This window comes from Luteibacter sp. PvP120, from assembly GCF_054055715.1.
This window is the reverse complement of sequence record NZ_JBSRXP010000001.1, coordinates 576716-631910: the sequence shown is the minus strand read 5'-3', so window position 1 is coordinate 631910 and position 55195 is coordinate 576716. Positions and strand designations below refer to the sequence as shown.

57 protein-coding genes (2 of these 57 cut by a window edge) are annotated in these 55195 nt (G+C 65.2%); 31 read left to right on the top strand and 26 right to left on the bottom strand.

The genetic code is table 11. From position 1 onward, the window contains the following. The 10 genes from ACVKN3_RS02350 to ACVKN3_RS02305 form a co-directional block, all read right to left on the bottom strand. Positions 1-174: the 5' portion of a heme ABC transporter permease gene (locus ACVKN3_RS02350; protein WP_354512715.1), read on the bottom strand. It extends 597 nt beyond the left edge of the window; the window shows 174 of its 771 coding nt (coding positions 1-174); its start codon is at positions 172-174; its stop codon lies beyond the left edge, outside the window. A 66-nt stretch (positions 175-240) separates the two neighbouring features. Then, entirely contained in the window at positions 241-927 is a 687-nt protein-coding gene (ccmB, locus tag ACVKN3_RS02345; protein ID WP_354512717.1) for a heme exporter protein CcmB, read from the bottom strand. Beyond that, the gene (gene ccmA / locus ACVKN3_RS02340) at positions 924-1553 is read right to left on the bottom strand and encodes a heme ABC exporter ATP-binding protein CcmA (protein ID WP_354512719.1); all 630 of its coding nucleotides are present in this window, start codon (positions 1551-1553) and stop codon (positions 924-926) included. The genes ccmB and ccmA overlap by 4 nt, the downstream gene beginning before the upstream one ends. Next, positions 1550-2953: an FAD-dependent oxidoreductase gene (locus tag ACVKN3_RS02335; RefSeq protein ID WP_354512721.1), complete on the bottom strand. Its 1404-nt coding sequence runs from the start codon at positions 2951-2953 to the stop codon at positions 1550-1552. The genes ccmA and ACVKN3_RS02335 overlap by 4 nt, the downstream gene beginning before the upstream one ends. Before the next feature lie 87 nt (positions 2954-3040). Then, positions 3041-3544 carry a polyhydroxyalkanoate synthesis repressor PhaR gene (phaR, locus tag ACVKN3_RS02330; protein WP_036140967.1) on the bottom strand — a complete coding sequence of 168 codons (504 nt, stop codon included), beginning with the start codon at positions 3542-3544 and terminating at the stop codon, positions 3041-3043. Positions 3545-3715: 171 nt separating this feature from the next. Continuing rightward, the gene (locus ACVKN3_RS02325) at positions 3716-5287 is read right to left on the bottom strand and encodes a DHA2 family efflux MFS transporter permease subunit (protein WP_354512723.1); all 1572 of its coding nucleotides are present in this window, start codon (positions 5285-5287) and stop codon (positions 3716-3718) included. Beyond that, positions 5284-6483 carry an efflux RND transporter periplasmic adaptor subunit gene (locus ACVKN3_RS02320; protein ID WP_285401558.1) on the bottom strand — a complete coding sequence of 400 codons (1200 nt, stop codon included), beginning with the start codon at positions 6481-6483 and terminating at the stop codon, positions 5284-5286. The genes ACVKN3_RS02325 and ACVKN3_RS02320 overlap by 4 nt, the downstream gene beginning before the upstream one ends. Continuing rightward, complete coding sequence (locus tag ACVKN3_RS02315; protein WP_354512726.1) at positions 6480-7940, bottom strand: efflux transporter outer membrane subunit; 1461 nt, start codon at positions 7938-7940, stop codon at positions 6480-6482. The genes ACVKN3_RS02320 and ACVKN3_RS02315 overlap by 4 nt, the downstream gene beginning before the upstream one ends. After that, positions 7937-8452, bottom strand: a complete 516-nt coding sequence (locus ACVKN3_RS02310) for a MarR family winged helix-turn-helix transcriptional regulator (RefSeq protein ID WP_285401562.1) — start codon at positions 8450-8452, stop codon at positions 7937-7939. The genes ACVKN3_RS02315 and ACVKN3_RS02310 overlap by 4 nt, the downstream gene beginning before the upstream one ends. A gap of 83 nt (positions 8453-8535) precedes the next feature. Next, the gene (locus ACVKN3_RS02305) at positions 8536-9303 is read right to left on the bottom strand and encodes a TatD family hydrolase (protein WP_354512728.1); all 768 of its coding nucleotides are present in this window, start codon (positions 9301-9303) and stop codon (positions 8536-8538) included. A gap of 144 nt (positions 9304-9447) precedes the next feature. Between ACVKN3_RS02305 and ACVKN3_RS02300 the strand changes: the two genes are divergently transcribed. Then, on the top strand, positions 9448-10047 hold the full coding sequence (locus tag ACVKN3_RS02300) for a glycine zipper 2TM domain-containing protein (protein ID WP_285401566.1): 600 nt from the start codon (positions 9448-9450) through the stop codon (positions 10045-10047). 33 nt (positions 10048-10080) lie between these two features. Beyond that, positions 10081-10548: an outer membrane lipoprotein gene (locus ACVKN3_RS02295; RefSeq protein WP_285401568.1), complete on the top strand. Its 468-nt coding sequence runs from the start codon at positions 10081-10083 to the stop codon at positions 10546-10548. A 168-nt stretch (positions 10549-10716) separates the two neighbouring features. Here ACVKN3_RS02295 and ACVKN3_RS02290 read toward each other — a convergent pair whose 3' ends face one another. Together ACVKN3_RS02290 and ygfZ are read right to left on the bottom strand one after the other, a co-directional pair. Beyond that, a complete protein-coding gene (locus ACVKN3_RS02290; RefSeq protein ID WP_036140981.1) occupies positions 10717-11151 on the bottom strand; it encodes a cell wall hydrolase in 435 nt (144 codons plus the stop codon). A 497-nt stretch (positions 11152-11648) separates the two neighbouring features. Further along, complete coding sequence (gene ygfZ, locus ACVKN3_RS02285; RefSeq protein WP_354512731.1) at positions 11649-12380, bottom strand: CAF17-like 4Fe-4S cluster assembly/insertion protein YgfZ; 732 nt, start codon at positions 12378-12380, stop codon at positions 11649-11651. 177 nt (positions 12381-12557) lie between these two features. Between ygfZ and ACVKN3_RS02280 the strand changes: the two genes are divergently transcribed. The 9 genes from ACVKN3_RS02280 to lolD all read left to right on the top strand — a co-directional run bounded on the left by ACVKN3_RS02280 (position 12558) and on the right by lolD (position 19103). Beyond that, positions 12558-12725 (top strand): DUF1674 domain-containing protein, encoded by a 168-nt coding sequence (locus ACVKN3_RS02280; RefSeq protein ID WP_081916539.1) that lies wholly within the window; start codon positions 12558-12560, stop codon positions 12723-12725. 57 nt (positions 12726-12782) lie between these two features. Further along, entirely contained in the window at positions 12783-13175 is a 393-nt protein-coding gene (gene sdhC, locus ACVKN3_RS02275) for a succinate dehydrogenase, cytochrome b556 subunit (RefSeq protein ID WP_285401571.1), read from the top strand. Then, positions 13172-13558, top strand: coding sequence for a succinate dehydrogenase, hydrophobic membrane anchor protein (sdhD, locus tag ACVKN3_RS02270; protein WP_285401573.1), 387 nt, complete (start codon positions 13172-13174; stop codon positions 13556-13558). The genes sdhC and sdhD overlap by 4 nt, the downstream gene beginning before the upstream one ends. Positions 13559-13561: 3 nt before the next feature. Continuing rightward, positions 13562-15346, top strand: coding sequence for a succinate dehydrogenase flavoprotein subunit (gene sdhA, locus ACVKN3_RS02265; protein WP_285401575.1), 1785 nt, complete (start codon positions 13562-13564; stop codon positions 15344-15346). A gap of 21 nt (positions 15347-15367) precedes the next feature. Next, complete coding sequence (locus ACVKN3_RS02260; RefSeq protein ID WP_285401577.1) at positions 15368-16153, top strand: succinate dehydrogenase iron-sulfur subunit; 786 nt, start codon at positions 15368-15370, stop codon at positions 16151-16153. 225 nt (positions 16154-16378) lie between these two features. Further along, on the top strand, positions 16379-16627 hold the full coding sequence (locus ACVKN3_RS02255) for an FAD assembly factor SdhE (RefSeq protein WP_345782883.1): 249 nt from the start codon (positions 16379-16381) through the stop codon (positions 16625-16627). Further along, positions 16599-17033: a YgfX family protein gene (locus ACVKN3_RS02250; protein ID WP_285401581.1), complete on the top strand. Its 435-nt coding sequence runs from the start codon at positions 16599-16601 to the stop codon at positions 17031-17033. Before ACVKN3_RS02255 ends, ACVKN3_RS02250 begins: the two co-directional genes overlap by 29 nt. A gap of 143 nt (positions 17034-17176) precedes the next feature. Continuing rightward, on the top strand, positions 17177-18418 hold the full coding sequence (locus tag ACVKN3_RS02245) for a lipoprotein-releasing ABC transporter permease subunit (protein ID WP_285401583.1): 1242 nt from the start codon (positions 17177-17179) through the stop codon (positions 18416-18418). Then, entirely contained in the window at positions 18411-19103 is a 693-nt protein-coding gene (gene lolD / locus ACVKN3_RS02240; protein ID WP_285401585.1) for a lipoprotein-releasing ABC transporter ATP-binding protein LolD, read from the top strand. Before ACVKN3_RS02245 ends, lolD begins: the two co-directional genes overlap by 8 nt. A gap of 24 nt (positions 19104-19127) precedes the next feature. Here the strand turns inward: lolD and ACVKN3_RS02235 are convergent, their stop codons facing one another. Both ACVKN3_RS02235 and ACVKN3_RS02230 read right to left on the bottom strand, forming a co-directional pair. After that, on the bottom strand, positions 19128-19877 hold the full coding sequence (locus tag ACVKN3_RS02235; protein WP_354512735.1) for an anti-sigma factor family protein: 750 nt from the start codon (positions 19875-19877) through the stop codon (positions 19128-19130). After that, complete coding sequence (locus ACVKN3_RS02230) at positions 19874-20395, bottom strand: sigma-70 family RNA polymerase sigma factor (RefSeq protein WP_285401589.1); 522 nt, start codon at positions 20393-20395, stop codon at positions 19874-19876. The genes ACVKN3_RS02235 and ACVKN3_RS02230 overlap by 4 nt, the downstream gene beginning before the upstream one ends. Before the next feature lie 130 nt (positions 20396-20525). Here ACVKN3_RS02230 and ACVKN3_RS02225 point away from each other — a divergent pair, with 130 nt between their 5' ends. From ACVKN3_RS02225 to ACVKN3_RS02215, 3 genes are read left to right on the top strand one after another with little or no spacing between them, the layout of a single operon-like run. Continuing rightward, positions 20526-21608, top strand: coding sequence for a catalase family peroxidase (locus tag ACVKN3_RS02225; RefSeq protein WP_354512737.1), 1083 nt, complete (start codon positions 20526-20528; stop codon positions 21606-21608). Next, positions 21605-22147: a cytochrome b gene (locus tag ACVKN3_RS02220; RefSeq protein WP_354512739.1), complete on the top strand. Its 543-nt coding sequence runs from the start codon at positions 21605-21607 to the stop codon at positions 22145-22147. Before ACVKN3_RS02225 ends, ACVKN3_RS02220 begins: the two co-directional genes overlap by 4 nt. 24 nt (positions 22148-22171) lie before the next feature. Continuing rightward, complete coding sequence (locus ACVKN3_RS02215) at positions 22172-23203, top strand: aminopeptidase (RefSeq protein WP_354512741.1); 1032 nt, start codon at positions 22172-22174, stop codon at positions 23201-23203. 19 nt (positions 23204-23222) lie between these two features. Here ACVKN3_RS02215 and ACVKN3_RS02210 read toward each other — a convergent pair whose 3' ends face one another. Then, positions 23223-24311: an alkene reductase gene (locus tag ACVKN3_RS02210; RefSeq protein ID WP_354512743.1), complete on the bottom strand. Its 1089-nt coding sequence runs from the start codon at positions 24309-24311 to the stop codon at positions 23223-23225. A 164-nt stretch (positions 24312-24475) separates the two neighbouring features. On the opposite strand from ACVKN3_RS02210, the gene ACVKN3_RS02205 reads away from it, so the two are divergent. The 7 genes from ACVKN3_RS02205 (at position 24476) to ACVKN3_RS02175 (ending at position 35661) form a co-directional block, all read left to right on the top strand. Next, the gene (locus ACVKN3_RS02205) at positions 24476-25735 is read left to right on the top strand and encodes a dicarboxylate/amino acid:cation symporter (protein ID WP_354512745.1); all 1260 of its coding nucleotides are present in this window, start codon (positions 24476-24478) and stop codon (positions 25733-25735) included. Between the two features lie 707 nt (positions 25736-26442). Next, a complete protein-coding gene (locus ACVKN3_RS02200; protein WP_354512747.1) occupies positions 26443-28125 on the top strand; it encodes a DUF6531 domain-containing protein in 1683 nt (560 codons plus the stop codon). Beyond that, positions 28122-29750 (top strand): DUF6531 domain-containing protein, encoded by a 1629-nt coding sequence (locus ACVKN3_RS02195; protein ID WP_354512749.1) that lies wholly within the window; start codon positions 28122-28124, stop codon positions 29748-29750. Before ACVKN3_RS02200 ends, ACVKN3_RS02195 begins: the two co-directional genes overlap by 4 nt. A 6-nt stretch (positions 29751-29756) precedes the next feature. Next, positions 29757-32474: an RHS repeat-associated core domain-containing protein gene (locus ACVKN3_RS02190; RefSeq protein WP_354513377.1), complete on the top strand. Its 2718-nt coding sequence runs from the start codon at positions 29757-29759 to the stop codon at positions 32472-32474. A gap of 89 nt (positions 32475-32563) precedes the next feature. Further along, positions 32564-32902: a hypothetical protein gene (locus tag ACVKN3_RS02185; protein WP_354512751.1), complete on the top strand. Its 339-nt coding sequence runs from the start codon at positions 32564-32566 to the stop codon at positions 32900-32902. A 650-nt stretch (positions 32903-33552) separates the two neighbouring features. Beyond that, positions 33553-33687, top strand: coding sequence for a DUF2256 domain-containing protein (locus ACVKN3_RS02180; protein ID WP_456991093.1), 135 nt, complete (start codon positions 33553-33555; stop codon positions 33685-33687). Between the two features lie 183 nt (positions 33688-33870). Next, entirely contained in the window at positions 33871-35661 is a 1791-nt protein-coding gene (locus ACVKN3_RS02175) for an XVIPCD domain-containing protein (RefSeq protein ID WP_354512755.1), read from the top strand. A 48-nt stretch (positions 35662-35709) separates the two neighbouring features. On the opposite strand, the gene ACVKN3_RS02170 is transcribed toward ACVKN3_RS02175, so the two are convergent. After that, the gene (locus tag ACVKN3_RS02170) at positions 35710-36540 is read right to left on the bottom strand and encodes a c-type cytochrome (RefSeq protein ID WP_354512757.1); all 831 of its coding nucleotides are present in this window, start codon (positions 36538-36540) and stop codon (positions 35710-35712) included. A 108-nt stretch (positions 36541-36648) separates the two neighbouring features. Between ACVKN3_RS02170 and ACVKN3_RS02165 the strand changes: the two genes are divergently transcribed. Together ACVKN3_RS02165 and pncB are read left to right on the top strand one after the other, a co-directional pair. Next, on the top strand, positions 36649-37032 hold the full coding sequence (locus ACVKN3_RS02165; RefSeq protein ID WP_354512759.1) for a thioredoxin family protein: 384 nt from the start codon (positions 36649-36651) through the stop codon (positions 37030-37032). Continuing rightward, a complete protein-coding gene (pncB, locus tag ACVKN3_RS02160; protein WP_354512761.1) occupies positions 37029-38207 on the top strand; it encodes a nicotinate phosphoribosyltransferase in 1179 nt (392 codons plus the stop codon). The genes ACVKN3_RS02165 and pncB overlap by 4 nt, the downstream gene beginning before the upstream one ends. A gap of 67 nt (positions 38208-38274) precedes the next feature. Here pncB and ACVKN3_RS02155 read toward each other — a convergent pair whose 3' ends face one another. The 3 genes from ACVKN3_RS02155 to ACVKN3_RS02145 all read right to left on the bottom strand — a co-directional run bounded on the left by ACVKN3_RS02155 (position 38275) and on the right by ACVKN3_RS02145 (position 40829). Continuing rightward, positions 38275-39084, bottom strand: coding sequence for a MetQ/NlpA family ABC transporter substrate-binding protein (locus ACVKN3_RS02155; RefSeq protein ID WP_285401632.1), 810 nt, complete (start codon positions 39082-39084; stop codon positions 38275-38277). A 69-nt stretch (positions 39085-39153) separates the two neighbouring features. Further along, positions 39154-39828 carry a methionine ABC transporter permease gene (locus ACVKN3_RS02150; protein ID WP_285401634.1) on the bottom strand — a complete coding sequence of 225 codons (675 nt, stop codon included), beginning with the start codon at positions 39826-39828 and terminating at the stop codon, positions 39154-39156. Next, positions 39825-40829 (bottom strand): methionine ABC transporter ATP-binding protein, encoded by a 1005-nt coding sequence (locus ACVKN3_RS02145; protein ID WP_354512764.1) that lies wholly within the window; start codon positions 40827-40829, stop codon positions 39825-39827. Before ACVKN3_RS02145 ends, ACVKN3_RS02150 begins: the two co-directional genes overlap by 4 nt. A 127-nt stretch (positions 40830-40956) precedes the next feature. Between ACVKN3_RS02145 and ACVKN3_RS02140 the strand changes: the two genes are divergently transcribed. Continuing rightward, positions 40957-41439, top strand: coding sequence for a glutathione peroxidase (locus tag ACVKN3_RS02140; RefSeq protein ID WP_354512766.1), 483 nt, complete (start codon positions 40957-40959; stop codon positions 41437-41439). 4 nt (positions 41440-41443) lie between these two features. Here ACVKN3_RS02140 and ACVKN3_RS02135 read toward each other — a convergent pair whose 3' ends face one another. Beyond that, on the bottom strand, positions 41444-42229 hold the full coding sequence (locus tag ACVKN3_RS02135) for an enoyl-CoA hydratase-related protein (RefSeq protein ID WP_285401640.1): 786 nt from the start codon (positions 42227-42229) through the stop codon (positions 41444-41446). 105 nt (positions 42230-42334) lie between these two features. Between ACVKN3_RS02135 and ACVKN3_RS02130 the strand changes: the two genes are divergently transcribed. The 3 genes from ACVKN3_RS02130 to ACVKN3_RS02120 are packed head-to-tail and all read left to right on the top strand — an operon-like array spanning position 42335 to position 44720. Further along, the gene (locus ACVKN3_RS02130; protein WP_036141014.1) at positions 42335-42580 is read left to right on the top strand and encodes a FeoA family protein; all 246 of its coding nucleotides are present in this window, start codon (positions 42335-42337) and stop codon (positions 42578-42580) included. Then, positions 42577-44424 (top strand): ferrous iron transporter B, encoded by a 1848-nt coding sequence (gene feoB / locus ACVKN3_RS02125; protein ID WP_285401643.1) that lies wholly within the window; start codon positions 42577-42579, stop codon positions 44422-44424. The genes ACVKN3_RS02130 and feoB overlap by 4 nt, the downstream gene beginning before the upstream one ends. Beyond that, positions 44421-44720: a DUF6587 family protein gene (locus ACVKN3_RS02120; RefSeq protein ID WP_354512769.1), complete on the top strand. Its 300-nt coding sequence runs from the start codon at positions 44421-44423 to the stop codon at positions 44718-44720. Before feoB ends, ACVKN3_RS02120 begins: the two co-directional genes overlap by 4 nt. Positions 44721-44732: 12 nt before the next feature. On the opposite strand, the gene ACVKN3_RS02115 is transcribed toward ACVKN3_RS02120, so the two are convergent. Then, positions 44733-46208: a phospholipase D-like domain-containing protein gene (locus tag ACVKN3_RS02115; RefSeq protein ID WP_354512771.1), complete on the bottom strand. Its 1476-nt coding sequence runs from the start codon at positions 46206-46208 to the stop codon at positions 44733-44735. 104 nt (positions 46209-46312) lie between these two features. Here ACVKN3_RS02115 and ispG point away from each other — a divergent pair, with 104 nt between their 5' ends. After that, positions 46313-47572, top strand: a complete 1260-nt coding sequence (gene ispG, locus ACVKN3_RS02110; protein WP_285401648.1) for a flavodoxin-dependent (E)-4-hydroxy-3-methylbut-2-enyl-diphosphate synthase — start codon at positions 46313-46315, stop codon at positions 47570-47572. Positions 47573-47637: 65 nt separating this feature from the next. After that, positions 47638-48468: an aldo/keto reductase gene (locus ACVKN3_RS02105; RefSeq protein ID WP_354512773.1), complete on the top strand. Its 831-nt coding sequence runs from the start codon at positions 47638-47640 to the stop codon at positions 48466-48468. Positions 48469-48481: 13 nt separating this feature from the next. Here the strand turns inward: ACVKN3_RS02105 and ACVKN3_RS02100 are convergent, their stop codons facing one another. Next, the gene (locus ACVKN3_RS02100; RefSeq protein ID WP_036141023.1) at positions 48482-48847 is read right to left on the bottom strand and encodes a hypothetical protein; all 366 of its coding nucleotides are present in this window, start codon (positions 48845-48847) and stop codon (positions 48482-48484) included. A gap of 115 nt (positions 48848-48962) precedes the next feature. On the opposite strand from ACVKN3_RS02100, the gene ACVKN3_RS02095 reads away from it, so the two are divergent. Both ACVKN3_RS02095 and ACVKN3_RS02090 read left to right on the top strand, forming a co-directional pair. Next, positions 48963-49364 (top strand): hypothetical protein, encoded by a 402-nt coding sequence (locus ACVKN3_RS02095; RefSeq protein ID WP_354512775.1) that lies wholly within the window; start codon positions 48963-48965, stop codon positions 49362-49364. Between the two features lie 77 nt (positions 49365-49441). After that, positions 49442-49756 carry a hypothetical protein gene (locus ACVKN3_RS02090; protein ID WP_354512777.1) on the top strand — a complete coding sequence of 105 codons (315 nt, stop codon included), beginning with the start codon at positions 49442-49444 and terminating at the stop codon, positions 49754-49756. Between the two features lie 60 nt (positions 49757-49816). Here the strand turns inward: ACVKN3_RS02090 and ACVKN3_RS02085 are convergent, their stop codons facing one another. From ACVKN3_RS02085 to ACVKN3_RS02070, 4 genes are all read right to left on the bottom strand, one after another. After that, the gene (locus ACVKN3_RS02085) at positions 49817-50965 is read right to left on the bottom strand and encodes an Ig-like domain-containing protein (protein ID WP_354512779.1); all 1149 of its coding nucleotides are present in this window, start codon (positions 50963-50965) and stop codon (positions 49817-49819) included. Positions 50966-51032: 67 nt separating this feature from the next. Next, positions 51033-51983, bottom strand: coding sequence for a hypothetical protein (locus ACVKN3_RS02080; RefSeq protein WP_354512781.1), 951 nt, complete (start codon positions 51981-51983; stop codon positions 51033-51035). Positions 51984-52167: 184 nt separating this feature from the next. Then, the gene (locus tag ACVKN3_RS02075; protein ID WP_354512783.1) at positions 52168-54603 is read right to left on the bottom strand and encodes a hypothetical protein; all 2436 of its coding nucleotides are present in this window, start codon (positions 54601-54603) and stop codon (positions 52168-52170) included. Positions 54604-54632: 29 nt separating this feature from the next. Next, positions 54633-55195 carry the 3' end of a hypothetical protein gene (locus ACVKN3_RS02070; protein WP_354512785.1) on the bottom strand. Its footprint extends 1447 nt past the window's final position, so 563 of the gene's 2010 nt are visible here — the last part of the coding sequence; its start codon lies off the right edge, out of view; it ends in the stop codon at positions 54633-54635.

Genomic DNA, 55195 nt, shown 5'->3' with positions numbered 1-55195 from the left:
GTAGGCGTCGCCCTGCTGGTAGTCGGCCGGCGCCACGAACAGGCCACCGTAGAGCGCCACGGCGCCCAGCAGCACGGCCAGGCCCAGGGCCCACGGACGCACCGTGCCCGCGAAGCGGTAGAACACGGGGGGTGAGCCGAGCCGGTGCAGCCAGAGGGGAACCCAGTTAGCCATCGATCCTCGTTGCCGTTTGGTGCGAGAAGGGGTGAGTCCGGATTCCGTGCCCGACGGTTGCATGCATCACGAATCCATCGCGATGCGAAGTGCCGACGCGCAGGCCAGCGGCGCCAGCACGAGGGCCATGACCAGGCCGGCGCCCAGCCAGGCGACCGGCGCGATCCAGGGCAGACCCTCCTGCGCGGCGGCCACAGCCCCGGCGGCGAAGATCACCACCGGCACGCACAGCGGCAGCAACATGAGCGCCAGAAGCATACCAGAGCGTCGCGAGCCGGCCGTCAGCGCGACCAGGATCGCACCGAGCAAGCACAGCAGCGGGGTGACCAGGACGAGGGTGAGCAACAGCACCGGCATGGCGGCCGGCGGCAGTTTCAGCATGCCGGCGATCAGCGGCGCCACGATGATCAGGGGCAGCGACGACACGATCCAGTGCGCCAGGATCTTGCTGGCCACCAGCAGCGCGAGGGGTTGCGGCGCCAGCATCAGCAGTTCCATCGAGCCGTCCTCGATGTCCGGGCGGAACAGGGTATCCAGGGAAAGCAGGATCGCCAGCACCACCGTGACCAGCACCACGCCGGCGGCGATGCGGGCCAGCAGCGCCGGGTCCGGCCCCAGGGCGAACGGAAACAGCGTAGCCACGATGATCGCGTAGAGCACGGGCAGGGCGATGTCGCCGCGTCGGCGCCAGGCCAGCGTCAGGTCGCGCCGCAGCAGTGCCGCGCAGGCCGCCGGTGTGCTTCCCGGCGTCATGCGTGCAGCCGGATGCGGCGCAGGGCGTCGCCCGCGAACGTCACCGCGCCGTGGCTGGTGACGAGGGCCGCGCCACCGCGGGCCGCATGGCCGTCGAGCAGGCGGTTGACCAGCGCGATGCCTTCGCGGTCGAGGTTGGCGTACGGTTCGTCCAGCAGCCACACCCGTGCGGGAAGCATGAGCAGCCGGGCCAGCGCCACGCGCTTCTTCTGCCCGGCGGACAAGCGGCGCACGGCCTCGTCCTCGTAGCCCGCCAGGCCCACCTCGGCCAGGGCGTCGTCAACGTCGGCACCGGTGCGTACCCCGTAGAGGCCCACGGCGAAGTGCAGGTTCTCGCGCGGCGACAGGTCGGCCTTGAGCCCCGGGTGATGACCCAGGAACACCACGGCGCCAGCGACCGTATCCAGCGAAAACCTCGCCCCGTCGAGCAGGACATCGCCCGATGCGGCGCGCAGCGTGCCGGTGAGCACGCGCATGAGCGTGGTCTTGCCGCTGCCGTTGTCGCCTTCCACCAGGGCGATCTCGCCCGCGCGCAACGCGAAATCCACCGGGCCGAACACGGGCTCGTCCTGGCGCAGGAAACACAACGAACGGGCTTCCAGCAGCACCGCGGCGGACGCCGTCATGCGCCGCCCAGGGCCGGGCGAAGGCCGCGCTCGAACGCTTCGGCGGGCAGGGGCGGCAGGGTGGCCTGCAGGGCACGCACGGCGGCCTCGATATCGACCGTGCCTACGCTGTTGTGGCCCTTGAGCAGTTGCTCGACCAGCGTGTCCTGCGCCTGGCCGCGCTCCAGCGCGTAGGCGTAGGGCAGGTGGGTGAAGGTGACCATGCGGTAGCGCGGCAGGTAGTGCGACGGGCAATGCTCGGTCAGCAGGGCGCCCAGTTCGCGCTTGCGCAGGAACACGGGGTCGGCCACCTTGTCGCGCATCTCCACGTAGTTTTCCAGCGCCATGCGTGCGATGGCGTCGGCGTTCGGCTTGCGCCGGGTTTCGAAGGCGGCGAACACCGCGGCCGGATCGGTCGGGTCGGCCGCGAAAAGGTCGGCCAGCTCGGCGGCATCCTCGAAGCCGCAGTTCATGCCCTGGCCGTGGAACGGCACGATGGCGTGCGCGGCGTCGCCGATCAGCAGCGCATGGCCGCCGATGTGCCAGCGATCCAGGTACAGCGTGGCCAGCATGCCCACCGGATGGGCGGCCCAGTCGTGGGCGAAGGTCGGCATGAGCGCCAGCGCGTCGGGGAAGTCGGCGCGGAAGAAGGCCTCGGCCGCACCGGCACCGGCGATGCTGCGAAAGCTGGGGTGCTCCCCCTCGTTGGGCAGGAACAGCGTGACGGTGAAGCTGCCTTCGCGGTTGGGCAGCGCGATGCACATGTAATGCCCGCGCGGCCAGATATGCAGGGCGTGGGGCTCGATGGCGAACGGCGCGGACGGGTCGCTGCCGGGGGGGATCTCCAGTTCTTTGTAGCCGTGGCCGAGCTCCTCGACCCTTTCGCCCAGCGGCGCGTGCCGGTGCATCTGCGCACGCAGGGCGGAACCGGCACCGTCGGCACCGATGACCACCGGCGCATCGATGCTGCGCTGCGTGCCGTCCGTGCTGCGCAGCATGAGCCTGCCCGCGTCCAGGTCGGCGGACTCGAGGCCCTGCCCGAAGTGGAAGGTGGCGCCCGCGGCCTCGGCGGCGTCGAGCATGAGGCCGTTCAGCCCCTCGCGAGAGACCGACCAGATCACCTCTGAGTCGTCCGCGCCATAGCGCTGGAGGGCGCTGTGGCCGGCCGGATCGTGGACCATGCGGCCGCGCATCATCACCGACTGCGCCAGCACCTGTTCGGCCAGCCCGGTGGCGCGCAGGGCGTGCAGCCCGCGTTCGGCCAGGGCGAGATTGATCGAGCGCCCCCCCTGGACGCCGGCCCGGCGCGGGTCGGGACGTTTTTCGAACACGCTGACGCGAAATCCGCGCTGGGTCAGGAGCGTGGCCACCATGGCGCCGACCAGTCCGGCGCCGACCACGGCGATGTCGTTACGGGGCATGACGGCCTGTTGTCGCAGCGCGATAGGGCAAGGCAGCGCATCGTGCGCCGCCGCGTCGCCGGGAGCAAGCCCGGACGACGCGATGGATCAGCCGGCTTTCTTGCCGGCGCGCGCCTGGCGCGCGGCGACGGGCTCGGCCGGCTTGGCCGTGGCTGCGTCGAGGAAGCCGCGCTGCATCGACTTCCACACGTCGAGGTTGCGCTCGGTCATCTCGTTGAGCATGGACCAGGGAGTCTGGCCCATCAGGCTGTTGAGCTGGGTGCGGAACTGCTGCTGCTGGTCGAGGAACACCTGGAGGCTGCGCTCCAGGTAGGGACCCATGAAGCCCTGCAGCGAATCGCCGTAGAAGCGGATGATGTGCGAGAGCAGCTGCGGCGAGAGCATCGGCTGGCCGTGTTCCTCGTGCTCCGCGATGATCTGCAGCAACACCGAACGGGTCAGGTCTTCGCCGGACTTGGCGTCGCGGACCTCGAAAGTTTCCCCGTCGAGGACCAGCTGGCGGACTTCTTCCAGCGTGATATAGCTCGAGATTTCCGTATCGTAGAGACGACGGTTCGGATACTTCTTAATGATGCGTAGGGTTTGTGCCATGCGGCGAAAGCTACCACGAGGTATTGCGCCGCACCAGTTGCCATAAGTCCATGCAATCGTTTGCGTTCTTCACCTTTCCGATTGGAACGATTTAAATAACCGCAATTTAATGTTGCGCAGCATGATCGCCGTTCGCGCGGCGCACGCCGGATGGGGCGCGCCGCCTTTTCATCAGTGCGCGGCGGCGCCCGCGGCACTGCCGAACGGCGGCTTCGCCAGCCACAGGATCGGGATCAGCGCCAGGAACAGCAGTCCGCAGAGCCAGAACACGTCGTTCACGGCCAGGGTCAGCGCCTCGCGGTTGACGACCTGGTCGAGCACGGCGCGCTGCGATGCGCCATGCAGGTTCAGCGATTGCAGGCGGCCCACGTACGCCATGGTGGCCGGAGAGGCCGGATTGACGTACTCGGTGAGCGAGGCATGGTGGGCTTCGCCGCGATGCTGCCAGATGGTCACGGTGAGCGCGGTGGACACGCTCGAGGCCAGCGTGCGGCAGAAGTTGGCAAGGCCGGAGGCGCCGGCGATCTGGTCGGGCCGCAGGTCGGACAGGAAGATCTGGTTCAGCGGGATGAAGAAGCACGCGATGCCGATGCCCATGACGAAGCGCGGCAGCACCAGGGTGGCGAACGATGCGCCGCTGGTGAAGGTCGAGAACCAGAACGCGGTGAAGGCGAACACCAGGAAGGCGAAGGTCACCACCGAGCGAAGTTCCAGTCGCTGGATGTTCTTGCCGATGATGGGCGACATCAGGAAGGCGAGGATGCCCACGGGTGCCGTGGCCAGGCCCGCCCACGTGGCCGTGTAGCCCAGCGTGGTCTGCAACCACAGCGGAAACACCACGGTGATGCCGAAAAACCCCAGCATGCCCAGCGACAGGGCGCTGACGCCCACCGCAAAGTTGCGCCGCGCGAACAGCGACAGGTCCACCACGGGGTATTTCGCCGTCAGCTCCCAGATGACCAGGAAGGTCAGCGCCACCAGCGCCACGAGGCCCAGCGTGAGGATGAGCGGCGAGGCGAACCAGTCGTGGTCGTTGCCGTTGTCCAGCATGAACTGCAGGCTGCCGACGCCGACCACCAGCAGGAACAGCCCCACCGAATCGATCGGCGCGCGCACGGTCTTCGTCTCGCGCGTGCGCAGGATGGCCCACGTGATGACGCCGGCCGCCGCACCGACGGGTACGTTGATGTAGAAGATCCACGGCCAGGAGAAGTTGTCGGTGAGGTAGCCGCCGAGGATGGGCCCGAAGATGGGGGCCACCACCACCGTCATCGCCCACATGGCCAGGGCGATGCCCTGCTTCTCCTTCGGGTAGCTGGCCAGCAGCAGCGACAGCGACAACGCCACCATCGGGCCGGAACCCGCGCCCTGCAGCAGGCGGAACACCACCAGCATGGGCATGCTGGTGGCCAGGCCGCACAGCATCGAGAACACGACGAACAACGCCACGGAGACGCAGAAGGTTTTCACTTCGCCGAAGCGCTTGGCGATCCAGCCGGTCAGCGGTTGCATCACGGCGCTGGCCAGCGCGTAGGAACTGATTGCCCAGGTGCCTTCGTTGGAACTCACGCCGAGGCTGCCCGCGATGTGCGGCACGGCCACGTTGACGATCGTCATGTCCAGGATCTCCATGAACGTCGAGAACGCGACGGCCATGGTGAGCAGGACCAGGGCACCGCCTTGCAGCGGCTTGGGGCCGCCGCGGGCGGGGGCGGTATCCGTGAGGGCGGGCGCGTCGCTCAAGGCACTCTCGCTCCGAGGTTGTCGCGCACGATGGCATCGGCGGCGGCGTCGGCCTTGGCGGCCACGTCGTCATAGACGGAGGTCTGCGCCACCGGTGTCGTGGCCGGCGACTTCGCCAGGACATCGCCGTCATCATGGGAGATATCGACGGTGACCGCCGTGGACAGGCCGATGCGCAAGGGATGCTTGTCGAGGTCGCGCGCGTCGAGCGCGATGCGCACGGGGATGCGTTGCACCACCTTGATCCAGTTGCCCGTGGCGTTCTGCGCCGGCAGCAGCGAGAACGCGCTGCCGGTGCCCGCGCCCAGGCCGATCACCTTGCCGTGGTACTCGACACCGCCGCCGTAGATGTCCGCTTCGATGCGGGCCGGCTGGCCGATGCGCACATGGCGCAACTGGCTTTCCTTGAAGTTGGCGTCCACCCAGAGGTCGTGCAGCGGAATGACCGTCATCAGCTGCTGGCCCGGCTGCACGCTGTTGCCGAGCTGGACGCTGCGTTGGGCGACGTAGCCGTCGATGGGCGCGACGATGGCGTTGCGCTGCGCGGCCACCCAGGCCTGGCGGAAGTTGGCGCGTGCCTGGTCCACGGCGGGATTGGACGCCACGTCGCTGCCGTCGATCAGGGCGCGCGAGGCATCGGCCTGGCGCTGCGCCGCTTCCAGCGCGGACTGCGCGCTGTCCACCGCGTCCCGGGCATGCTGCACCTCTTCCGGCGCCACGGCTTTCTCGGCGAGCAGGGGAATACGGCGGCGCAGATCGTCCTGCGCGCGCTTGAGGTCGTTCCGGCGCGCACCCAGCGCGGCGTCCGCGCCGGCGGACGACTGGGTCTGCTGGCGTACCTGCCGCACGGCCTGTGCCAGCGCGCTGCTGGCCTTGCGCAGCGCCACGTCGGCATCGGTAGCGTCCAGGCGCACCAGCACCTGGCCGGCGTTGACGCGCTGCGTGTCGTCGGCGAACACGCCGGTGACGATGCCGGGCACCTGGGCGGAAATGCCCACCTGGTTGCCGCCGACATAAGCATCATCGGTGGTTTCGCGCAGCGAGAAGACGAACATCCACAACAGGAACCACGCCACGGCGGCGACGATGAAGACCAGCAGGGCGATCAGTAGCGCGCGGTTCCGCTTGCGCTTGTTCTTGGGCGCGTTGCCGCTTTCGTCCTGGGGGCGCGGCGTATCGGTCGGGTTGGCGCTCATGGGCTCGGGGTTCCGTTCGTGCGGGGCGTGGAAGGGGTGTCGGTCGGTTCGGCGCGATAGCCGCCGCCGAGTGATTTGATCAAGGCGATGTCGGTGGAAAGGGCCTGGCCCTGCAGTGCCGCATCCGCGTCCAGCTGCTGGACCAGTGCGGCTTCGCCGGCGAGCGACTCGCGGTCGTCGCGTACACCGCGCGCGGCGCGCGCCCTGGCACTGGCGAGCAACGCGTTTGCGGCGTCGATCTGCTCGGCCTGCTGCGTACGCCGTGCGGCCAGTTGCTGGGCGCTGAGGGCCTGGGTGGCCACGTCGCGCGCGGCGGATACGACGGTCGCGTTGTACTGCGCCACGGCGGCCGCGAGCTGCGCGCGGCTGACGCCGTGGTTCGCTTCCAGTGCGCCACCCTCGAAGATCGGCAGGTGAAGCGCAGGCGTCAGCGCGAAGACCCGACTGTCCGCGGAGAACACCTTGTCCATGTCGATGCTGGATAGCCCGGCCATGCCGGTGAGGCTGATGTCCGGGAAGAACTGCGCGCGCGCGGCATCGGTGCGGCGCAGGGCCGCTTCCACCTGCCAGCGGCTGGCGGCGATATCGGGACGGCGGGCCATGAGGTCGCTGCCGACGTTGGCCGGCAGGCCGGTGCCGACGACGGGCAGTGGACGCGGCAGCAACGGGGGCAATTGAGCGGGTGACACGCCGACCAGCGTGGCCAGGGCCGCGCGGCGGATATCGGCCGAGCCTTGCAGCGCGACACGTTGCTGGCGCGCGCCGGATAGCTCACCGCGTGCCTGCTGTGCCGTGTCCGGTACGTCCACGCCTTGCTTCACGCGCAGCTCGGCAATGCGCAGGGCGCGCTCGCGGGCGGCGATCAGGCGGTCGGCGAGGGCGACACGCGAGGTGTCCGCCAACCAGCCGAAATACGTGTCCGCCACCATCGCCTGGATGGCCAGCGACGATGCGGAGCGTTCCGCTTCGGCCGCCCGCGCGCTGTCGATGGCGGATTCGAGGGTGAAGCGCTTCTTGCCCCACCAGTCGAAATCGTAGCTGGCCTGGATGCCGATGTCGGCCTGGTTGTACCAGGTGAAACCGAGGAACTGCGCCGGGATCAGGCCGTGCTCGCTCATGCGCTGGCGCGCCACCTGGGCGCTGCCGTCTACGCGCAGGCCGGCCTGCGCGGCTGCGACTCGGATGTCCTGCTGGGCGCTGTCCACGCGCGTCTTCGCCTGGGCCAGGTCCGGCGCGCCGCGCAGCGCCATGGTCATCAGCGTGTCCAGCTGCGGGTCACCGTAGGCGCGCCACCACTCGGCGGCCGGCCAGCCGGGGCGCTGGTCGGTGACCAGGCCGGCCAGCGGCACGTCGTCGCGGAGCGCGGGGCGGTCGATCTTCGCCGGCACGTGGCACGCGGCGAGCGCGATGGCGATCACCCCGGCGAGTGCGGCGGGACGGGACGGGATTCGGTTCATGGGCTGTCCGATGTATCCATGTGCAGGGCAAGCTTTTTCAGCAGGCCTTCGAGGGTGAGGCGTTCCGCGTCGCTGAAGCAGGTGAAGCGGGCGACCAGGTCGGGGAACATCGGTGGTAGGAGTTCGAGCACGAACCGCCGACCCTCGGCGGTGATCGTCAGCATCACCTGGCGCCGGTCGTGCGTGGCGTGGGAGCGGGTGATGAGCCCCCGTTTGGCCAGCAGGTTGGTGATGCGGGTCATGTTGGTCGGCTTCTGCTCGGCCAGCGTGCATAGCTCGCCGGGGGTGGAACGGCCGTCTTCCGCTGAATACAGCATCATCAGCGTGCGGAAATCGCTGTCGTTCATGTCGTACGGATCGAGCCGTGCCTGCACCTCCCGGCGCAGTGCCTCGCCGGTCAGCAGCAGGAGGCGGATCAGGAGCACCTCGCGGCGCGGTATACCCGGAACGATCGCGGCGACGCGATCAATCCCTTCGTACAAAGCGTCGACGCACGGCTTGAGACTGGTCATTTCGCTGGATAATAGTTCGCTGGTGAATTATTAGCCTAGCAAGCAACCGGGTAGGGCGCAAGCGGGGAGCCGTGGGCCGCAGCCTAGGACAGGCGGAACAGCGCCGATGCATTGGCCGTTGTCGCCGCGGCAATGGTTTCGCGCGTTTCACCCCGAAGTCGGGCGACTGTATCCAGCACCTCGAGCATGAAAGCCGGCTCGTTGCGCTCGCCGCGGTGCCCGGCGCAGGGCTGGTCCGGTGCATCGGTTTCCAGTAGCAGCCACGAAAGCGGCATCGTGGTGACGACGCGCCGGATGCGCGCGGCACGCTCGTAGGTCACGGGGCCACCGATACCGAGGTGGAAGCCCAGGTCGAACAGCTGCCGCGCCTGTTCCTCACTGCCCGCGAAGCTGTGCACCACGCCGCGCAGGCCACCCACGCGCCGCAAGGTATGGATCACCTCCTCGAACGCCCGACGCCCGTGCACGATCACCGGCAGGTCGTGCTCCCTGGCGATCTCCAGCTGGCGCAGGAAGATCGTCCGTTGTCGAGCGAAGTCCAGGCCGTCGACGTAGGCGTCGAGGCCGATTTCGCCGACCGCGACGGCGCCGCGCCCTTCCAGCCATGCCGGTAGCTCGGCGAGGTGGCGGTCCTCATGTCGATCGACAAACAGGGGGTGCAGCCCGAAGGCGGCGGACACACCCGGTCGGGCGCGGGCGAGGGCATGGACGGCCTCCCAGTTGGACCGGTCGATCGCGGGCACCACCCAGCGCCGCACGCCGGATTGCGCCGAGCGTGCGTATATTTCATCGCCGTCGGCGCCGAAAGAGGCATCGTCCAGGTGTGCGTGGGTATCCACCAGATCGAGCATGTGGGTGTTATCCCTGAATGAAGCGAAGGTCAGTCTAAGGCGGCATTCAGTTTAACGAATGTCAAATGTGATCCGAGGGCGACTTTCGGGTGATGGGGCTCGTGCGCCATCGAGGTCGTAGACCTTTTTCAGGAGAGTAAGGTGATGAACAGCTTGAAGATTTCCGTCCTGAATGTGGCATTGGGCGCGGCGCTGGTGTGTGGTCTTTCGGCCTGCAACCGCGATGCGAACGCTGACGTCTCCTACCGTGGCGACGGCACTGCGGCACCGGGCGCCGCCGCACCGGCTCCGGCCGGTCCCAAGTACGGTCGCGTGGTCAGTGTCGACCCGGTGCGCGAGGCGGCTTCTTCGCCGCAGCGCGAGTGCCACGACGAAGTCGTGACCCGGCATGTGCCGGTGCGCGACGAACACCAGATTGCCGGTACGGCCATCGGGGCGGTGGCGGGCGGCCTGCTGGGCAACCAGATCGGCGGCGGCAAGGGCCGTACGCTGGCCACGGTGGCGGGTGCGGTCGGTGGCGGCTACGCCGGTCACGAGATCCAGGAGCGTCGCCAGGAGACCAACACCACCACCGCCACGGTCAGGAAGTGCAACACGGTGGCAGGCTCGGCGGGTGACAAGATCGTGGCGTACGACGTGCGTTACGAATACAACGGCGTGACCCGCACGGTGCGCATGGACCACGACCCGGGCGATCGTGTCGAAGTGCAGGAAGGTGTGTCGGTCGTCTCCGACGCGCGTTGATCCTTCATCCCTCGTCTATCCCAAGGCGCCATCATGCACAGCATCGTTCGTAAGTCCGGCCTCGTCGCCGTCGCTATCGCCACGCTTTCCCTGACGGCGTGCTACGACCAGCCGCGTCGCGTGTACCGGGAAGATCGCGTCGTTTACCAGGGTGCGCCCCGCGGGTGCGACCAGTGCGGCGTCGTCCAGGACGTCGAGCAGGTCTATACGCAGCGCGATTCCTCGCCGCTGGGTGCGGTCATCGGCGCCGTCGCCGGCGGCCTGCTCGGCAATACGGTGGGCAAGGGTGACGGCCGCTCCGCGGCTACCGTGGGCGGTGCCGTCGTCGGTGGTCTGGTCGGCAACCAGGTGGGCAAGCGCAACGGTGGCGACGATGTGGCGTTCCGTGTCCGCATCCGCCTGGACGACGGGCGCTGGGCCACCGTAACGCAGGTGGAAGACCCGCAGCTTCGTCGTGGCGATTATGTCGAGGTGCGAGGCGACCACGTCTACAGGCGTTGATCGTTTAGCCGTATGGACGTCCAAAGAAAAGGCCCGCGAAAGCGGGCTTTTTCTTTGGACTAGACAATTCTCCGGGCAAAAAAAGACCCTCATCCGAGGGCCCCTTTTCCCGGGAATCCCAAGCTGCCCGCTCGGATTCCTTTTTCCCCCGCCGGTTTGTCCGCCGTGTCAGTTGACGGCGTAGAACGCGTGGTCGCCGATCTTGCGCACGATGCGGCTGGCGGACCAGCTCGGTATCACCGCGGCGGTGGCGAAATGATCGGCCTGTGGAACATAAACGAGTCGTTCACTCTTGGGCAGGCTCCAGTTGTTGAGGGAGTCGCCTGCCACCTTCCATGCCTTGGACCACGACACGAGGTCGGTGATCTCGAAATCCTTCGGCGTGGTGGTGATCGCAAACTGATGCGGTGCCGACACCACGTCGCACACTTTTTCGCCGCCCATGCCGCGATCGCGGCGTCGCAGGGCGACTTCGGCCACGGCGTACTGGCCGATGGTCGGTTCGCTACGTGCTTCCAGGTACACCGTCGTCGCCAGGCACGTCTGGTCGGCAAGGTGGCTCGGGAGGACGGACGCCATCCAGAGCAAAGCGGAAAGTTTCATGTGTATCTGCCTCCAACGAGCTTTTCCGTCACTTGCGGCGTCTTTCGTGAAAAAGGCCATGGGGGACGTATGAGCGGTAGACGGGCGGGCAGGCCGTTACTACCTGGACCAACCGACTTTCATCCGAGGGGTGTAGCTTCAAAAGGCACGGATGAGGCGGGCGTCACACACTGTGACTGTACTGGGCGACTGTCCGGAGTCGCCTGGTATGGGGGTATACCGAAGGGGAGCGGCATCGCGATGCGGCGGCTCCGTCGGTCGACTACGCGCTACTCATGGGCTGCGCGTCGCTTTCATCTCCGGCTTTCGCCGGGTCGCGCCAGAACCGTCATCGTCGACGGATCGTCGCGGGTGTCGCCGTGGAAACATCGCCACGACCACGTGAATGGATCGGCGGAGCCTAGTGGCGCTGCACGAATTCTGCAAGTGCGCGCGCCTTCCGATTCAGCTTCGACTCACGCATATCGTGGGACATCTTCTTGCGAAGGCGCAGAAGATCATGCTTCGAATGTGGATACGATGTGTAGGCGCGCGTTGTCCGTTTCAACCATCGTGCCATCGGCACAGCTGTCGTCCAGTACGACAAGCGACGTATGGATTTCATGCGATGCATGGCACATCAATACGTTTCCGACCTCCCTTCCGTTTATCCGCAACGATTCACCGTCTTGCAACGCAGCATCGCTGCGCACCACACGCAGGTGCTTCTTGTGACCACCAAGAAAGTGCAGTCGCGCGGCAATTTCCTGTCCCGGAAAACAGCCCTTGTCGAACGCCACCGCGTGCAGCCGCTCCATCGACAACGCTGGTGGCAACAGACGATCGAGAAGGGCGTCGGGCAACCATGCAAAGCCTCTTTCTATATGGCGCGGCAACCATGCATCGTCGCCACGCAAGACGCCGATGCGCAGCGACGCATCGCCTTCGCCGAACACGATGACGTCACCGTTTTCTTCCGCGCTCATCGCGTCGCGCGCGTCACCATCGGCCACATCGAGTACATCGGACACCGAGATCTTCACCTTCGCGCGGAATACGAAGCGCTTCAGGTCGGCGGCCAGCGCTTCGCCGTCGCCACCGCGAGGCACGGCGACGAAGCGGTCGTCTTCCAGGCGGGCAAGCTGGAGCAGGGCACGAACCCGTCCTTTCGGATCCATCCAGCCGCTCCATTGCCAGCGGCCGACGGCCAGGCCAGGTACGGCACTGCCGAACTGGGCGTTGGCGAACATGGCCGCGTCGGGTCCGGTGAGGGTGATGCTGCGAGTGGTACGGCTCGGCATGGGCGGGCGCCGGTGGTGACGGAGGCGTAGGATATACGGCCGGCCCAAGGCCAAACCAAGGCGCCGCCCACCGGCCGAGGTTGTGCTGCGGTGGCACAGGTATTACCCTTTTAGGGCTTTATAACCATGTCCGACAACTCCTCCAAACCCCAGGACGCGACCGATTCCGCTCCGGCGAAGCCGCTCGTTCCGCCGCTCGTCCCCACGAACGGCGAGACAGGAGTCGAAAAAGCGCCTTTGGACCCCACCCGCTACGGCGACTGGGAAAAGAACGGTCGCTGCATCGACTTCTGATCATGGGAGGCGGGGAGGTCCCTCGGGCATTAGCGATTCCAATCCAGGATAGCCGCCATGGCACAAACGGGACGACCGCTCTCACCGCATCTTCAGGTCTACAAATGGCAAGTGCAGATGGCATCGTCCATCCTGCATCGGGCCACGGGGATCATCCTCGCCGTAGGCAGCCTGATCATCGTCTGGGGGCTGTGTGCCCTCGCCGCCGGCGCCGACGCCTTCTCGTCGTTCTCGGCCTTCGCCGGCAGCCTGCCCGGCACGGTCGTCATGATCGGCTGGACCCTGGCGTTCTTCTATCACCTGGCCAACGGCATCCGCCACCTGGTGCAGGACACGGGCAAGGGCTACGCCATTTCCTCGTTCGTCCTGTCCAGCTGGTTGTCGATCGCCATCGCCATCGTGCTGACCGTGCTCGTCTGGGCCTACCTGCTGCTCGGAGGCCACGCATGAGCAAGGATCTGCGCAACCCGCTCGCCCGTGCCCGTGGCCTGGGCTCCGCGAAGGAAGGTGTCGGTCACTGGATGCAGCAGCGGATCACCGCGCTGGCCCTGGTGTTCCTCACGGTCTGGTTCGTTCTCGTGGTGCTGAGCCTGGTCCATACGGACTACGCCACGGCCCGCGCGACCATCGCCCGGCCCTGGAACGCCGTGCTGCTCGTCGCCCTCATCGTCACGATGTTCAAGCACGCCGTCCTCGGTCTGCAGGTCGTGATCGAAGACTACGTCCACACGCGCTGGCTCGAAGTCGCGTCGCTGGTGGCCATCAAGTTCATCGCCGTACTCGCCGCGCTCTCGGGTGTGCTGGCCGTGCTGCGCATCGCGCTCGGAAACTGATCGATGGAAGCCTATAAGGTTCAGCAACACAAATACGACGTGATCGTGGTCGGCGCCGGTGGCGCGGGCCTGCGTGCCACTTTCGGCCTGGCGGAAAAAGGGCTGAAGGCGGCGTGCATCACCAAGGTCTTCCCGACCCGTTCGCACACGGTTGCCGCGCAGGGTGGTATTTCCGCCGCGCTGGGCAACATGGGTGAAGACGACTGGCGTTTCCATTTCTACGACACGATCAAGGGTTCCGACTGGCTCGGTGACCAGGACGCCATCGAGTACATGTGCCGGGAAGCCATCCCCGCCATCATCGAACTCGAGCATTACGGCGTGCCGTTCTCGCGCACCGAGGAAGGCAAGATCTACCAGCGCCCGTTCGGCGGCATGACCACCCACTACGGCCAGGGCACCGCGCAGCGCACCTGCGCCGCGGCCGACCGCACCGGTCACGCCATCCTGCACACGCTCTACCAGCAGGCGCTGGCCCACGACGCCACCTTCTTCATCGAATACTTCGCCATCGACCTCGTCTTCGAGGACGGCAAGTGCGTGGGCGTGCTCGCCCTCGACATGAACGAAGGCACGCTGCACCTGTTCCGCGGCCATGCCGTGGTGATGGCCACGGGCGGTTACGGCCGTGCGTACTTCAGCGCCACGTCGGCGCATACCTGCACGGGCGATGGCGGCGGCATGGTGCTGCGCGCCGGCCTGCCGCTGCAGGACATGGAGTTCGTGCAGTTCCACCCGACCGGCATCTATGGCGCCGGCTGCCTGATCACCGAAGGTGTTCGCGGCGAAGGTGGCTACCTCACCAACTCCGAAGGCGAGCGCTTCATGGAGCGCTACGCACCCAACGCGAAGGATCTCGCGTCGCGCGACGTGGTCAGCCGCGCCATGACGATCGAGATCCGCGAAGGCCGCGGTGTGGGCCCGAACAAGGACCACATCCATCTCAACTTGATGCACCTCGGCCCCGAGGTCATCAACGAGCGCCTGCCGGGCATCGCCGAGTCCGCACGCATCTTCGCCGGCGTGGACGTCACCAAGGAGCCGATCCCGGTCCTGCCGACCGTCCATTACAACATGGGCGGCATCCCGACCAACTACCACGGCGAAGTGGTCACCAAGCGTGACGACGATCCGGATTCGATCGTGCCGGGCCTGTTCGCCATCGGCGAAGCGGCCTGCGTGTCGGTGCACGGCGCCAATCGCCTGGGTTCCAACTCGCTGCTGGACCTGGTGGTCTTCGGCCGTGCCGTGTCGCACCGCTGCGCCGAGCTGATCAAGCCGGGCACGCCGCACAAGGATCTTCCGGCCAACGCGCTGGATACCATCCTCGGTCGTTTCGACGCGCTGCGCCACGCGGACGGCACCAAACCGACCGCAGCCATCCGCGCCGAGATGCAGAAGACCATGCAGTCCGACGCCGCCGTGTTCCGTACGGGCGATACGCTCAAGGAAGGCAAGGCGAAGATCTCCGAGGTGTTCACCTCGTTCCAGCAGGTGAAGGTGAGCGACCGCTCGCTGGTGTGGAACTCCGACCTGATCGAGACGCTGGAACTGGCCAACCTGCTCGCGCAGGCCGTGGCCACCATGCATTCGGCCGAACAGCGTCCGGAGAGCCGTGGCGCGCATGCCCGCGAGGATTTCCCGGACCGCGACGACCACGACTGGCAGAAGCACACGCTCGTGTGGATCGACGAGGCCGGCCAGTCCAGCTTCGACTTCCGCCCGGTGCACATGTACACCCTGACGGACGACGTCGAAGTCGTGCCGCCGAAAAAGCGCGTTTACTGATACCGGACCGGAGAGGCAATCGTGGCAGAGTTCACGCTACCCAAGAATTCCAAGATTACGGCCGGCAAGCATTTCCCGGCGAAGGATGCGAAGAAGACCCGCACCTTCAAGATTTACCGCTGGACGCCGGACGACGGCCAGAATCCCCGCACCGACACGTACGAGGTCGACCTCGAAACGTGCGGTCCGATGGTCCTGGACGCCCTGCTCAAGATCAAGAACGAGATCGACTCGACGCTCTCGCTGCGTCGCTCGTGCCGCGAAGGCATCTGCGGCTCGTGCGCCATGAACATCGACGGTACCAACACGCTGGCGTGCACCAAGGCCATCGAGGACTGCGGTGGCGGCACGGTCAACATCTACCCGCTGCCGCACATGCCGGTGGTGAAGGACCTGGTGCCCGACCTCACGCACTTCTACGCCCAGTTCGCGTCGATCAAGCCGTGGATGCGCACGCAGAGCCCCGCGCCGGCCGACAAGGAGCGCCTGCAATCGCCGGAAGACCGCAAGAAGCTCGACGGTCTGTACGAGTGCATCCTGTGCGCCTGCTGCTCCACGTCCTGCCCCAGCTACTGGTGGAACGGCGACCGCTACCTCGGCCCGGCCATCCTCCTGCAGGCGTATCGCTGGATCGTCGACAGTCGCGACGAAGACACCGGTAACCGCCTGGACGACTTGGAAGACCCGTTCAAGCTCTACCGTTGCCACACGATCATGAACTGCGCGCGCACCTGTCCCAAGGGCCTCAACCCGGCCAAGGCGATCGCGGAGATCAAGAAGCTGATCGTGCAACGCCGCTCGGCCTGATTCCGCGCCTAACGGCACGGGTGTGTGTGTAGGAGCGCACGATGTGCGCGACATAGGTTGAGGCCTAACCTGTGGGCTGGCGCGTGACCCCATGGACAGGCGCGAAAACATGTCGCGCACGTCGTGCGCTCCTGCACCGTAATCGTGTTGACCGACGCGAAAGCACATCGCGCACATCGTGCGCTCCTACATGGGCACACGGGCGGTCGCATCATGGAAATGAATGTGGATGACGCACGACTCAAGCGGCTGCGGTGGCGCACCCGGCGCGGCACGCGCGAGCTGGATCGCCTGTTCGGCGGCTGGCTGGACGAGCGTTACGCCGACGCGGATGAGGCGTGCAGGACGGCATTCGATGCGCTGATGGACGTGCAGGATCCCGATCTCTGGGATTGGGTGATGGGCCATGCCCGCGCTCCCCGCGACGACTGGCAGGGCATCATCGATGACATCCGCACGAGGCATCGACTTTGATATCCGGCCGTCGCGACAGCTGACCTGCTGGCTGGTCATGCTGGTCGCCCTGGCCGCCGCCTCACCTCTGTTCACCGCCTTGCCCCTGCCGGTCCGCTGGCTGTCGACGGCGGCCATCGTCGTCGATGGCGTTCGCCGCATCCATCGATACCGGCATCCTGCCTGGCGCCGGCTCTCCTGGGCCGCCGACGGGGCGTGGACGGTGACCGGTCGCCATGGTGCTGCCACGGAGGCGGAGCTGCGGGCGGCGCGGCGGGTGGGGCAGGGTGTCTGCCTGTCGCTGCGCTGGCGCCGGCGGTGGCTGCATCTGCTGTTCCTCCCGGACAACACGCCCGCGGCGGACCTGCGCATGCTGCGGGCCCGCCTGAAGCGGGTGCGGGCCGCACCGGCGGATGGCCTGCCCTGACGGCGGACGCCACCGCCGAAAGCTGAAGGCCGCCCGGCCGGTCTCCTGCTTCGGCTTGCCCCGGCGCGCCGCATCGTGCACTCTGCCGCGCGGTGCGTGCCTTTCGCGGCGGGCCCACTCCTTCAAGGTTGCGACCCACAGGTATGTTCAGACCCCTCGAGCTTTTCATCGGACTGCGCTACACGCGCGCCAAGCGTCGCAACCAGTTCATCTCCTTCATCTCCACGGTGTCGATCGTCTGCATCGCCATCAGCGTGACCGCGCTCATCACGGTCATGTCGGTGATGAACGGCTTCGACAGCGAACTGCGTAACCGCATCCTGGGTGCCGTCTCGCACATCACCATCTCGGGTATCGACGACACGGTGCAGGACTGGCAGTCCGCCGTGAGGACGGCCGAGGCCACCCCGCACGTGAAGGGCGCGGCCCCGTATGTCGAGATCCAGGCCTTCCTGCAGGCGCGCCGCCCGAGCGGGGCGCTGATCCGCGGCATCGTGCCGTCGATGGAGCCGAGGGTGTCGGACATCGACACGCACATGGTCCACGGCAAGATGACCGACCTGACCGATCGCAGCTGGAAGATCGCGCTCGGCAGCGAGCTGGCCACGCAGCTCGGCGTGCAGGTGGGCGACAAGGTCACGGTGGTGGTGCCGCAGTTCACGGCCACGCCGATGGGCGCGGTGCCCAAGCTGCGCAGCTTCACCGTCAGCGGCATCTTCGAGCTGGGCATGCAGGAATACGATGCGAACCTCGCGCTGATCTCGATGGAGGACGCCCAGCGCCTCAATGGCCTGAACGGGCCGACGGGCATCCGCCTGAAGCTGGACGACATGCGCGAGGCCTTCCCGGTGGCGCAGGAGCTGTCCAACAAGCTGGGCCAGACCTACCGCATCGAAACCTGGATGGACACACACGCCAACTTCTTCCGTGCCATCGACATGGAGAAGACGGTGATGTTCGTGATTCTCTCGCTGATCATCCTGGTGGCGGTGATCAACCTCATTTCCATGCTGATGATGCTGGTGACCGACAAGCAGGCCGACATCGCCATCCTCCGCACGCTGGGCTCGACCCCGCGCAGCATCATGGGCATGTTCATGGTGCAGGGTCTGCTGGTGGGCATCGTCGGCATTGCCAGCGGTGTCGCCCTGGGTGCGCTGTTGTCGTACAACCTGCCGGCCATCGTCAAATGGATCGAGCGCATCACCGGGCAGAATTTCCTCTCGCCGGACGTGTACTACATCAGTGAGCTGCCCAGCCAGCTGCTCTGGTCCGACGTGGGCTGGGTGGTGCTGGTGACCTTCGCGTTCTCGCTGCTGGCCACGTTGTATCCCGCATGGCGTGCATCGCGCACGCAGCCCGCCCAGGCGCTCCGCTATGAATAATCCCACCGACGACATCGTGCTGCGCGCCACCGGAGTGGCCAAGGTCTACGAAGAGGGCGACCTGCGCACGGGCGTGCTGTCCAACGTGAGTTTCTCACTGCGCCGCGGCGAGACGATGTCCATCGTCGGCGCCTCGGGCTCGGGCAAGTCCACGCTGCTGCATATCATCGGCGGCCTGGACACGCTCACGGCCGGCAAGGTTGAGGTTAACGGTCGCGTGCTTTCCGATCTTTCGGATGCCGAGCGTGGCCGCGAGCGTAATCGCTCGCTGGGCTTCATCTACCAGTTCCACCACCTGCTGCCGGAATTCACGGCGCTGGAAAACGTGTGCATGCCCCTGCTGATCCGCGGCGTGTCCATCGCGCAGGCCCAGAAGGAGGCCACGACGCTGCTGGAGCGGGTAGGGCTGTCGTCGCGCCTGCGCCATCGCCCGGCCGAGATGTCCGGCGGCGAGCGCCAGCGTTGCGCGGTGGCCCGTGCCCTGGTCACGCGGCCGGCGTGCGTGCTGGGCGATGAGCCCACGGGCAACCTCGACGAGGCCAACGCCGCGCAGGTGTACGCCCTGATGCTGGAACTGAACCGCGAAATCGGCACCAGCTTCGTGCTGGTCACGCACGACACGCGCCTGGCCGGCCGCATGGACCGCACGCTGGAGCTGCAGAACGGCGAGCTCCACGAGCGCTAGGCTGGCCGCCGGGCGCCAGGCACTTCAGATGACGTGTGCGGCGATCCGCTGCGCCGCCGATCGCCCGGCCGGGTTGGCCGGCGCCACCACCGCGTAGTTGTGGCCGCCTTCCGACCAGTAGTCCGCCAGCAGGCCACCGTCCTCGCGGCTACCGCGTGACAGCAGGTGGCGCGCCGGCCCCGGTGGCCTGACATAGAAACTGATCGTGTGCCCGCTGCCGTCGTCGTAGAGAACCATGGCGGCCGGTCCCTGGTCGGTGGCGAACAGCCTTCCGCCCATGGGCCGGAACCCGGCGTCCGAGAGGTCCGGCAAGCGCACGCTGGTGCCTACCCGGCCCGCCAGCCATGCACGCAGGTCGCGTTCGTTGGCGGTGGTGATGTCCATCCCCACGCCATGGTCGAGCGCCAGCAGCCGATAGGCCTGCATCGCATCGGCCATCGGTGCGTTGGCCCCGCTGCCCATGCCGCGAGCGGCCCAGCCGGCGACGCCGCCCAGCGCGAGGCACAGCAGCAGGCTGGCCGCAGTGGCCAGACGGACGAAGCGACGGCGGGCCATGCGCCGGCGCAGGGCGGTCGGATCCGCGGCCGTCGATGGCGCCAGGTCGCCGGCAAGCAGGGTGCGCAGTTGCTGGGCGTCCTGGCGCCAGCCCTGGATCTCCTCGGCCTGTTCGGGGTGGCGCGCGAGGTAGCGTTCCACCTCGCTGCGATGTGGCTGCTCGAGCTGCCCGTCGACATAGGCGTGGATGTCGTGTTCGCTGGGAGGCGTGTGGGTCATTTCAGCAATCGCAGGGCAGGTGTTTCGGGAGCGCCCTCGCCCAGGCGGCGCAGCGCGGCACGTGCGCGGGAAAGGCGGGACATGACGGTGCCGATCGGGACCTGCAGGATGTCGGCCACTTCCTGATAGCTCAGGCCTTCCACGGTGATCCAGATCAGCAGGCTGCGCTGCTCGGTCGGCAGCGAGGCGAACGTGGCCAGGGTGGCGTTGGCCATGGCGACCCGCTCGGCGGAGGGCCAGGTCGGCTCGTCGGTGGCGCCGCGCCCCAGCATGCCCAGCAGGCGCGCGTAACGGCTGGAACGGCGCTTTCCGTCCAGGAACAGCCGGTACTGGATCGAGAACAGCCACGCACGCAGGCTCTCGTCGTCGCGACGCGCGTGCCATTTGGACAGGGCGCGCTCCACCGTCGACTGGACGAGGTCGTCCGCCGCGTGCGCGTCGCGGGTCAGCCACAGGGCGAAGCGCCGCAGTCGCGGCAGCATGGAGCGCAGGGCATCGTCGATGCGGGAGTCGGGCATGCCGGGCCTTCTTGCCGGATTACGGGAGGTAGGACGAGTATCGTGGCGACATAGTCCTCCGGAAGGGAATAAAAGTCGCGGACATACGTCCCACCCTTGACGCACATTCATCCATACGGGAGACGAACGCATGCACGAGACCGGAAAGAGGCGCCCGCCGCCGAACGTGGGCCTGCGCTGGGCCATCATCGGGGTGATTGTGGCCGGCTCCGCCGCGGCGTTCGGTTACGTCGGCGGCTGGCTGGCGCCCGATCGGCTCTCGCCGAAGAAATTCGTCGACGTATTGCAGGCGAGCGGCGGCGAACACCCCGGTTACCGGCGCAACCATGCCAAGGGCATCTGCGTCGGCGGCCGTTTCGAATCCAACGGTGCCCTGCAGGGCGACTCGCGGGCGGCATTGTTCGCACCCGGCGTCAGCACCCCGGTGGTCGGCCGCCTGGCGCTACCCGGCGGCAATCCGTATGCCGCGGACAGTTCGGTGCCCATCCGAAGTTTCGCCCTGCGCTTCGACCTCGCGGACGGCGAGCAGTGGCGCACCGGCATGAACGCCATGCCCGTCTTCCCGGTGTCCACGCCGAAGGCGTTCTACGACCTCCAGGTGGCCACCGGGCCCGACCCGAAGACCGGCAAGCCCGATCCGGCGAAGGCCGGCGCGTTCTTTGCCGCGCATCCGGAGGCTGGCCCGTTCCTGGGCTGGGTGAAGACGGCCAAGCCGCCGGCCAGTTACGCCACCGAGACCTATGGCAGCATCAACGCCTTCTATCTGCGTGATGCGGCCGGCGTGCGTCGTGCCGTGCGCTGGAAGGTCGTGCCGGAGACGCCGGCCGCGGGCGACGGTTCCCCGGCCGCGGGCGATACCGATTACCTCGCCGCCGACCTGGTGAAGCGGCTGGCGGCTGGACCCTTGCGCTGGCACCTGGTCATGAGCTTTGCCGCGGACGGCGATGCGGTGGACGATGCCGCCTTGGCGTGGCCGGACAGCCGCCGGAGCGTCGATGCGGGCACCCTCGTGATCGATAGCTGGCAAGCACAGGCCGACGGCCCGTGCCGCGACGTGAACTACGACCCCACCATCCTGCCGCAGGGCATCGAGGCGTCCGGCGATCCGCTGCTTGCTGCACGGTCCGCCGCGTATGCGGAATCCTACCTGCGGCGCACCCGCGAAGAGGGCCACCTTCCCGGCGCCGCCCGCCCCAAGGAGACCCGCCCATGAACCGCGCCACCGCATTCCACCCGTTCGCCCGCCTGCTGCATTGGCTGATGGCGATCATGATCCTTGCCATGCTGTTCATCGGGGCGGGCATGGTCAGCACCGTGGCGGAAAAACATGACGCGTTGGTGGCGATCCACCGTCCGCTCGGCATCGTGATCTTCGTGCTCGCGCTGATCCGGCTGGGCTTTCGCCTCGCCCATCGCGCACCGCCGCTGCCGTACGACCTGCCGCTGTGGCAGAAGCTGGCGGCGCACGGGTCCCACGTGCTGCTGTATGGCCTGATGATCGCCATGCCGCTGATCGGCTGGGGCATGCTCTCGGCGGGGAACTATCCGGTGACGATGTTCGCGGGTGTTCACCTGCCGAAGATCCTGCCGTCCGACCCGGCGCTGTTCGCCTGGTTGCGCGAATCGCACCGGTATCTGGCCTGGCTGTTCTTCCTGACGTTCCTGGCTCACATGGGTGCGGCGCTGATGCACGGCCTGATCCGTCGCGACGGCGTGTTGCAGAGCATGACGGGAGGCCGGTCCGACGTGTGAGCGCGCATGCGGCACAATGGCCTCATGCGTCCGATCCTCATCGTCGTTCTCCTCATCGCCGGTCTTACGGGCTGCCGCACGCTGGGCTACTACGCGCACGTGGCGCACGGACAGGCGACGCTGCTGGCGCAGCGTCGCCCCGTGGCGGAGGTGTTGCACGATCCCGCCACGCCGGAGAGGGTACGCCTGCGCCTGGCGTTGTCCAGTCAGGCGCGGCGCTTCGCCTCCGATGCCCTGGGGCTGCCGGACAATCGCAGCTACACCTATTACGTGGCGCTGGATCGTCCCTGGGTGGCATGGAACGTGTTCGCCACGCCGGTGTTTTCCGTCGCGCCGGTCACGCACTGCTTTCCGATCGCCGGTTGCGTGGCGTACCGTGGCTATTTCCGCAAGGACCTGGCCGACCGCGAAGCGGCTCACCTGAGGGCTGGCGGGGATGACGTGGCGTTGGGGGAGGTACCGGCGTACTCGACGCTCGGCTGGTTCGCGGATCCCATCCTCAGCAGCATGCTGTACTGGGACGACGACACCCTGGCCGGCACGATCTTCCACGAACTGGCGCACCAGAAGTTCTACGTGAAGGACGACACCGCGTTCAACGAGTCGTATGCCAGCTTTGTCGAGGACGAGGGCGTGCGTGAATGGCGTCGATCACGCGGCTTGCCACCGCCGGAGGGCGACGACGCCGTCGATCGCTCGTTCACCCTGCGCGTGCTCGCCTTGCGTGAGCAACTCGGCCGGCTGTACGCCGAGCCGATGGACGCCGCTGCCATGGGCGTCGCCAAGGCGGAAACGTTCGAGGTGTTCCGTGGCGATTACCTGGCCTGGCGTGCCAACGTTGCCAGAGGCGATCGCCGCTACGATCGCTGGATGGCGAAGCCGCTGAACAACGCCACGTTGCTGCCGTTCGGTCTTTACGACACCTGGAAACCCGCGTTCGCCGCGCTGTTCGAGCGCAGCGATCGACAGTGGCCGGTGTTCTTCGCGCGGGTGGCCGCGCTGGGCAGGAAGCCTGCCGCCGAGCGCACGCGCGAGCTGCAGGCCTTGCTGCGCTAGCGCGGCGCCCGGCCCGTGCTCAGGCCGCGTATACCGGATAGGTGGTGTAGCCCTCGGCGCCGCCGCCGTACAGCGTCGCCGGGTTGGGACGCGCCAGCGGCCAGCCATGGCGAAGGCGATCCACCAGGTCCGGGTTGGCGATGAACGGACGGCCGAAGGCCACGAGGTCCGCGCGGCCGCTGCCCACCGCGTCGATCGCCATGGCGCGGTCGTAGCCGTTGTTGACCATCCACGGGCCGTCACCATGGCGGCGGTGCAGCGCTTCGTAGTCGAAGGGCTCGACATCGCGCGGCCCACCCGTGGCGCCTTCGATCACGTGCACGTAGGCCAGTGGGTGCGCCTTCAGCGCGTCGATGGCCGCGGTGAAAACGGCCGTGGGGTTGGAGTCGGCCATGTCGTTGGCGGGCGTGGTGGGAGAAAGGCGGATGCCCGTGCGGCTGGCCCCCGCGACCCCGACAACCGCCTCCACCACCTCGCGCAGGAAGCGCAGGCGGTTGGGAATGCTGCCGCCCCACGCGTCGGTGCGATGGTTGGTCTTGTCGCGCAGGAACTGGTCTATCAGGTAACCGTTGGCTGCGTGGATTTCCACGCCGTCGAAACCGGCGTCCAGCGCAAGCTCCGTGGCGCGCCGGTAATCGTTGACGATCAGCGGGATCTCGCCGGCCTCGAGGGCGCGGCAGGCCGACACGGGCTCGAAGCCGTTCGCGGTGAAGGTCTTGCCGTCGGCGCGAATGGCGGAGGGTGCCACGGGTGCGGCGCCGCCGGGCTGCAGGCTGGTATGCGAGATACGCCCCACGTGCCACAGCTGCAACACGATCTTGCCGCCCTTTGCGTGCACGGCGTCGGTGACCTTCTTCCAGCCACGCACCTGCTCGCCGCTGTAGATGCCCGGCGTATCCAGGTAGCCCTGGCCTTGCGGCGAGATCTGCGTGGCCTCGGCGATGATGAGGCCCGCGGCAGCGCGTTGTGCGTAGTACTCGACGGCGATGGGGCGCGGCACGAGGCCCGGGCCGGCGCGGTCGCGGGTGAGCGGTGCCATGACGATGCGGTTGGCCAGCTCGATATCGCCGGCGCGGAAGGGTTCGAACAAGGTGTGCGGGTCGGTCATGTCGGGTCCTGTATTGCGATGGAAAAAAGCGACAGGCCATGGGGCGTGCGTTCCGCCATGCAACCCCTCACTGTTCGTGAAGGGAAACACAGCGTTTCGACATGGCCGTCCAGATGGCCGTGTCTCGCGTTAACGTGCGCAGCCCGTCTTCCGTGGTGTGTCGCATGTCCTTGTTCAGTTACTGGTTCCGCATCCGTTTCTGGAAGCGTGTCGCAGCGGGCTTCGTGTTCGGCGCGCTGGCAGGCTGGCTGATCGGCCCTGACGCGGCGACGTGGTTCGGGCCGCTCGGTACGCTCTACGTCACGTTGATCAAGATGATCGCAGTGCCCTTGGTCTTCTTCGCCGTACTACACAGCGTGTCGAGCCTGCACGGCGTGAAGGACGTCGCCGCCCTGGGCGGGCGTACCTTCGCGTGGTTCGCCGCCACGGCCACGCTGGCTGTACTGGTCGGGTTGCTGGTGGCACACGTGCTGCAACCCGGCCTGGGCGTGCAGGGGTTGACCGCGCCGGTCGGCTGGCAACCGCGCGCGGTGCCGCAGCCGGTACAGGTGCTGCTGGACATCGTGCCGGCCAATCCCTTCCACGCCTTGAGCGAGGGCAAGATCCTGCAGGTGATTTTCTTCGCCGGCCTGCTCGGGCTGGCGCTGGTGAAGATCGGCGAGAAGTCGGCCCGGCTGCGTGCGCTGGCGGGGGAGGCCAACGACGGCATGATCCAGGTCACGCGCTTCGTGCTCGAGGTGACGCCGATAGGCACGTTCGGGCTTATCGCTGCCCTGGTGGGGAGCTACGGCTTCGAGAAGCTGCTGCCGCTGGCCACGTTCGTCGGTGCGCTTTACCTCGCCTGCGTGTTGCAGATCGTGGTGGTATATGGCGGATTGTTGCTCGCGCACGGGCTGAATCCACTGGCTTTCCTCCGTGCGGCGTTCCCGGCCATGCAGGTGGCTTTCACCTCGTCGTCGAGCTTCGCGGCGATGCCGATCGCACTGCGCAGCGTGGTCGCCAACATGGGCGTGAAGGAGGAGTACGCGGCGTTTGCCGTGCCGCTGGGTGCAAGTATCAAGATGGACGGCTGCGGAGCGATCTATCCGGCGATCGCCTCGGTGTTCATTGCGCAGTATTTCCATCTCGACCTGCAGCCGGCGCAGTACGTGGTGATCCTGCTGGCCTCGGTGCTGGGTTCGTTCGGCACGGCGGGCGTGCCGGGCACGGCCACGGTGATGGTGACGCTGGTGCTGAGTTCCGCGGGGTTGCCGTTGGAGGGTATTGGTTACCTGGTGGCGATCGACCGGATACTGGACATGATGCGCACGCTGACCAATGTGACCGGGCAGATGGTGGTGCCGGTGCTGGTGGCGCGGGAGCGGGGGATTCTGGATTTGGGGGTTTACAACCGGGCGGTGGCAGGGACTGCACGTATTGCTTAGGGCGCCGTTGCGAGACGCGGGCGTCTTTGGATAGCAACTGTCGATCGTGTAGGGCTTTTCCTACACAAATGTCGGCTGATTGACGACATCAGCCGGCAGTAGATTCCCTGTTGGTAAGTCTTCAATGCGAGGGCTTATGCGGCGTTGCCCGCCGATTCTTGTCAGCCGGTGTTTAAACAGCTAAAAGCGTGACCGCGTTCGCATTCCGCGTTTCGCCAATGCCGCATCGTTCCGTCGACAATTTGACCAGGGAAAGGTATAAAAAAAGCTTCAGGGGTTTTAGATTTCTTCGTGTTCATGACGGCGTCGGCGCAAGCCGAAACGGACTGGTTTGCCCTCGACTCTCAGTCCTTTTCCGTGTCGGAAAGCCTCATGCATCGTCCGACCGCAGATGCAGCATGCCGGGCCGCGTATGCAGTAGACGCTGTTACCGATATTACCGACATAGCGCACATCTCTCCGAGCATCCGTGTTTTCTGCTGGTTGGCAGTGTAGCGACGGCCGAGCCGAATGAAGGACAGCGCTGGACCCCGCTCGCTCTCACCCTGTGCGCTGCCATGGCTCATGGGCAAGGATAGTCCGGTTGCATGTCGCCTTCATTTGTCAGGTCCAAGAGCACCATGGCGGGCTGTGCGAGGCATTCAGAGGATGGGGAGAAACCCGGTAAAAATTAGCAACATTCCGTGGCTCAATGCCATGGGATCAACATGCAGCTTATCGCTGTCGCCGATCTGAAGCGAAGCCGGCATGAAACATTAAACAGGTCTCAACCCTCGCGGCTTAAACAACGCATCGTCCTGCCCCACACTCAGCCAGCATGGAAGGTCATGAAGTCACCTTTTGGATTTGCATTTCTGTTCGTGGCGTCGACACAAACAGCACAAGCGGAGCAGGTGTGGTTCGCGCTTGACTCCCCGGCATATCCGCCCTCACCGGATATGGTTCATTATCCTACGGCAGATTCCGCGTGCCAGGTCGCCTATGCGGCCGACGTTCCTCGCTTCACCAGCGATGTCTCCCATGTCTTGCCTTATACCCCTCCAATTTACTGGAAGGACTTCGGGCTGCCTGCGTATAAGTGTGAATTCAAGGTCATCATCGGGTCCGGAGTGAACACTCTTACGCACATCATCGCCGTTGCCGGGGATGTATGCCCTTCTGGACAGACGTTTGATGCGACTACAGGTCAGTGTGCACCCAGTACCGACCAGCAGGATCGCCGACAGCGGGGTGACCCGGACGATGAAGCCAACAACGATCCGAGCAGCTGTCACGGCGATCCCATCAACGCCGCCATCGGCAACGAATTCGAGAAGCTTACCGATTACAGCGACCGGGATGGCGAGCTGCAGTTTGTGCGTTTTTACAACAGTAGCGAAGGCCGGTGGCGTCACTCGTATGGCGCATCTCTTGTCCAGCTGGTTTCGTCGGCAACGCTGACGTTCGACGATGGAAGGGCCTCGGTCTTCTCCATGGCGGGCAATGTCGCGACCGGTGAGCCAACCGAGCGGGGCAGCCTTGTCAAATCCGGATCGAACTGGGTCTATTCGTCGCCCGACAATGAAACGTTGACGTTCAACGGCGACGGGCAGCTCACCAGCTACAAGGCGTCAAGCGGCTTGGTGCAAACGTTAAGCTACGGCTACGACCCGACATTCACCAAGAATCAGGTGACAATCAAAGATTCGCGAGGTCACACGCTGGTATTCAGCGAAGACATCGCGTCAGGGCAGCTGAGCACGCTGTCGGCTCCCGGCGTTTCGGCTGTCTACACATACAACAGTGCGGGAATGCTTGCCATGGCAGCCCGAACTCTTCAGGGAAAGACGACCACCCAGTCGTACCTCTATGAGGACACAAAGAACGCCACCCATCTGACGGGCCTCGTTGACGAGCGGGGTATTCGCGCGTCGACTTGGACGTATGACGCCGACGGCAGGGCGACGTCCAGCATCCGTAGTGCCGGTCTGGATAAGACCACCATTGATTACGCAGACGACGGAACCACGACCGTGACCAATGCCCTAGGCCATGTGGTCACCTACAAATATGCAGTCATCGCGGGAACCCGTCAGATGGTGGCTGTGAAAGGCGAGCCTGCCTTGGCGTGCCCTGTCAGCAATTCCTCATTTACCTACGACACGCGTGGGCAAATCTCAACGCAAACCGACGCGCTTGGCCACGTCACGGCCTTTGCCTATGACACGCAGGGTCGAATTACGTCAAAAACCGAGGCCAAAGGTACTGCTCAGGAGCGAGTTACCACCACTACGTGGGATGGGACGACTTTCAGGCCCAAAACGGTTACGACGCCTGACCGGGTAATGACCTACACGTACGACACGAAGGGTCGGCTGATCGGTACAAAGGCAAGCACGCGAAATCCATGAGCGTATCAAAATGTATCGATACAGGACTTTACGCGAACATGAAATATCAAAAAATGAAACTTCTCATCGCATTTTCATTGCTGATTTTCGGTGGCGGTGCGATGGCCGAGGATTATTACTACACCCTCGACAAGGATGGGTCAGATCCGACCGTGACGCACTATGCGACGCCTGATGAGGCATGTCACGTAGCGTATGCCACCGACATGGCTGGTCCGCCACCGGGCGCGGACGCGGATACTCCACTGCCTTACAAACCTCCCCAAATTAGCTACACCTATCCACCAAAGGTGGAGGTTTGGGGATGTGATGTTGACTGGACTAGCTCGAAATATGGTGGGACTTACTCATATGGCCACGTTGTCTTCAGGAACGGCGACAACTGTACTTCGGCTCAGGTCTACAACCCGATGTCAGGCTATTGCGAGTCGCCGGATGAGGAGCAGGGCCGCAAAGAACTGGGTGATCCCACCAGTCCGGCCAATGTCGGATTCGTTTCCTGTGGTGACCCGGTAAACCCCGCCAACGGCAACGTTTTCGAAACAGAAACTGATTACGCCGACCAAGATGGTCAGCTCCGATTTACCCGAAATTACAATAGTGGAAGTAACGGCGGATGGTCGACTACGCTAAATACGCGTCTCTACAGTGACAGCGGAACTGGTACGCGAAGCGCCGTGATTCGCTTCGAAGATGATCGGACAGCACTTTTTGTCGCTAGTAATGGGGTGTTGGTGCCTGAAGGTGGAGAGCTTGGCACGCTTGTCCAGGACTCTCGCGGTTGGACTTATACGTCTCGGTTCAATGATCAAATGACCTTTGATCTCCAAGGTCAGCTTGTGCGTTGGGAAAAATACAACGGAGACGCGATCACTGTGGCCTACAGTACAACGCCAACCTACGATTCCGTAATGACCGCGACGGACTCGCTCGGACACCAAATGGTCTACACCACACATTATGGATGGCCGTCTTCGCTGGTCGTGGGAGACCTTACGATTACGTACACCGTCGACAGCTCCTTCCGATTGACCGGTGTCAAGAAGACCTGGCCGGAGCATTCGACGACCCGCAGCTATCTTTACGAAGACTCGAACAATCCCAAGTTGCTGACCGGGGTCATCGACGAGCGGGGCATTCGGGTGAGCACATGGGCGTATGACTCGAACGGGCGGGCGGTGTCTGCGGCGATGGCCGGAGGAAAGGGCGCTTTTGCCTTCGCCTACAACACCGATGGCTCTACGACCGTGACCAACCCGCTCGGTCATCCGGTGGTATACCGCTTCGACATTGTCCAGGGTGCTAAGCGCATTACTGCCGTAGAGGGCGAGCCCGCCGCAGGCTGCCCCGCTTCAAATTCCACCTTTTCCTATACAGCGAATGCCCAACTTGGCAGTCGGACCAACGCCCTCGGCCACGTGACGACCTATGCCTATGACTCCCTCGGGCGGGAAACCAGCCGCATTGAGGCGAAAGACACGCCCAGTGAGCGCGCTACCACGACCATCTGGAGCGGCACCAGCTTCCGTCCCGCCTCAGTGACAACGTCTGACCGCATCACGACCTATAGCTATGATCCGCAGGGTCGTCTGCTTTCCACGCAATTTCATTCGATTAAGGAGTGATTGAACATGATTAAAGGACTGCGCTGGACCCCGCTCGCCCTTGCCCTGTGTGCTGCCGCGAGCCATGCCGCGACCGCTGATCGCGTATCCACCGTCGCCTACAATGCCAAGGGACTGGTGGCGAGCGTCGATGGACCCCGGACGGATGTCTCCGACATCACCAAGTACACCTACGATTCGCAAGGTCGCTTGGCCACGCTTACCGATGCGCTCGGCCACGTGACGACGTACAGTGCCTACGACACCTACGGAAACCCAGGTCAGGCAGTCGATGCCAACGGGGTGGTCACGACCATGACCTACACCCCTGAGGGCTGGCTGGCGACCACGGTGCGTGATGCGACCGGCACTCCCGCTACCATGAGCCTGACTTATGACGCGGTTGGCAATGTGGTCCAGACGACCGATGCTGACGGTGTGGTGCTCAAATACACGTTTGATGATGCCAGCCGGCTGACTGACATCACGGACGGTGCTGGGAACCGCGTCCACTACACCCTGGATGCCGCCGGCAACCGGACGAAGGAGGAGACATTCGATTCGGCAGGGAGCCTCAAGCGTTCCGTGTCCCGTACCTTCAACAGCCTGAGTCAGTTGCTCACTGTGGTCGATGCCCTGAATCGTACCGTGCTGGCCTTCGACACCACCGACGGCTATGACGCCGAAGGCCACCCGGTCCACAGCGCGGACGCCAAGGGTGTCCAGCGCAAGCAGGGCTACGATGCGCTCAACCGCCTGGTCAGCACCATCGACAACTACAACGGGACGGATACGTCCGCCAATGCCCAGACGGTGTCGTCGTTTGATGCCAGCGACAATCTTGAGGCAGTCAGCGACCCGTCGAGCCTCAATACCCTCTACGACCACAACGGCCTCGGTGACCTTACCGGCATTCACAGCCCGGATACCGGCACCACCACGTTCACCGTGGACGCCGCCGGCAACCACCTGACCCGCACAGACGCCCGCGGTGTGGTCACGACGTACACCTATGACGCTTTGAACCGGCCGCTGTCGGCGTTTTACAGTGACGCGACGCTCAATGTGGGTTATCACTATGACGAGGCGAACACGGTCACCGGTTGTGCTGCGTCAGCGCCTATCGGCCACCTTACAAGGATCGTGGAGCAGGGGGTGACCACCACTTACTGCTATGACAAGCGCGGCAACGTCATCCAGAAGAAGCAGGCACAGGGGGCGATCACTGACACCCTCGGCTACAGCTACACCGCCGCCAACCGGCTTCTGACCGAAACGCGCCCAGGGGGAGCGGTCGTCCGCTACGGCTACGATTCGCTCGGCCAGGTGAGCGGGGTCTGGGTGACGCCATCGGGCGGTGCCGAGCAGATCGTCGCGAGCGGTGTGACGTGGCTGCCGTTCGGGCCCATCCAGAGCTATACCTTCGGCAACGGGCAAACTGTTGCCCGCACCTACGACAGCAATTACCGGGTCACCGACATCGTCTCCCCCGCGCTGGAACTGCATTTCAGCTTGGATGAGATGGGGAACATCACGGGTGTGAGCGAGTCGGATGGCAGCACGGCCAATTACCTCTACGACCCCCTCTACCGTCTGACCGCTGTCCAGGACGCGGCGGGGACACCGGTGGAGACCTACACCTACAACCTGGCCGGGGACCGCCTGAGCAAGGCCGCACCGGGAATAGCCACCGGTAGCTATGGCTACCAGAAGGGCACCCACTGGCTGACGTCCATCGGTGCTGCCTCCCGAACCTATGATGCCAACGGCAACACTACTGGCAATGCGGTAGCCGGGCAGGTTTGGGGATATGGGTACAACGGCCGTAACCGCATGACGGTGGTTCAGCAGAATGGGGCCACCACCGCAAGCTACGTCTACAACGCGAGCGGCGAGCGAGTGGTGAAGACCGTTGGCGCTACCTCGACGCGCTTTGTCTACGACGAGGGAAGCCAACTTCTCTCAGAGCTTGGCGGCACGAGTGCCCGTGACTACGTCGCCGTGGGCGGCGTGCCACTGGCGATTGCCGACGGTGCATTCCTAGGTTTCATTATCGCCGATGGACTGGGCGCCCCTCGTGCCGTCACATCGCCGGCTGGTGCGATCCTTTGGGGGTGGCCATATGCGAGCAACCCGTTCGGCGAAAGCAAGCCGGTCTCGAGTTCTGGATATGTCTTGAACCAGACGTTTCCGGGTCAGTATTTTGATGCCGAGAGCGGGCTGACCTACAACGTCAATCGGGATTATGATCCCACGACAGGAAGGTACATTCAGAGTGATCCGATCGGTTTGCTGGGTGGCCCGAGCACATACACCTATGTAAGAAATAATCCGTTGGCCTTGGCTGATCCGCTTGGACTTTGGTCTTTCTCATTCGAAGCTTATCTTGGGTTTGGCGGAGGTATCCAATTTGGGCGTGATCCTTCCTCTGGCGAATGGTTCTATGGTGGTCGTCTTGGCGTGGGCGTATCAATTGGTGGATCACTCGATTCTGCTGGTAGGCGACCCGGAGCGGACGGCAAGGACTGCACGAGTGGCTCAACGCTTGGGATTTTCAATCAGGGCGGAATCACTCTTGGCCCGGCATCTTGGAATCCAATCCAAAACTCCGCTGGCTTTGCCCTAGATGGTTCGGGTAAGGGATACGTGGAAAGCGGCCCGGCCGACTCGCTAACCTTCAATAGGGCCTCGGCAAAAGCTTTTGGGATTGGATGGTCGACAGGTATTGAGGTTGTAGGTCACTAGATATGAGTGAATTCGTGAAGAACTTTAAAAGAATGCCGTGGCCCTTGAGGGTCCTGACACTACTCTCACTAATGTCAGTAATTCTTGTGGTGGCGACGATCGTCCCAGGTGGCGCCGTTGTCGGTCAGAAGAGGGTCGGACTAAAGGACTGGTGGACAAATGGCAGTGGGCCAATATTCACGTTTGCCATATTCCTTTTTTTTGGCGCCGGAATCTGGCTACTTAAATCTCGGTCGCTTGGTCGATTGGCTTACATTTCAAGTTTTGCAGGGCTCTACGTTGCCGCTTATCTAGTCGAGCAGATCAACGGCATGTTCTATACTCGCACCGAATACTTCTATGACTTTCTCTTCGCGGCTTTCCAACTTACAGTGTTGGGCGCGTATTTATTTTTGAGTCGTCGGGTGAAGACCTTCTTGGCCACGTAGCGGGGCTTCGTAAAGTGACTATACCTCTTTGAGTGATGTGCCACTGACGGCGGCCAATGGCACATGCCTTTGACGACATTTGACTGCAACGCGGACGTCGCAGGCTTGTCAGTACTGCTACTTAAACTGATCTATCATCATATGTGACCGGCCAGCCCGGCTCGCTCAATGAGGCGGATCGTTGGATTGAGTTCTTCGTCATCATGGCCGAACACATGTCGGTTGGCTCTTGACTGCTTTGCTTCACGAAAAAGCGAATTTTTTGCTAAACATTGCTTCCTGAGAGGAGGCGACGCGAAACTTCGATGATTTATCTCTTTATCTTATTTGCCGCCATGGCCGTGCTCGCCGTCCTATGGGCAGGAGTTATGGCGCTTGGCATGCTGCGCCAATTCAGGCGACCGAGCGCTCGTGCTCGCCGAGATGCGCCAACTCCCCTGAACGCATTGCTGACGCCCAGTCTTCTCACCGAGCGTGGTCAGCAACTGCGGCGGCGGTACTTTGCAGGACTTGCGGGTTGCGCACTCTCGGCATCGGCTGCCGGAATCGTTACTCTTTGGCTGTGATACGGCTCTGGTTCCCGCTTGAAGACAATGCTATGAGAAGATCTACATGGCCCTTTGCAAGCTAATCAAGAGGTTGCCCTGACAATGCCCCACATGCGTAAGAAGTCCGAGCTGCCCACCAAGGTCTGCGAGAAGTGCGGGCGCCCGTTTACCTGGCGGAAGAAGTGGGCCAGGGACTGGGAGAACGTTCGGTATTGTTCAGAGCAGTGTCGGGGGTGAGAGGCGTCCGTGGTCGAGCGCTATTTCGTTAGAAGGGCTGCGCGCCGGCATCGCTGCGCCAATCCTCTCCGGTTCATTTCACGTCGGCAATGCGCTTGGTACGATTAGCGGCGAAAGATCAACCCACCGTTTTTGCGCGAGGCATAGATCCACTCTTCGCGTCGTCACTCCAAGGGAGTAACCATGCCAACGGAAACCAAGACGAAATTCGAAGTTAAGCCCACTGCGCACGGCGACACGGTAAGCGGCCAACAGACCGCCGAATACAAGGAAAACATTGCTGGAGTAGGCGTGACGCTCTCCGTGAGCGCTAGCGGGAAGCTTTCGACCGAGACCCGGCATGAGAATGGAAATCTCAGCTGGACCGGTACGGCCGAGGTCTCCGCAACGGCCAAGGGTGAGGTGAAAAGCGAGAAGGGGGGCGTGGGCGTGGAGGAGCGCCAGGGCTTGCGCTCGACGTATAACGTCGTCGTGCCGGAGAAAGCGCTCGCAGACAGGGACCCGGCCACTATCACGCCGTACGATCCTGTTTCCATGCCCGTCGGCACGAAGGTGTCGATCGACAGCGCGAACTTCGAAAAAAGCAAACTCACCGGCACCTTCGACCACCTGGCGATCGAATCGCGTGTTTCGACCGAGCGTGGAAGCGGCGTCCTTGTCGAGAAGACGTCCGACCACATGGTGCGGGTCATGGCCGGGCCCAAGGACGCTTTGGAGAAGTACGACGGCATAGGTGTGGAATTCGGTAAGGCTCGCGCGCTTCTCGGACGAGAGGACAAGCTCGAGGGTAAGCAGTTGCAGACGGCCGAATTCGATCTGTCTACGCCGCAAGGGCAGGGAGCTTATAACCGGTTCCTCGGATTGGGGGTGCTGCCCAAGGAATCGGGTCCAGGTGTGTCGAACGTTTCCACGGTGGAGACCCATGACCTGTCGTCGGCCTCGCAGCTGGGAATCACGCTGGGTAAGTTCGAAAAAAGTATCGATCTTCAGAAGAACACGGGGGAACTTGTCGTAACGAAACGCCCCGATGGAAGCACGGAATCATCCGCGCTGAAGATCCAGTACGACACGGGCGTGCCGCTGGCCATCGAATCGACGTTCGACAAGGACGGTCACGAGGTGGTGTCCGCGCGGCGCTACACCCTCACCTTTGATGCCAACGAGAACTCGTGTCCTAGCCTGAACAATCTTCCCTTGGAGCGCGCAGGCTCGGATACACCGATAAAACCAGGTGACAAGGTGACGTTGACGCTCACGGAAGAGCAGATGCAAAAGCTCGCCAGTGACACCCAGCAAGCGAATCCAAGGCCATCCGACGCCAATGTTTGGGTGGAGCGGCGAGCGAATCTGGACGAAGGGTCCGACCCGTCCCAAGCCTTCGCTCTCAAGATGGCTGCTACACAGGGCAACCAGGTCAGGGTATTGGAAGCGTTGCAAAGAATTTATCCAAACGATCCATCGCACCCTCAGCAAACCCTGCCAGGAACGCTTCAGGTCCAAGGCAAGACCCCGGAGCTCCAGCATGACCAGGAGGGGCCGTCGCAGGGCAGCCCATCGAGTGTTCGAGCGCCACAGAGTGTGCCACTCGATGACCCCTCGCATCCGGGATATAAATTATTTACGCAAGTCCGTGATTACGTGCATGAGATGGACACCCGGTATAGAAAGTCGCCCGATGCGCAGAGCGACAATCTCTCGGGAGTTCTGACGGTGGCAGCTAAAGCCAACGGGATCACGCATGTTGGCGGCGTTGAACCCAACACCAAAGACGCATCGACGGTATTCGTCTACGGAACGGCGACCTCGGCAGGGGCGCATCGATATGCAGAGGTGCCGACCGTCCAGGCGCTCAATACGCCCCTGGCGACGAGCTCAGAGCAGTACCACCAGGCCGAAGCTAAACCATCGCTGGCCGAGACGCCGGAGCAGGCACAACAGCAGGCAGCCGCACAGTCGCCATCGATGGGGAGGTGACGCTTCAGCGACACCGCGTTGTTGGTTTTTCGCCCACATCGTGGGCTCCTACCGTGTCGGTGTCGGTGTGGGGGCGGCGCGGTGGGCGGCCATGTGTTTGAGGTAGGTGATCAGGTCGTCCAGGTCGTGGTCGGAGAGGGTGTCGGGGCTGAAGCCGGGCATCTTGGCTTGCGGCCACTGGCGTAGCGATTGCGGGTTGCGGACGAGGGTGCGCAGCATGTCTTCGCGCAGGTACTCGGTGGGGCTGTGCGGGATGTTGAGGTCCGGGCCCAATCGTGCGTCGCCCTGGCCGTTGAGGGTGTGGCAACTGAGGCAGTTGCGCTGGAAGACGGCGAAGCCGCGGCGGGCCGGGGCGTCCGGTGGCAGGTCGGCGGCGGGGCGCATCTTCGGGAAACGTGTCGCGGGGTCGGCGAGCACCCGGACGGCGGCGATCTGGTAGGGCCATTGTTCCGGTCCGATGTGGCTGGCCTCGGGATGCAGCCAGACCAGGTAGAACGGGCCGGCGCCCGGTTTGTCCTTGCTCAGTGCCGGCCAGGGCGCGTCCGGCGGCTCGATGGCCAGCCAGGCTTCGGCGCCCTGGGCACCCTGGCCCGTGACGAGCGACCCCGGCAGCTCCGCCGCGAAGCCGTCCAGGGCCACGAATTGCAGGTGCGCGGCCGGATCGATGCCGGGCAGCAGGGCCTTCAGGGGCACCGCGCGGTAGCGCATGGCGGCATGGTACGAGACGTCGCCGGGGACATCGACGATACGGACATCGGGGCGGGCCAGCAGCTGCGCCGTGGTGAGACGTTGCATGCCCTTGCCCGTGTCGAGCGTCAGGGTGGCGGCCGGTGCGAGCGTGGCGAAGCAGAGCAGGGCGATGATGGTCAGGATGCGCACGGCATGTCCTATGTCCGGATGACTGGGTGGAAGGCGGCGCTGTCGGTACCCTCGGATTATCGTCCCATCGTCCCCACCTCGGGGATTCGATACGATCACGGATTCACCATGGCCGACACCACCGTCCCCCGGTTCTTCGACGAATTTTCCATGCAGAAGGTCACCGACGCCGTACTGGATGCCGAACTGGCCCGCGACGACGGGCGCATCGCGATCCTGTTCCTGTGGGGCCGCGACTGCCCCAATTGCGATATTGCCAAGCGGCAGATCCTGCTGGCGGCGGAGCGCTTCGCCTGGCCGGAGGTGCGCTGGTTGCACGACAACGTCTACGACGACCCGACCATGGGCACGCGCTTCGGCCTGCACGGCATCCCCGCGTTTTTCCTCTTCCATCGTGGCCGCAAGCTGGGCCGGATCACCTCGTGGCCGGGGGCGGATGCCTTCGTCGACGCGGTAAACAAGCAGATCGGCCTGACCGGAGCCACCGCATGATCGTCACCTCGCTGCTGGACACCGACCTGTACAAGTTCACGATGATGCAGGTGGTGCTGCACCAGTATCCGGCCGCACAGGTGGAGTATCGCTTTCGCTGCCGTACGCCAGGTGTGGACCTGGTGCCGTTGATCGGGCGCATCCGCGAAGAACTGGATGGCCTCTGCGCGCTGCGCTTCACCGACGACGAGTTGGCCTACCTGCGTGGCCTGCGCTTCATCGACAGCGACTTCGTCGACTTCCTCGGCCTGTTCCATCTCAACGCCAAGTACGTGTCGATCACACCGTCGGCTACCGCGCCCGGCGAGATCGACATCGTGATCGAGGGGCCCTGGCTGCACACGATCATGTTCGAGGTGCCGCTGCTGGCGATCGTCAACGAGTTGTACTACCGGGCGACGCAACCGGACCTGGACCTGGCCGAGGGTAGGGCGCGCCTGCGCGCGAAGATCGCCCTGCTGCATGACACGCCAGGGTACGAGCGCGTGCGCATCGCCGACTACGGCACGCGGCGCCGGTTCTCCAGGGCCTGGCACGAGGAAATGCTGGCTACCCTGGCGGAGGGCCTGGGCACCCAGCTGGCCGGCACCAGCAACGTCCTGCTGGCGATGCGACAGGGGCTGGTGCCGATCGGCAGCATGGCGCATGAATACTTGCAGGCGTTCCAGTCGCTGGGACCGCGACTGCGCGACTCGCAGACGGCCGCACTGGAAGCGTGGGCACGCGAGTACCGCGGCGACCTGGGTATCGCGTTGTCCGACGTCTACGGGCTGGACGCGTTCCTGCGCGACTTCGACATGTACTTCTGCAAGCTGTTCGACGGCGCGCGGCATGATTCCGGTGACCCGTTCACCTGGGGCGACCGGGTGCTGTCGCACTACGTGGCCAATCGCGTGGACCCGCGGACGAAGACGCTGGTGTTCAGCGACAGCCTGGATATCCCGCGCGTGATGGACCTGTACCGTCACTTCGACGGCCGTTGCCTGCTCTCGTTCGGCGTCGGCACCAACCTGACCAACGACGTGGGCCCGGCACCGATAAACATCGTTATCAAGATGACCCGCTGCAACGGCCAGCCGGTGGCGAAGATTTCCGACTCGCCGGGCAAGAACATGAGCGACGACGTGGAATACGTGAGCTACCTGCGCAAGGTATTCGGCATGTCGGTGGCGTAATGCCACCAGTCATGCGGGCCGGTCTGGGCGAATCGCCGGCCGGCCCAGGCGGATCCGGCCGGACGGATCAGAACGCGGGCAGCACGGCGCCGTTGTAGTTCTTCTCGATGAACGCCTTGGCCTCGGGCGAGGTGAGCGCCGCGGCGAGCTTCTTCACGCGCGGGTCGTCCTTGTTGTCGTCGCGGCCGACCAGGTAGTTGACGTACGGGGAATCCTTGTTCTCGATCAGCAGCGCGTCCTTGACCGGGTTGAGCCCGGCGGCCAGGGCGTAGTTGGTGTTGATCAGGGCGAGATCCACCTGGTCGAGCACGCGCGGCAGCATGGCCGCTTCGAGTTCACGGAACTTCAGGTGCTTGGGGTTCTCCACGACGTCCTTCAGGGTGGCAAGGCGGTCGTTGGGATTCTTGAGCTTCACCAGGCCATGGCTGGCCAGGAGCAGCAGCGCGCGGCTGTTGTTGCTGGGATCGTTGGGAATCACCACGTCGGCGCCGTCGGGCAGTTGGTCGATCGAGGTGAACTTCTTCGAATACGCACCGAACGGCTCGATGTGCACGCCCACCACCTTGACCAGGTGGGTGCCGCGCTCCTTGTTGAACGCATCCAGGTAGGGCTCGGTCTGGAAGAAGTTGACGTCGATCTGCTTCTGCGCCACCTGCATGTTGGGCTGCACGTAATCGGTGAACACCTTGATCTCGATGTTCACGCCCTGGCTGGCCAGCAGCGGCTTGATCTGCTTGAGGATCTCCGCATGCGGCACGGGCGTGGCGGCCACGGTGAGCGTGGCGGAGCCATCCGTCTTGCCGTCGCCCGCGCTGCCGGAACACCCCGCGAGGAAAAGGGCGAGGGCGGCGGTGAGGGGCAGCAGGTAGTTCTTCATGGCGGACGTCCGTGGCGGATGGTGCGGCCCGCCAGCATAGACGTCCATACCGCCGTATGCAAAGGCGCCTCAGCGGCGCGTGTAGCGCAGGACCAGGCGGTCGCCGAGCGATTGCAGGATCTGCACCAGCACGACCAGCAGCGCCACGGTCACCAGCATGTAATCGGGCTTGTAGCCGTTGTACCCGTACTGGTAGGCCAGCGCGCCCAGGCCGCCAGCGCCGACGATGCCGCCCATGGCCGTGTAGCCGACCAGCGCCACGGCGGTGACCGTGGTGGCGGCGATCAGGCCGGGACGCGCCTCGGGCAGCAGCACCCGGGTGACGATCTGCCACGTGGTGGCACCCATGGCCTGGCTGGCCTCGATCACGCCGCGCTCCACCTCGCGCAGCGCGGTTTCCACCAGGCGGGCGAAGAACGGGGCGGCGCCGATCACCAGGGGCACGATGGCGCCGCGGATGCCGATGCTCACGCCCGTGATGGCCTGCGTGAGCGGGATCAGCAGGATCATCAGGATGATGAAGGGCACGGAACGCAATACATTGACCACCAGCGACAGCCCGGCATACAGCCGCGGCCGCGCATGCAGCTGGCCCCGTGCGCTGAGGAACAGCCAGATGCCCAGCGGCAGGCCGAGCGCCAGCGTGAACAGCAGCGAGCCGCCCAGCATCAGCAGGGTGTCGACGCAGGCCTGGGCGATCTCCGGCCAGTCGATGTTGGGGAACAGCGTCTGCATGGGGCTCATCGGGCCACCTCCTCGATATCTACGCCGGACGCGCGGAGCTGCGCGAGGGCTTCGTCCAGGCGCTCGCCGTGCATGGCCAGCGTCAGCTGCCCGTACGGGGTGTCCTTGATCCGGTCGACCCGGCCCGACAGCAGGTTGTATTCGATGCCGGTGTCGCGCACCACGCGGGACAGCAGCGGCGAATAGGTGGCCGCACCGCGGAAGGACAGCCGGAACAGCCGCCCGTCGATGCCGGGGAACTCCGGCCCACGGCCTTCGCGGTGGTCGGCCTCGGCCACGAAGCGGCGGGTGGTGGGGTGCTGCGGGTGCAGGAAGACATCGGCCACGTCGCCCACCTCGACCACGCGCCCCGCGTCGAGCACGGCCACGCGGTCGCAGACGCGGCGGATCACGTCCATCTCGTGCGTGATCAGCACGATGGTGAGGCCCAACTGGCGATTGATGTCGGCCAGCAGTTCCAGCACCGACGCCGTGGTTTGCGGATCGAGGGCGCTGGTGGCCTCGTCGCAGAGCAGGATGGACGGCTTGCTGGCCAGGGCTCTTGCGATGCCGACGCGCTGTTTCTGGCCGCCCGAGAGCTGCGCGGGATACTTGCGCGCGTGGGCGGTGAGGCCCACCAGGGCCAGCAGTTCGTCGACGCGCGCCCGGATCTGCGCCTCGTCATGCTCGCCGTGCAGGCGCAGCGGGAAGGCGACGTTGTCCGCCACCGTGCGCGAGGACAACAGGTTGAAGTGCTGGAAGATCATGCCGATGCCCGCGCGCAGGCGGCGCAGTTCGGCGCCGGTGGCGTGGGTGACGTCGCGATCGGCGATGAACACCTGGCCGGCGGTGGGGCGCTCCAGCAGGTTGATCAGGCGCAGCAGCGTGGACTTGCCGGCGCCGGAATGGCCGATGATGCCGAACACCTCGCCCGCCTCGATGGTGAGATCGACGGGTTCCAGCGCGGGCACGAGGGTGCCCTCCACCCGATAGGATTTGGATGCGGAGGCGAAACGGATCACGGGGCGGGTGGCTCCAGCCGGTAACGGGCACCCATGGTAGCCGAAGCCGGCCGGCGGTCGGCAGCGCACGATGGCTGTCGTGCCGGGCGTAGACTGTGCCGATCCCCATCGACGCCAGGAACCGCGCATGACCAGCATCTACGACTTCTCCGCACGCGACATCGACGGCAACGAGCGGTCGCTGGCGGAGTTCCGCGGCAAGGCCCTGCTCGTGGTGAACGTGGCGTCCAAGTGTGGGTTCACGCCGCAGTACAAGGGGCTGGAGCAACTGCACAAGACGTATGCGGCGCAAGGCTTCGAGGTACTGGGTTTTCCATGCGACCAGTTCGGTCACCAGGAACCGGGCGACGACGCGGACATCCGCGACTTCTGCTCGCTCACCTATGACGTCAGCTTCCCGATGTTCTCGAAGGTGGAGGTCAACGGCGAGCAGGCGCACCCGCTGTTCCGCTGGATGAAATCGCAGAAGAAGGGTCTGCTGGGTACCGAAGGCATCAAGTGGAACTTCACCAAGTTCCTGGTCGATCGCGACGGCCAGGTGGTGGAACGCTATGCACCCACCGACACGCCCGAAAAGATCGGCAAGGACCTGCCGCCGCTGCTGGGCTGATCGCTCATCCCACCCAGGCCGGCGTGGTCTTGTCCAGGAAGGCGGACAGGCCATGCTGGCCCTCGGGCGACACGCGCAGCCGTGCGATCAGCGCGGCGTTTCCCGCGTCCGTCCGTTCCGCGTCGGCCGGGGTGTGACCGCCCATCGCCAGCGCCAGCCGCTTCGCTTCGCGCTGCGCCACGGGTCCACCGCGCGTCAGCAGGCCCAGCACACGTTCCACGGCCGCGTCCAGCTGGTCCGGCGGTACCACCTCGTGCACCAGGCCCATCGACAGTGCCGCGGCACTGTCGATCAGTTCGCCGGTGACGAACAGCCGGCGGGCCTGGCGCAGGCCGATCGCGGCCACCACGTAGGGCGATATGACCGCGGGCACCAGGCCCAGCTTGACCTCGGACAGCGCGAAGCGCGCGCTGTCCACCGTGACCGCGATGTCGCAGCACGCGACCAGGCCCACGCCGCCGCCGAAGGCCGCGCCGTTGACGCGTGCCACGGTCGGCTTCGCAAGAAATTGCAGGCGGCGCATCAGTGCGGCCAGGCGCAGCGAGTCCGCCAGGTTGTCGGCTTCGCTGGCGGCCGCCATGCCGCGCATCCAGTTCAGGTCGGCCCCCGCGGAGAAGCTGCCGCCACTGCCGGTCAACACCACGGCGCGTACGCTGTCGTCGTTCTCGACCTCGTCGATCGCGGCGGTCAGCTCGGCGATCAGGCCGTCGTCGAAGGCGTTGTGCACCTCGGGACGGTTCATCACCAGATGGGCGGTACTGCCATGACGGCGGAGTTCGACGGCGGGCATGGGCAATCTCCGGGCAGGGTGCAAGATCATAATAGGCCGGCACGGCATGTGCAGCCCTCGTGCTAAAGGCATACAATGCGAACAGTTCTTATTTGAGTATTTGCTGTGCGCCTCTCCGACGCGCCGAAAGGTGCCAAAGCCGTGGTCCAGTCCGTCACCGATGCCCATCCCGCCGATCCCATCGCGCAGCGCCTGCGCGACCTGGGCTTCGTGGCCGGCGAGCCGGTGCGCCTGGTGGCGCGCGGGCCGCTCGGTGGCGATCCCCTGCTGATCCAAATCGGCTCGACCCGTTTCGCGCTGCGCCGTACCGAGGCCGCGCGCGTCACCATCGCCATGGAGGACGCCGCATGAGCGCCATCGCCACCCGCATCGCCCTGGTCGGCAATCCCAACTGCGGCAAGACGGCCCTGTTCAACCAGCTCACCGGCGGCCGGCAGAAGGTCGCCAACTACGCCGGTGTCACCGTGGAACGCAAGGAGGGCCGCTTCGTCACGCCGTCCGGGCGCACGTTGCAGATCCTCGACCTGCCGGGTACCTACAGCTTCGACGCGACCAGTCCCGACGAGGCGATCACGCGTGACGTCTGCCAGGGACGCTATCCCGGCGAGGCGCCGCCCGACCTGATCGTCTGCGTGGCCGACGCCACCAACCTTCGCCTGCACCTGCGGTTCGTGCTGGAAGTGCGCCGCCTGGGTCGCCCCGTGGTGCTCGCGCTGAACATGATGGACGCCGCGCGCCGTCGCGGCATGGCGATCGACGTGGACGCGCTGTCGCGCCGGCTTGGTGTGCCCGTGGTGGAGACGATCGCGGTGAAGCGCGGCGGGGCGCAGGCGCTGATCGACCGCATCGACCGGGCCGTGCCCGCCATCCAGCCTGCCGATATCGACACGGCCGACCGCGACCGCTTGCACGCCGAGGTGCGTTCCATCCTGGCCGAGACAGTCACGCTGCCGCGCGACACCGCGGCCCTCGACGACGCCATCGATCGCTGGGTGCTGCATCCGGTGTTCGGCCTGGCGATCCTCGCGGCACTCATGTTCATGATCTTCCAGGCCGTGTTCTCGTGGGCGCAGCCGGTCATGGACGGCATCCAGGCCGGTATCGCCGCGCTGGGCGATGGGGTCACCGGGTTCCTGCCCGAGGGCAGCGCGCTGCACAGCCTGCTCAAGGACGGCCTGTTCGCCGGGCTGGGCGCGGTGCTGGTGTTCCTGCCGCAGATCCTCATCCTGTTCCTCTTCATCCTGGTGCTGGAGGAATCCGGTTACCTGCCGCGCGCGGCGTTCCTGCTCGACCGGATGATGTTCCGCGTGGGCCTGACGGGCAGGGCGTTCATCCCGCTGCTGTCCAGCTTCGCCTGCGCCATCCCCGGCATCATGGCCACGCGCAGCATCCAGGACCCGCGCGATCGCCTCACCACGATCCTGGTGGCGCCACTGATGACCTGCTCAGCGCGCCTGCCGGTGTATACGCTGCTGATCGCCGCGTTCATTCCCAACCACACGGTGGCGGGCATCTTCAACCTGCAGGGCGTGGTGTTGTTCACGCTCTACTTCGCCGGCATCTTCAGTGCGCTGCTGGTCGCGTTCGTGATCAAGCGGCTGCGCAAGGATCGCAGCGAGCACGCGCTGATCATGGAACTGCCTTCGTACCGGCTGCCCAACGTGCGCGACATCGGCCTGGGCCTGTGGGAGCGCGCGCTGATCTTCCTCAAGCGGGTGGGTGGCATCATCCTCGCGCTCACCGTGCTGCTGTGGTTCCTGTCCAGCTTCCCGGGACCGCCCGAGGGCGCCACGGGCCCGGCCATCGACTACAGCATGGCGGGCCGCCTGGGCCGGCTGCTGGAATACGTGTTCGCGCCCATCGGTTTCAACTGGCAGATCTGCATCGCGCTGGTGCCGGGCCTGGCGGCGCGCGAGGTCGCCGTGGCCGCGCTGGGCACCGTGTATGCGATGTCCGGCAGCGACGATACCGTGGCCTCGCAGCTGGGTCCGGTGATCTCGCATTCCTGGTCGCTGGCCACCGCCCTGTCGCTGCTGGCCTGGTACGTGTTCGCGCCGCAGTGCATGTCCACGCTGGCGGTGATCCGCCGCGAGACCAACTCGTGGCGTAACGTGGCCGTGGCCGCCGGTTACCTGTTCGGCCTGGCCTACCTTGCCTCGCTGGCCACCTACCAGATCGCGAGGGCGCTCTCATGAGCACGTTCGATATCGTCCAGGGTGTCGTCATCGCGGTCGTCGTGCTCGCGGCCGCCTATGTCGCGTTCCGCAAGCTGCTGCCGAAGACCTCGGTGCGGGCCATGGCGCGGGTATCGGCGGCGCTCAACCGCGACGGTCGCCCCGCCATGCTTCGCGCGCTGGGCCGGCGCATCCAGCCGGCGGTGGCTACCGGCAGCTGTGGCGATGGCTGCGGCTCGTGCGGCTCGTGCGGGCCTGCGCCGTCGGTCGGCCCGACCGTCGAGAGCCAGCCGTTGACCTTCAAGACCCGGGGCTAGCCAGCCCCGGCTTCAGTCGTCCGCACCCTGGACGTCCGCCGTGCCGTGCTTCCGGCGCTTCTCGCGCAGGGTCCACCAGCTGACGGCAAGGTTGACAGTGAACCATGCGCCCAGCAGCGCCAGCGGCCAGGCGATGACGGCTGGCCAGGCGACGGCGACCACGCTCAGCACCAGCGCGGCGACGAAGCCGGCCAGCAGCGGCCCGGTTTCGGTGTCGCCCAGCACCCGGTGCTGGGAAATCGCCGCGCCCACGGTGTTGGCGATGCGCAACGCGCCCGCCGCGGCGCGGCCCGAACTGCCACCCCCGCGGCGGGGCCGTGGCGGATGGGGAGTACGGCTGCGCACGCGCTCGTTGCCCGAACGGCGCCGTCGTGGCTGCAACAGGATCTCGGTGGCGTTTTCCAGGTCGGCCTCGTACTGGGCCTCGAGCTGCGTGGCGAAGCCGGCATCCTCGATCGCCACGTCGATTTCCCGGTTGCTGAGCCAGCTGGCGATGTTCAGGTTGGACGAGCCCACCCGTGCCCAGCGGCCGTCGGCCACGGCGGTCTTGGCGTGCAGCATCGAGCCGTTCCATTCGAACACACGGATGCCGGCCTTCAGCAGCGGCCGGTAGCCGGAGCGCGACATGCCGGCGACCATGGGGATATCGCTGGTGCCGGGCACCAGCAGGCGCACATCGACGCCGTCGCGCGCGGCCGCGGAAAGCGCCTGCACATAGGGCGCCATGCCCACGAAGTACGCATCGGTCAGCCACAGGGTCTTGTGTGCCATCGCCGCGACCATCTGGTCCAGCCGGTACATGCCCGCGGTACTGGGCTGCGTGGCGATGACGCGCAGGGCGACCTGGCCGGCCTCGACGGGGTTGGCGACGGGCGACAGCCGCGTATCGTCCGGCAGGGGTTCGCCGGCCTCGCGCCAGCTGTCGGCGAAGGCGTGTTCCAGTTCCGCCACGGCCGGCCCGCGCAGCGCCACGCCGGTGTCGCGCCAAGGCGGCACGTCGCGGCCCGGCTCGCCCAGCCACTTCTCGCTCAGGCAGACGCCGGACAGGAAGCCGACCTCGCCGTCGACCACCAGCAGCTTGCGATGGTCCCGGCTGATCCAGCCGAACGAGCTACCCAGGCGGGGCGGGTTGTAGATGCGGACCAGACCGCCGGCCTCGCGCAGGGGCTGCCAGAACGACGAGCGCGACTGGCCGAGGCAGCCGCCCCAGTCGCCGATCACGGCGACGAACACGCCGGCCTGCACGCGCTCCACCAGCGCGTCGCGGAAGGCCTGGCCGATCCGGTCGTCGCGGATGATGTAGTTCTCGAGGAACACATGCCGGGTCGCCCCCGCAATGGCCTTCAGCCAGGCGTCGAAATGCGCCTGGGCGTCGATCAGCAGTTCGACGGCGTTGCCCCCGATGAGCGGAGCGCCGGCGCTGCGGCTGAGGGCCTGCTGGGCGAACAGGCGGCTGGAAAAGCCGTGGGTGCGGTGTCGGGCGTTCATGGGGGGCGAGTCTAGCTGCATGGCGCATGATCGCGGCCAGGGTATCGATGTGGCGTGAGAACCAGTCGGTTTCCGGTCATGCCAGTGCGCTAAAATGCGCGGCTATGACCGAGACCCTTTCCAGCCGCCCGCGTCCCGCGGAAGCAGGCGCCCGCCGCCCCAGCACCGGTGTCGTGATCGACCGCGTCCAGGTCGGCGGCGGCGCGCCCATCGTCGTGCAGTCGATGACCAATACGGATACGGAAGACCCCGTATCCACCGCGAAGCAGGTGGCCGAGCTGGCCCGCGCCGGTTCGGAAATGGTCCGCATCACCGTCAACACGCCGGCCGCCGCCGCCGCCGTGCCGCGCATCCGCGAGCGCCTGGAAATGATGGGCGTCTCGGTGCCGCTGATCGGCGATTTCCACTACAACGGCCACCAGCTGCTGGAAGGCGAGCCCGCCTGCGCCGAGGCCTTGGCGAAATACCGGATCAACCCGGGCAACGTGGGCTTCGGCAAGAAAAAGGACGCCCAGTTCGCCTCGATCATCGAGATGGCCATTCGCTACGACAAGCCGGTGCGCATCGGTGCCAACTGGGGCTCGCTTGACCAGTCCATGGTCGCCGCGCTGATGGACGAGAACGCCGGCCGCGCCGATCCGTGGGACGCCGGCCACGTGGCCCGCGAGGCCCTGATCCGCTCCGCGCTGGATTCCGCGGCCCGCGCCGAGGACCTGGGCCTGGCGCGCGACCGCATCATCCTGTCGTGCAAGGTGTCCGGCGTGCAGGAGCTGATCGCGGTGTACCGCGACCTCGCGCGTCGCGGCGATTACGCATTGCACCTAGGCCTGACCGAGGCCGGCATGGGCTCCAAGGGCATCACGGCCTCCAGCGCCGCCCTGGGCGTGCTGTTGCAGGAAGGCATCGGCGACACCATCCGCATCTCGCTCACGCCGGAGCCGGGCCAGTCGCGCACCGCCGAGGTGATCGTGGCGCAGGAACTGCTGCAGACCATGGGCCTGCGCGCGTTCACGCCGCTGGTCACCGCATGCCCGGGTTGCGGTCGCACCACCAGCGAGTTCTTCCAGGAACTGGCCAAGACGGTGCAGGCGCATGTGCGCGAGCAGATGCCCGTGTGGCGGGTGAAGTACGACGGCGTGGAAAACCTCACCCTGGCGGTGATGGGCTGCATCGTCAACGGACCGGGTGAATCCAAGCACGCCAACATCGGTATCTCGCTGCCGGGTAACGGCGAGGCGCCTTCCGCGCCGGTGTTCATCGACGGCGAAAAAGCGATGACGTTGCGCGGCGACCACATCGCCGACGAGTTCGTGGCCATCCTCGACCACTACGTCGAAACGCATTACGCCGCGCGCGGCGACTGACCCGTCACGCGTTGAATGCGGGGCCGTCGTCATCATGACCGGTGGTTCCCCGCAGGAGACAACGCATGACCTCCACCGTTCCGGTCCTCGACCTCAACGACGGCAACAAGGCACCGCAGCTGGGCTTCGGTGTCTTCCAGATTCCCGATGCTGAAACCGCCGACGCGGTGGCCGCCGCGCTGAAAGCGGGCTATCGCTCGATCGATACCGCGGCCATCTACAAGAACGAAGCCGGTGTGCGCCAGGGCATGGAACGCTCAGGTGTGCCGCGTGGCGATATCTTCCTCACCACCAAGCTGTGGAACAGCGAGCAGGGTTTCGACTCGACGCTGAAGGCGTTCGACGAAAGCGTGACCAAGCTCGGTACGGATTATGTGGACATGTACCTGATCCACTGGCCGACGCCGAAGCACGATCGCTACATCGATACCTGGAAGGCATTCATCCGCCTGCGTGAAGAAGGCCGTATCCGCTCCATCGGCGTGTCCAATTTCCAGTCGGCGCACCTGGATCGCATCGTGCAGGAAACCGGCGTCGTGCCGGTGGTCAACCAGATCGAACTGCATCCCGACTTCGCCCAGCGCGACGTGGTGGCCGCCAACGCGAAGCACAAGGTGATCACCGAAGCCTGGAGCCCGTTGGGCCAGGGCGGCGACCTGCTCAAGAACGACACGCTGGTTGCCCTCGGCAAGAAGTACGGCAAGTCGAGCGCCCAGGTGGTGCTGCGCTGGCACGTGCAGCTGGGCCACATGGTGATTCCGAAGTCCGCTACGCCGGAGCGCATCGCCGCGAACATCGACGTGTTCGATTTCGCGCTGACGGACGAGGACATGAAGGCCATCGCCGGCCTGGATGCCGGCAAGCGCATGGGCCCCGATCCGGACGACTTCAACTGATCGTGTCAGCCGGTCATTGCATCGAGACGTCGATCTCCATCGGATAGGGGGTCGGCGTCTTCGGTGGCGCGGGCAGCGCCCAGTTGGCGAACTGCCCGGCGAAACAGGTGGCTACGGGCGTTTTCGGCTTCACGTCCACGTCCAGGCTGCGCCCGTCCGGACGCACCCGCGCCACCAGTGTGAACGGACGCCGGTCGGCGGCCGGCATGTTGCTGGCGATGCAGTCCTTCAGCGCGTCCGTGGCCGGATTGCCGATGGTGTCCCACAGCTTGCCCTGCCATAGCTTGCCTTCGACGTTGGTCTCCAGCACCTTCGCGGTCTGCACGCGGGCGTCGAAGCCGCCATCGGCGGCCATGGCAAGAGCGAGGGCAAGTAGCATCGCGTGTCTCCGGCAGGGTAGGGCCGCAGCCTAGCAGGCACGCGCGGGCTTCACACCGGCGGCGATAGCGTCGTGGTCCAGCCGGGGCGTCGCACCGGCATGCCAGGAGTCCGCCATGCCCATGCGTCCGCTGTTCCTGCTGTCACTCGCCCTTGCCGCTACCGCCGCGATGGCCCAGACGGCGCCGCCGTCGAATCCGGCCAGCGCCCCTCCGCCGAAGCCGATCGCGACGCCGGCAGCCGCCACACCGACCGCATCGTCGTCCGGTGCAGCCCAGGATCTGGACACCGGTACCGTGGCGCGATCCAATCCGGCTGCCGCGCCCGTGCCGCCGCACTCCGATGCGGGCGCTACCGAGCGCGCTCTGGCCCCCGTCAAGCCCGCCGGTTCGGCCACGGGCGTGACGCGCCGTGTCGAGAACGCCAATGCTCACGGGGTGGATGCGCAGGGCCATACGCTGGACCCGCACGGCAAGCCGGTCGGCCAGGCACCGACGCCGTCCACCTCCGTACGCTAGCGTGACGAGGGCGCCGGGTATGCCGCCGGTGGGTTACCATTCCGGCAATGCCGATCCGTGGGGGAATGCGAGTGAGGATGAACCGGGCCATCGTCGTCGCCGCCCTGACCGTGGGCCTGTCCGCCTGTGCGGGCATGGCCTCGAAAGTCGCGCGCCTCGATGTAGGCATGCCGCGTGACGAAGTGCTGGACCGGTTGGGTCCGGCCGATTCCGACCGCACCATGATCGGCTTCGAAGTCATGAGCTGGCTCGACCGCCGTCCGGGCCGCTTTTCCTTCAGCCACAAGGACTACACCGTTGTGCTGAAGGACGAGAAAGTCGTGCAGTTCGGGCCGGGACTGATACGGCGCGACGGCAAGACGTCGTTGCAGATCGAGACCGACGATCGTTGAGCGGATGGCGCGCAGCCACCGCCGGGTCATGACAGTGGCCGTTACATTTTTTTGTCATTTTCAGGCGATACGCCGGATGCGGATATTACGCAGAGCGAAGTCGTTGCCCGTTCCGGTAATGCGCTCGTTGGAAAACTCTATCCTCATCGATGTAGCGTTGGCGACGACCGTTGAGGGTCCGATGCTCACGATGCCATTCAAAGTGACGGAGCGGATGATTGGCTGCCCGTTCGCGTACACCGATATGATCGCAGAGTTGTAGGCACTACCTTCACCACGCGCGACGACCTCGTAGCTTGCACCGTAGGTCACGGTGAATGTCCGTGAAATAACCGTCCCCGAGAAACTTCCGCCACCGTCCGTACCGTTGAAGAACGCGGGTCCTCCATCGCTCATGATGGCCGGCCCTCCAGACCGCGCGCCAGGGCCGGGCGACCATCCCTGGTAAGACGGCCCTGCGAACGTCGTTAGGTCGTCCAGCCAAGGTTCGGGCGCCGTCACCTGGACAACGTAGCTGCCCGAATGGTTTGCCGAATCGCTGGCCGTGATATTGGTCGTGCCGGCGGAGACCGCGGTAACCATGCCGTTGGCGCTGCCGACGGTCGCGATGCGGGCATTACTGGACGTGTAGCCGTAAGGCGGCACGCCGCCTGTCGCCTGCCGTTGGCGGCTTCCGCCGACCAGCAGGCTCATGGCGGCCGGATCGATGTAAAACGCAGGGGCGAGGCGCAAGGTCAGTTCGAGTAACGGGAACCCGATGCTGCCGGCTTTTTCGGTCGACCTGTCGAAGGTTACATTGAGCGTCACGGTGATGGTGCTGCCGTCGCGCAGGCTTTCCAGCCAGCTTCGCGGCAGGGTCTTGCGAAACCCGTCGCGGACCTCGGACGCGTTGACGCCGGAGGCCGCCCATAACGAAAGCGTAGTCGGATCGCCATTGGCGAGTGTGCCGTCTGCCGCCAGCCATACTTTCTGGCCCACGGCTATCAGCGGCCAGGGCACGCAGGTGATCGTGGTGTTCCCAGGGAACGAGCTCAGGTCGAGTTTATTACCGTCGGCGTCGGTGATGACCGGTCGTGGCAACCGCGCATCGCCATTGGCGGGTTTCAGTACGTTGATGTGCCGTACGGGTGATAAGGCGTGGGTCGCCCCAGCACCGCTGCGACCCTGGAGATCAGGGGCCGAACGGCTGGTCTGGTCATTCGTGAGCATGATGCTTCCTTGCATGGCGGATATAGGTCGTAAAGCACCTAGAAAAGCAGCCGGCATATTTCACGGATCATGGCGTTTTTATCTTCAAGTTATCCACATATACATCCAATGTTCCGGGGCCGGTGGGCGTGCCTCCAAAGCCGAAAGAATATTGAACAGTGCTCGGAATCTCGATGCGCAGCGTATGCGGCTGCTTGTCGACAATCAGCCAATGCGTCTGCTGGACAGATCCAGCCCTAATGTAGAAGGGCAAGCCCGAGTTGGCACCTGACATGGCAATGTAAGTGAACTCCATTATGGATACGGGCAGGGGGTAATACTCCGTAGTATAGTGAAGGTACGAGTACGGCCCGGAGGGCGGGGAGCTCGTGAACACGCGAAGGCACCGACCGCTCATCCCGCTCGGAGCAGTAACGACTGACCAATTCGATGGACTGTCACCTTCGTAACGGAGAAAATCAAGTGGTGTTCGATTTGTTATCATGCCCAGCGCGTATTTATCGAAATTGTCTACAAGATTAAACTCCGACACGCGCACCGCTAGAGTCCGCACCCGAAACGCTACACTGCGCGCTTCGTGAGTAGACTCATCGAACGTCACGTTGAGCCTTACCGTTATGGAGCTGTCGTTGCGCAGACTCTTCAACCATGTCCGCGACAGGGTCTTGCTCAATCCATTGCCAATCTCGGAAGCGACGACGGGCGAGCCTGTCCACAGGCGAAGCGTAGTCGTAGTGCCATCGTCCAATGTGCCATCGACCGCAAGCCATACTTTCTGGCCGATGGCGATGAGTGGCCAGGGCACGCAGGTAATCGTGGTGTCTCCCGCGAACGCGTTGAGATCGAGCTGATCGCCGTCAGCGTCGGCGACTGCCGGTCGTGGCAACCGCGCGTCCTGATTGCCCGGCTTCGACACGTTGAGGCTCAGCGCGGGTGAAAGGGAGTAAGTCGCGCGTGCATCGTCGCGACTCTGGACGTTAGAGGACCCATAGCTGGCCTGGTCGTTCATGATAGCCATTGCTGTTCCTTGCATTGGAGAGGTTCCGAGTACCGCACCGGATTGCCGGGCAGGCCGTTGTTCCTTGTTCAAAAAACATGGGCGTCCGTTGAAATAGATGACGGATGCGATAGAAGAATTGTTTGATGTCCCGTGCCTCCCGCTGAAGACCTGGCTTGCCGTTACTGGCGTCGATGACGACGCGTCATACATCCATCGCCCGCATCGACCGACTGAACGCGGATGGGGACACCGAGCGCGTACCGTTTCGATCCACCATATACGTCACGCTCACCTGGTCGCCAAAGTTGAAGGGCAGGACGCTCGACGGTACGGTGAACGTCATACCTCGCGGATTGCCGGCTTGCGCGACGGTGGTGTATGAGCCGCGCGGGTCGGCTGACTCGCTGTCGTCGTGCCAGGTGACGGTGACGGCATCGGTGACCTTGATTTGTGAATTTGCCGGCACGTTCACCGTGATGCCGTCGGTGGCGTCGAATGGGTCGAGCTGCGATCCCTCGGCCTGCTGAACGGTCGGCGCTCGCAGGTCGCGCAACGCACGTCGGACGGCGACGGTAAAAGTTTCCGAAGACCGCGAAAATCCATTGGCCGGTGTCACCGTGTAATGGAAGCTGGCCTGACCGCCATCGACGGGCTGGAGCGTCGTCGCCGGGCACTGGAAGACGATGGGGTCATTCAGATCGGCTGCCTTCAGCTCACGGCTATCGTTCCAGGTCGGCCGGGTGTCACCGAGCACGCCTTCTACGAACACCGTCACCGTGTCGTTCACATGCAACGCGTTCGGATCGAACGGAACGTCTACTTCGATGGCACCGCCGACATAGAAGGGATCGAGCACGCCATCGGTGGACTCGGGCACGTTCGGCGCGGCCAGGTTGGCAATGGACCCGACGACGAAGTTATAGGCGCTGGACGTGGCGCTGTATCCGGGCGCCGTAACGGTATAGGTCGCCGATACCTGGCTGTTGGCATTGGGCTGGATGAAGCCTGCCGCGGTGAGAGTGAAAATCGGCGGTCGGGCCGGATCGCCGATGGGAAGCGACTGCTTGAACGGTACCCGTCCCTGGATGTTGGCTTCGACGAAGGTGCCCTTCGACAGACTTGGTATAACGAGGTGCGCGAGCAGCTCGCTCACAGAGAGAACACCGTTGACCGCTTCCGGCACGGATGGCGGGGACAAGTCGGGCGTTGCGGCGCTGTCGACCACATCCAGCGTGATCGAGTCCGATTCGCTGATGGCGAGAACGGCGTTATCCGTCCCGAACGTTTCGACCTGATAGGAGATGCGAACCTTGCCGCCGACCAGTTTGACGATGTCCGTATACGGCAGCAAGGCATAGGTATCGTTGACGCCATCCGCGTTCCCGCGGGCTTCGCCTTGCACGTTGCCGCTCCAGCGGAAGGTAACAAGGCTGCCCGCGGGTATGCGCTCGGGCTGCGAGGGTGCGGCGATGACGGCGCCGGTAAGGTGGGCCGCTGCGTCCAGGACGTCGCCCGTCGTGCCTTCCACCCGCGGCAGGTCCAGGCCGATGGCCTTGCCTTCCACGCTTATGGCACGTCGACGGGACACCTCCCGTGCGCCCGTCATTTTCCTTTCGATGGTGTAGGTGACGCTGACCCGACCTTCGCCCAGCATTTGCGCCTCCGCGTACGGCACCTGGAACGTCAGGGTGCCGTTGTCGCGGGTCACGTTCTTCGGTTCTGTCTGATAAGGGGGCACCGGTTGCTCGCCTGCCGCCACGCCGGCCCAGCGTACGAAGATGGAGTCGCCGGTCTTGCCGCCATGCGCCTCGGCGAGGACGGTCACCGGGCCCCGGTCGAGATCCGTCAGCCGCAACACCACGCCGGCGTCGTCGACGGTGCCCTTTACCCAGGGCGATGTGGGCGCATTCGGGTCGTCGATAGGCACATCCACCACCCGATACGGTGCCCATAGCGAGTTGTTGCTGACCAGGTCTAGGATGCGATAGGTGATCTGTGCGTCGCCGCCGCCGGCCGAACGAATGGTTGCCTCGTCGATCGGAATCTCGAACTCGCTCCGGCTGACATCGTCGCTTGTCAGTGGCGGCAGGTCCACGAACTTGCCATGCCACGAGGCGCGAATGCGATCACCCTCGGCCACGTTCTCGTAACGCGGTACGACGACACGCACGTTGCTGATATCGCCAACGAGCGGCGAGGGCCGCACGAGCGCGGTGGCAAGGTTCTCGTTGATCGTTTCGGTATCCGGCTGGGTGTCGATGCCTCCCGGTCGTTTCGTCTTCACGCGCACGGTCAGCGGTGGCGATACTTGTGGGTTGCCCAGGGCGGAGACGACGCGGACAAAAACGTCGTGAACACCGTCGCCCAGCGCGCGGATTCTTTCGGGAGACACCGGCACCGGGATCGGTTTGTTGGCATCCGTGGCGGACATGTCACGTTCACCGACGAGAACCTGGTCGGCGCCCCAGAGAATCTGCGCCTGATCCCCATCCTTGAAAAGGTCCCAGGGGCCGACGATGACGGTGACCGGGGCGACCGCGCCTTCGCCCACATCGCGGACACCGAGGCCGCCGTTGTTTTCGACTTCGTGAATAAGCGGTGCGGGCAGGCCGGTAAAAACACCATTGAGGATGGGCATGACGATCTCCTTAAGGATGGAACAGGACTTCAGAGCGTGCGTACGTCGACGTAAACCACGTCCTGCTTGGCGAATCCGGTGCCGACGGCGTTGCTGATCGTGTAGTCGAAGGTCGCCCTGCCGAACACGATCGGCAGGAGGAATCCGGCGTCGACGGTGATGTCCACATAGGCGCGATTCACGCTCGGCGGGCTGCTGGGTGGCGGCTTGGGCCAGGTGTTGTCGGGCCGGGACGACATGTCGGAAGCCGTGATTTCGTGCTCGCCGGACGTATCGGTGCCAGGTATCGGCTCACCCGATTCACCCAGCCCCTGGAAGCGCCAGCGGATGACGTCGCCCGCGCCGACGCTCGGCTGGTCCAGCCGTATGCGCACGGGCGTGCCGTCGATCACGTCGCTGAGGGTGATGGAATACACGCGTGATCCGACCCACTCCACGAACGTGGCATCGAGCAAGAGCTCGCCTTCGCCCGGCACCTGGCGATAGTCTTCGACGCTGACGGACCGGTCGGGCGACGCCGCCATGTTGACGAACGGGACGGTGGCAAGCGTGCGCGATGCGGTGTAGCGGACCGGCCAGGTCCCGGGGCTGT

Coding starts and splice junctions, on each gene's coding strand:
- phaR (WP_036140967.1), bottom strand. CDS start 3,544: ATGGCACAAACCCTACGCATCATTAAGAAGTATCCGAACCGTCGTCTC.
- ispG (WP_285401648.1), top strand. CDS start 46,313: ATGACCGAGACCCTTTCCAGCCGCCCGCGTCCCGCGGAAGCAGGCGCC.
- ACVKN3_RS02225 (WP_354512737.1), top strand. CDS start 20,526: ATGCACGAGACCGGAAAGAGGCGCCCGCCGCCGAACGTGGGCCTGCGC.
- ACVKN3_RS02195 (WP_354512749.1), top strand. CDS start 28,122: ATGAGCGTATCAAAATGTATCGATACAGGACTTTACGCGAACATGAAA.
- ACVKN3_RS02250 (WP_285401581.1), top strand. CDS start 16,599: ATGACATCCGCACGAGGCATCGACTTTGATATCCGGCCGTCGCGACAG.
- ACVKN3_RS02180 (WP_456991093.1), top strand. CDS start 33,553: ATGCCCCACATGCGTAAGAAGTCCGAGCTGCCCACCAAGGTCTGCGAG.
- ACVKN3_RS02100 (WP_036141023.1), bottom strand. CDS start 48,847: ATGCTACTTGCCCTCGCTCTTGCCATGGCCGCCGATGGCGGCTTCGAC.
- sdhD (WP_285401573.1), top strand. CDS start 13,172: ATGAGCAAGGATCTGCGCAACCCGCTCGCCCGTGCCCGTGGCCTGGGC.
- ACVKN3_RS02105 (WP_354512773.1), top strand. CDS start 47,638: ATGACCTCCACCGTTCCGGTCCTCGACCTCAACGACGGCAACAAGGCA.
- ACVKN3_RS02320 (WP_285401558.1), bottom strand. CDS start 6,483: ATGAGCGCCAACCCGACCGATACGCCGCGCCCCCAGGACGAAAGCGGC.
- ACVKN3_RS02115 (WP_354512771.1), bottom strand. CDS start 46,208: ATGAACGCCCGACACCGCACCCACGGCTTTTCCAGCCGCCTGTTCGCC.
- ACVKN3_RS02175 (WP_354512755.1), top strand. CDS start 33,871: ATGCCAACGGAAACCAAGACGAAATTCGAAGTTAAGCCCACTGCGCAC.
- ACVKN3_RS02235 (WP_354512735.1), bottom strand. CDS start 19,877: ATGACCCACACGCCTCCCAGCGAACACGACATCCACGCCTATGTCGAC.
- ACVKN3_RS02215 (WP_354512741.1), top strand. CDS start 22,172: ATGCGTCCGATCCTCATCGTCGTTCTCCTCATCGCCGGTCTTACGGGC.
- ACVKN3_RS02230 (WP_285401589.1), bottom strand. CDS start 20,395: ATGCCCGACTCCCGCATCGACGATGCCCTGCGCTCCATGCTGCCGCGA.
- ACVKN3_RS02280 (WP_081916539.1), top strand. CDS start 12,558: ATGTCCGACAACTCCTCCAAACCCCAGGACGCGACCGATTCCGCTCCG.
- ACVKN3_RS02150 (WP_285401634.1), bottom strand. CDS start 39,828: ATGAGCCCCATGCAGACGCTGTTCCCCAACATCGACTGGCCGGAGATC.
- ACVKN3_RS02080 (WP_354512781.1), bottom strand. CDS start 51,983: ATGGCTATCATGAACGACCAGGCCAGCTATGGGTCCTCTAACGTCCAG.
- ACVKN3_RS02095 (WP_354512775.1), top strand. CDS start 48,963: ATGCCCATGCGTCCGCTGTTCCTGCTGTCACTCGCCCTTGCCGCTACC.
- ACVKN3_RS02210 (WP_354512743.1), bottom strand. CDS start 24,311: ATGACCGACCCGCACACCTTGTTCGAACCCTTCCGCGCCGGCGATATC.
- ACVKN3_RS02305 (WP_354512728.1), bottom strand. CDS start 9,303: ATGCTCGATCTGGTGGATACCCACGCACACCTGGACGATGCCTCTTTC.
- ACVKN3_RS02140 (WP_354512766.1), top strand. CDS start 40,957: ATGACCAGCATCTACGACTTCTCCGCACGCGACATCGACGGCAACGAG.
- ACVKN3_RS02155 (WP_285401632.1), bottom strand. CDS start 39,084: ATGAAGAACTACCTGCTGCCCCTCACCGCCGCCCTCGCCCTTTTCCTC.
- lolD (WP_285401585.1), top strand. CDS start 18,411: ATGAATAATCCCACCGACGACATCGTGCTGCGCGCCACCGGAGTGGCC.
- ACVKN3_RS02085 (WP_354512779.1), bottom strand. CDS start 50,965: ATGCTCACGAATGACCAGACCAGCCGTTCGGCCCCTGATCTCCAGGGT.
- ygfZ (WP_354512731.1), bottom strand. CDS start 12,380: ATGTTCGCCAACGCCCAGTTCGGCAGTGCCGTACCTGGCCTGGCCGTC.
- ACVKN3_RS02090 (WP_354512777.1), top strand. CDS start 49,442: ATGAACCGGGCCATCGTCGTCGCCGCCCTGACCGTGGGCCTGTCCGCC.
- sdhA (WP_285401575.1), top strand. CDS start 13,562: ATGGAAGCCTATAAGGTTCAGCAACACAAATACGACGTGATCGTGGTC.
- ACVKN3_RS02190 (WP_354513377.1), top strand. CDS start 29,757: ATGATTAAAGGACTGCGCTGGACCCCGCTCGCCCTTGCCCTGTGTGCT.
- ACVKN3_RS02165 (WP_354512759.1), top strand. CDS start 36,649: ATGGCCGACACCACCGTCCCCCGGTTCTTCGACGAATTTTCCATGCAG.
- ACVKN3_RS02200 (WP_354512747.1), top strand. CDS start 26,443: ATGCAGCTTATCGCTGTCGCCGATCTGAAGCGAAGCCGGCATGAAACA.
- ACVKN3_RS02300 (WP_285401566.1), top strand. CDS start 9,448: ATGAACAGCTTGAAGATTTCCGTCCTGAATGTGGCATTGGGCGCGGCG.
- feoB (WP_285401643.1), top strand. CDS start 42,577: ATGAGCGCCATCGCCACCCGCATCGCCCTGGTCGGCAATCCCAACTGC.
- sdhC (WP_285401571.1), top strand. CDS start 12,783: ATGGCACAAACGGGACGACCGCTCTCACCGCATCTTCAGGTCTACAAA.
- ACVKN3_RS02245 (WP_285401583.1), top strand. CDS start 17,177: ATGTTCAGACCCCTCGAGCTTTTCATCGGACTGCGCTACACGCGCGCC.
- ACVKN3_RS02075 (WP_354512783.1), bottom strand. CDS start 54,603: ATGCCCATCCTCAATGGTGTTTTTACCGGCCTGCCCGCACCGCTTATT.
- ACVKN3_RS02220 (WP_354512739.1), top strand. CDS start 21,605: ATGAACCGCGCCACCGCATTCCACCCGTTCGCCCGCCTGCTGCATTGG.
- ACVKN3_RS02315 (WP_354512726.1), bottom strand. CDS start 7,940: ATGAACCGAATCCCGTCCCGTCCCGCCGCACTCGCCGGGGTGATCGCC.
- pncB (WP_354512761.1), top strand. CDS start 37,029: ATGATCGTCACCTCGCTGCTGGACACCGACCTGTACAAGTTCACGATG.
- ACVKN3_RS02310 (WP_285401562.1), bottom strand. CDS start 8,452: ATGACCAGTCTCAAGCCGTGCGTCGACGCTTTGTACGAAGGGATTGAT.
- ccmB (WP_354512717.1), bottom strand. CDS start 927: ATGACGCCGGGAAGCACACCGGCGGCCTGCGCGGCACTGCTGCGGCGC.
- ACVKN3_RS02295 (WP_285401568.1), top strand. CDS start 10,081: ATGCACAGCATCGTTCGTAAGTCCGGCCTCGTCGCCGTCGCTATCGCC.
- ACVKN3_RS02135 (WP_285401640.1), bottom strand. CDS start 42,229: ATGCCCGCCGTCGAACTCCGCCGTCATGGCAGTACCGCCCATCTGGTG.
- ACVKN3_RS02120 (WP_354512769.1), top strand. CDS start 44,421: ATGAGCACGTTCGATATCGTCCAGGGTGTCGTCATCGCGGTCGTCGTG.
- ACVKN3_RS02205 (WP_354512745.1), top strand. CDS start 24,476: ATGTCCTTGTTCAGTTACTGGTTCCGCATCCGTTTCTGGAAGCGTGTC.
- ACVKN3_RS02335 (WP_354512721.1), bottom strand. CDS start 2,953: ATGCCCCGTAACGACATCGCCGTGGTCGGCGCCGGACTGGTCGGCGCC.
- ACVKN3_RS02290 (WP_036140981.1), bottom strand. CDS start 11,151: ATGAAACTTTCCGCTTTGCTCTGGATGGCGTCCGTCCTCCCGAGCCAC.
- ccmA (WP_354512719.1), bottom strand. CDS start 1,553: ATGACGGCGTCCGCCGCGGTGCTGCTGGAAGCCCGTTCGTTGTGTTTC.